Source organism: Enterobacter sp. HK-058-C-ECC (assembly GCF_047531125.1).
GTDB lineage: Bacteria > Pseudomonadota > Gammaproteobacteria > Enterobacterales > Enterobacteriaceae > Enterobacter > Enterobacter quasiroggenkampii.
Genome location: NZ_JBLKCH010000005.1, coordinates 283,885 through 340,553 on the forward strand (window position 1 = coordinate 283,885; position 56,669 = coordinate 340,553).

51 protein-coding genes are annotated in these 56,669 nt (G+C 57.1%); 16 read left to right on the forward strand and 35 right to left on the reverse strand.

Features of this window, described 5'->3' with window-relative positions:
• Both sbmA and ACMWJS_RS12875 read right to left on the reverse strand, forming a co-directional pair.
• Complete coding sequence (gene sbmA / locus ACMWJS_RS12870; protein ID WP_032646127.1) at positions 1–1,221, reverse strand: peptide antibiotic transporter SbmA; 1,221 nt, start codon at positions 1,219–1,221, stop codon at positions 1–3.
• Positions 1,222–1,335: 114 nt separating this feature from the next.
• Positions 1,336–1,869, reverse strand: a complete 534-nt coding sequence (locus ACMWJS_RS12875; RefSeq protein ID WP_262811483.1) for an isochorismatase family protein — start codon at positions 1,867–1,869, stop codon at positions 1,336–1,338.
• Between the two features lie 204 nt (positions 1,870–2,073).
• Here ACMWJS_RS12875 and ampH point away from each other — a divergent pair, with 204 nt between their 5' ends.
• Positions 2,074–3,234, forward strand: coding sequence for a D-alanyl-D-alanine-carboxypeptidase/endopeptidase AmpH (gene ampH / locus ACMWJS_RS12880; RefSeq protein ID WP_414747159.1), 1,161 nt, complete (start codon positions 2,074–2,076; stop codon positions 3,232–3,234).
• Between the two features lie 2 nt (positions 3,235–3,236).
• Here the strand turns inward: ampH and ACMWJS_RS12885 are convergent, their stop codons facing one another.
• Both ACMWJS_RS12885 and ACMWJS_RS12890 read right to left on the reverse strand, forming a co-directional pair.
• Positions 3,237–3,860 carry a helix-turn-helix domain-containing protein gene (locus tag ACMWJS_RS12885; protein WP_045909814.1) on the reverse strand — a complete coding sequence of 208 codons (624 nt, stop codon included), beginning with the start codon at positions 3,858–3,860 and terminating at the stop codon, positions 3,237–3,239.
• Between the two features lie 95 nt (positions 3,861–3,955).
• Positions 3,956–6,730, reverse strand: coding sequence for an autotransporter outer membrane beta-barrel domain-containing protein (locus ACMWJS_RS12890; RefSeq protein ID WP_414747160.1), 2,775 nt, complete (start codon positions 6,728–6,730; stop codon positions 3,956–3,958).
• Positions 6,731–7,182: 452 nt separating this feature from the next.
• Here ACMWJS_RS12890 and hemB point away from each other — a divergent pair, with 452 nt between their 5' ends.
• The 5 genes from hemB (at position 7,183) to ACMWJS_RS12915 (ending at position 14,424) form a co-directional block, all read left to right on the forward strand.
• Complete coding sequence (hemB, locus tag ACMWJS_RS12895; protein ID WP_045909816.1) at positions 7,183–8,157, forward strand: porphobilinogen synthase; 975 nt, start codon at positions 7,183–7,185, stop codon at positions 8,155–8,157.
• 127 nt (positions 8,158–8,284) lie between these two features.
• Positions 8,285–9,985 carry a lysophospholipid acyltransferase family protein gene (locus ACMWJS_RS12900; protein ID WP_111967273.1) on the forward strand — a complete coding sequence of 567 codons (1,701 nt, stop codon included), beginning with the start codon at positions 8,285–8,287 and terminating at the stop codon, positions 9,983–9,985.
• A gap of 326 nt (positions 9,986–10,311) precedes the next feature.
• Positions 10,312–10,983 carry a glutathione S-transferase family protein gene (locus ACMWJS_RS12905; RefSeq protein ID WP_167215085.1) on the forward strand — a complete coding sequence of 224 codons (672 nt, stop codon included), beginning with the start codon at positions 10,312–10,314 and terminating at the stop codon, positions 10,981–10,983.
• Between the two features lie 294 nt (positions 10,984–11,277).
• The gene (ghxP, locus tag ACMWJS_RS12910; protein ID WP_008503390.1) at positions 11,278–12,627 is read left to right on the forward strand and encodes a guanine/hypoxanthine transporter GhxP; all 1,350 of its coding nucleotides are present in this window, start codon (positions 11,278–11,280) and stop codon (positions 12,625–12,627) included.
• Positions 12,628–12,777: 150 nt separating this feature from the next.
• The gene (locus ACMWJS_RS12915) at positions 12,778–14,424 is read left to right on the forward strand and encodes a Na+/H+ antiporter (protein ID WP_008503391.1); all 1,647 of its coding nucleotides are present in this window, start codon (positions 12,778–12,780) and stop codon (positions 14,422–14,424) included.
• A gap of 80 nt (positions 14,425–14,504) precedes the next feature.
• Here the strand turns inward: ACMWJS_RS12915 and ACMWJS_RS12920 are convergent, their stop codons facing one another.
• On the reverse strand, positions 14,505–15,392 hold the full coding sequence (locus ACMWJS_RS12920; protein ID WP_024906729.1) for a LysR family transcriptional regulator: 888 nt from the start codon (positions 15,390–15,392) through the stop codon (positions 14,505–14,507).
• Between the two features lie 102 nt (positions 15,393–15,494).
• Here ACMWJS_RS12920 and ACMWJS_RS12925 point away from each other — a divergent pair, with 102 nt between their 5' ends.
• Entirely contained in the window at positions 15,495–15,905 is a 411-nt protein-coding gene (locus ACMWJS_RS12925) for a CidA/LrgA family protein (RefSeq protein WP_021242769.1), read from the forward strand.
• The gene (locus ACMWJS_RS12930) at positions 15,898–16,587 is read left to right on the forward strand and encodes an LrgB family protein (protein WP_045909180.1); all 690 of its coding nucleotides are present in this window, start codon (positions 15,898–15,900) and stop codon (positions 16,585–16,587) included. Before ACMWJS_RS12925 ends, ACMWJS_RS12930 begins: the two co-directional genes overlap by 8 nt.
• A 32-nt stretch (positions 16,588–16,619) precedes the next feature.
• On the opposite strand, the gene actP is transcribed toward ACMWJS_RS12930, so the two are convergent.
• From actP to acs, 3 genes are all read right to left on the reverse strand, one after another.
• Positions 16,620–18,269, reverse strand: coding sequence for a cation/acetate symporter ActP (actP, locus tag ACMWJS_RS12935; protein ID WP_045909181.1), 1,650 nt, complete (start codon positions 18,267–18,269; stop codon positions 16,620–16,622).
• Positions 18,266–18,580: a DUF485 domain-containing protein gene (locus ACMWJS_RS12940; RefSeq protein ID WP_008503396.1), complete on the reverse strand. Its 315-nt coding sequence runs from the start codon at positions 18,578–18,580 to the stop codon at positions 18,266–18,268. Before ACMWJS_RS12940 ends, actP begins: the two co-directional genes overlap by 4 nt.
• 128 nt (positions 18,581–18,708) lie before the next feature.
• Positions 18,709–20,667 carry an acetate--CoA ligase gene (gene acs, locus ACMWJS_RS12945; protein WP_045909182.1) on the reverse strand — a complete coding sequence of 653 codons (1,959 nt, stop codon included), beginning with the start codon at positions 20,665–20,667 and terminating at the stop codon, positions 18,709–18,711.
• Between the two features lie 423 nt (positions 20,668–21,090).
• Between acs and gltP the strand changes: the two genes are divergently transcribed.
• A complete protein-coding gene (gene gltP, locus ACMWJS_RS12950; protein WP_045909183.1) occupies positions 21,091–22,404 on the forward strand; it encodes a glutamate/aspartate:proton symporter GltP in 1,314 nt (437 codons plus the stop codon).
• Between the two features lie 80 nt (positions 22,405–22,484).
• On the opposite strand, the gene ACMWJS_RS12955 is transcribed toward gltP, so the two are convergent.
• The 3 genes from ACMWJS_RS12955 to fdhF form a co-directional block, all read right to left on the reverse strand.
• Complete coding sequence (locus ACMWJS_RS12955; RefSeq protein WP_023618154.1) at positions 22,485–23,159, reverse strand: tetratricopeptide repeat protein; 675 nt, start codon at positions 23,157–23,159, stop codon at positions 22,485–22,487.
• Between the two features lie 121 nt (positions 23,160–23,280).
• The gene (locus ACMWJS_RS12960) at positions 23,281–23,433 is read right to left on the reverse strand and encodes a Hok/Gef family protein (protein ID WP_045909184.1); all 153 of its coding nucleotides are present in this window, start codon (positions 23,431–23,433) and stop codon (positions 23,281–23,283) included.
• A 322-nt stretch (positions 23,434–23,755) separates the two neighbouring features.
• A complete protein-coding gene (gene fdhF, locus ACMWJS_RS12965) occupies positions 23,756–25,903 on the reverse strand; it encodes a formate dehydrogenase subunit alpha (protein ID WP_082087749.1) in 2,148 nt (715 codons plus the stop codon).
• 256 nt (positions 25,904–26,159) lie between these two features.
• Here fdhF and ACMWJS_RS12970 point away from each other — a divergent pair, with 256 nt between their 5' ends.
• Positions 26,160–26,891, forward strand: coding sequence for a response regulator (locus tag ACMWJS_RS12970; protein ID WP_126534922.1), 732 nt, complete (start codon positions 26,160–26,162; stop codon positions 26,889–26,891).
• Positions 26,892–26,894: 3 nt separating this feature from the next.
• Here ACMWJS_RS12970 and lpxO read toward each other — a convergent pair whose 3' ends face one another.
• From lpxO to ACMWJS_RS13005, 7 genes are all read right to left on the reverse strand, one after another.
• Positions 26,895–27,803, reverse strand: a complete 909-nt coding sequence (lpxO, locus tag ACMWJS_RS12975; RefSeq protein WP_008500041.1) for a lipid A hydroxylase LpxO — start codon at positions 27,801–27,803, stop codon at positions 26,895–26,897.
• Between the two features lie 143 nt (positions 27,804–27,946).
• The gene (locus ACMWJS_RS12980; RefSeq protein ID WP_063622854.1) at positions 27,947–28,951 is read right to left on the reverse strand and encodes a carbohydrate kinase family protein; all 1,005 of its coding nucleotides are present in this window, start codon (positions 28,949–28,951) and stop codon (positions 27,947–27,949) included.
• A complete protein-coding gene (locus tag ACMWJS_RS12985) occupies positions 28,951–29,811 on the reverse strand; it encodes a ketose 1,6-bisphosphate aldolase (protein ID WP_048226469.1) in 861 nt (286 codons plus the stop codon). Before ACMWJS_RS12985 ends, ACMWJS_RS12980 begins: the two co-directional genes overlap by 1 nt.
• A gap of 10 nt (positions 29,812–29,821) precedes the next feature.
• Positions 29,822–30,508 carry a D-lyxose/D-mannose family sugar isomerase gene (locus ACMWJS_RS12990; RefSeq protein WP_414747161.1) on the reverse strand — a complete coding sequence of 229 codons (687 nt, stop codon included), beginning with the start codon at positions 30,506–30,508 and terminating at the stop codon, positions 29,822–29,824.
• 49 nt (positions 30,509–30,557) lie between these two features.
• Positions 30,558–31,499 carry an ABC transporter substrate-binding protein gene (locus ACMWJS_RS12995; RefSeq protein ID WP_021242935.1) on the reverse strand — a complete coding sequence of 314 codons (942 nt, stop codon included), beginning with the start codon at positions 31,497–31,499 and terminating at the stop codon, positions 30,558–30,560.
• 30 nt (positions 31,500–31,529) lie between these two features.
• Positions 31,530–32,525 (reverse strand): ABC transporter permease subunit, encoded by a 996-nt coding sequence (locus tag ACMWJS_RS13000; RefSeq protein ID WP_048030254.1) that lies wholly within the window; start codon positions 32,523–32,525, stop codon positions 31,530–31,532.
• 2 nt (positions 32,526–32,527) lie between these two features.
• Positions 32,528–34,042: a sugar ABC transporter ATP-binding protein gene (locus ACMWJS_RS13005; RefSeq protein WP_371899537.1), complete on the reverse strand. Its 1,515-nt coding sequence runs from the start codon at positions 34,040–34,042 to the stop codon at positions 32,528–32,530.
• Positions 34,043–34,275: 233 nt separating this feature from the next.
• Between ACMWJS_RS13005 and ACMWJS_RS13010 the strand changes: the two genes are divergently transcribed.
• The 3 genes from ACMWJS_RS13010 (at position 34,276) to yjdP (ending at position 37,702) form a co-directional block, all read left to right on the forward strand.
• Positions 34,276–36,555 carry an ATP-binding protein gene (locus ACMWJS_RS13010; protein WP_414747162.1) on the forward strand — a complete coding sequence of 760 codons (2,280 nt, stop codon included), beginning with the start codon at positions 34,276–34,278 and terminating at the stop codon, positions 36,553–36,555.
• Between the two features lie 121 nt (positions 36,556–36,676).
• Complete coding sequence (locus tag ACMWJS_RS13015; RefSeq protein WP_008500049.1) at positions 36,677–37,303, forward strand: GNAT family N-acetyltransferase; 627 nt, start codon at positions 36,677–36,679, stop codon at positions 37,301–37,303.
• Positions 37,304–37,378: 75 nt separating this feature from the next.
• Positions 37,379–37,702, forward strand: coding sequence for a DDRRRQL repeat protein YjdP (yjdP, locus tag ACMWJS_RS13020; RefSeq protein ID WP_033144428.1), 324 nt, complete (start codon positions 37,379–37,381; stop codon positions 37,700–37,702).
• 52 nt (positions 37,703–37,754) lie between these two features.
• On the opposite strand, the gene phnP is transcribed toward yjdP, so the two are convergent.
• The 16 genes from phnP to ACMWJS_RS13100 form a co-directional block, all read right to left on the reverse strand.
• Positions 37,755–38,513: a phosphonate metabolism protein PhnP gene (phnP, locus tag ACMWJS_RS13025; RefSeq protein ID WP_414747163.1), complete on the reverse strand. Its 759-nt coding sequence runs from the start codon at positions 38,511–38,513 to the stop codon at positions 37,755–37,757.
• Between the two features lie 9 nt (positions 38,514–38,522).
• A complete protein-coding gene (gene phnO, locus ACMWJS_RS13030; RefSeq protein ID WP_414747164.1) occupies positions 38,523–38,957 on the reverse strand; it encodes an aminoalkylphosphonate N-acetyltransferase in 435 nt (144 codons plus the stop codon).
• Positions 38,950–39,501: a ribose 1,5-bisphosphokinase gene (phnN, locus tag ACMWJS_RS13035; RefSeq protein WP_414747166.1), complete on the reverse strand. Its 552-nt coding sequence runs from the start codon at positions 39,499–39,501 to the stop codon at positions 38,950–38,952. Before phnN ends, phnO begins: the two co-directional genes overlap by 8 nt.
• The gene (phnM, locus tag ACMWJS_RS13040; protein WP_069719686.1) at positions 39,498–40,634 is read right to left on the reverse strand and encodes an alpha-D-ribose 1-methylphosphonate 5-triphosphate diphosphatase; all 1,137 of its coding nucleotides are present in this window, start codon (positions 40,632–40,634) and stop codon (positions 39,498–39,500) included. Before phnM ends, phnN begins: the two co-directional genes overlap by 4 nt.
• Positions 40,631–41,311: a phosphonate C-P lyase system protein PhnL gene (gene phnL, locus ACMWJS_RS13045; protein ID WP_048226483.1), complete on the reverse strand. Its 681-nt coding sequence runs from the start codon at positions 41,309–41,311 to the stop codon at positions 40,631–40,633. Before phnL ends, phnM begins: the two co-directional genes overlap by 4 nt.
• Positions 41,312–41,469: 158 nt before the next feature.
• On the reverse strand, positions 41,470–42,225 hold the full coding sequence (phnK, locus tag ACMWJS_RS13050; protein ID WP_196353092.1) for a phosphonate C-P lyase system protein PhnK: 756 nt from the start codon (positions 42,223–42,225) through the stop codon (positions 41,470–41,472).
• A complete protein-coding gene (gene phnJ, locus ACMWJS_RS13055) occupies positions 42,222–43,067 on the reverse strand; it encodes an alpha-D-ribose 1-methylphosphonate 5-phosphate C-P-lyase PhnJ (protein WP_048030272.1) in 846 nt (281 codons plus the stop codon). Before phnJ ends, phnK begins: the two co-directional genes overlap by 4 nt.
• Positions 43,060–44,124: a carbon-phosphorus lyase complex subunit PhnI gene (locus ACMWJS_RS13060; protein WP_262811042.1), complete on the reverse strand. Its 1,065-nt coding sequence runs from the start codon at positions 44,122–44,124 to the stop codon at positions 43,060–43,062. Before ACMWJS_RS13060 ends, phnJ begins: the two co-directional genes overlap by 8 nt.
• Positions 44,124–44,708 (reverse strand): phosphonate C-P lyase system protein PhnH, encoded by a 585-nt coding sequence (phnH, locus tag ACMWJS_RS13065; RefSeq protein WP_196353094.1) that lies wholly within the window; start codon positions 44,706–44,708, stop codon positions 44,124–44,126. The genes ACMWJS_RS13060 and phnH overlap by 1 nt, the downstream gene beginning before the upstream one ends.
• On the reverse strand, positions 44,705–45,157 hold the full coding sequence (gene phnG, locus ACMWJS_RS13070; RefSeq protein ID WP_045909201.1) for a phosphonate C-P lyase system protein PhnG: 453 nt from the start codon (positions 45,155–45,157) through the stop codon (positions 44,705–44,707). The genes phnH and phnG overlap by 4 nt, the downstream gene beginning before the upstream one ends.
• Positions 45,158–45,883, reverse strand: coding sequence for a phosphonate metabolism transcriptional regulator PhnF (gene phnF / locus ACMWJS_RS13075; RefSeq protein ID WP_023326523.1), 726 nt, complete (start codon positions 45,881–45,883; stop codon positions 45,158–45,160).
• 20 nt (positions 45,884–45,903) lie between these two features.
• Entirely contained in the window at positions 45,904–46,683 is a 780-nt protein-coding gene (gene phnE / locus ACMWJS_RS13080) for a phosphonate ABC transporter, permease protein PhnE (protein ID WP_048226491.1), read from the reverse strand.
• Between the two features lie 101 nt (positions 46,684–46,784).
• On the reverse strand, positions 46,785–47,801 hold the full coding sequence (gene phnD, locus ACMWJS_RS13085) for a phosphonate ABC transporter substrate-binding protein (protein WP_024906756.1): 1,017 nt from the start codon (positions 47,799–47,801) through the stop codon (positions 46,785–46,787).
• Between the two features lie 24 nt (positions 47,802–47,825).
• Entirely contained in the window at positions 47,826–48,614 is a 789-nt protein-coding gene (gene phnC / locus ACMWJS_RS13090; protein WP_023618659.1) for a phosphonate ABC transporter ATP-binding protein, read from the reverse strand.
• Between the two features lie 172 nt (positions 48,615–48,786).
• Positions 48,787–49,227, reverse strand: coding sequence for a VOC family metalloprotein YjdN (yjdN, locus tag ACMWJS_RS13095; protein WP_063622845.1), 441 nt, complete (start codon positions 49,225–49,227; stop codon positions 48,787–48,789).
• 80 nt (positions 49,228–49,307) lie between these two features.
• Entirely contained in the window at positions 49,308–49,643 is a 336-nt protein-coding gene (locus ACMWJS_RS13100; protein WP_008500067.1) for a zinc ribbon domain-containing protein YjdM, read from the reverse strand.
• A gap of 594 nt (positions 49,644–50,237) precedes the next feature.
• Here ACMWJS_RS13100 and crfC point away from each other — a divergent pair.
• Together crfC and ACMWJS_RS13110 are read left to right on the forward strand one after the other, a co-directional pair.
• Positions 50,238–52,583, forward strand: a complete 2,346-nt coding sequence (gene crfC / locus ACMWJS_RS13105) for a clamp-binding protein CrfC (RefSeq protein WP_325819502.1) — start codon at positions 50,238–50,240, stop codon at positions 52,581–52,583.
• Positions 52,580–53,455: a diguanylate cyclase regulator RdcB family protein gene (locus tag ACMWJS_RS13110; RefSeq protein WP_045909207.1), complete on the forward strand. Its 876-nt coding sequence runs from the start codon at positions 52,580–52,582 to the stop codon at positions 53,453–53,455. Before crfC ends, ACMWJS_RS13110 begins: the two co-directional genes overlap by 4 nt.
• A gap of 64 nt (positions 53,456–53,519) precedes the next feature.
• On the opposite strand, the gene kdgT is transcribed toward ACMWJS_RS13110, so the two are convergent.
• Positions 53,520–54,512: a 2-keto-3-deoxygluconate transporter gene (gene kdgT, locus ACMWJS_RS13115; protein WP_045909208.1), complete on the reverse strand. Its 993-nt coding sequence runs from the start codon at positions 54,510–54,512 to the stop codon at positions 53,520–53,522.
• Between the two features lie 651 nt (positions 54,513–55,163).
• Between kdgT and proP the strand changes: the two genes are divergently transcribed.
• Positions 55,164–56,666, forward strand: coding sequence for a glycine betaine/L-proline transporter ProP (proP, locus tag ACMWJS_RS13120; protein ID WP_024906762.1), 1,503 nt, complete (start codon positions 55,164–55,166; stop codon positions 56,664–56,666).
• Positions 56,667–56,669: the final 3 nt, after the last annotated feature.

The following is a 56,669-nucleotide window of genomic DNA, read 5'->3' on the forward strand; positions in this document are numbered from 1 at the left end:
TTAGCTAAATGTGTTAGTGACTTCCTGCAGGTCACGATCGTCCAGCTCGCGTTCAAAGCTGCGCAGACGTTTGTAGATGGACATCAGTTCCACCAGCGTGGTCCAGGAGCTGATCAGGTACTGGAATGAACTTCTGACCTGATCAAACACGTTGGTAATTTGGGTCATCAGTCCCAGAGTAATTGTCCCTGCAACAATTGACGGGAACAACAGGACTATTCCAAAAACAGTATCGGCCTGAAGATATAAAATACGAGCTATGTTGAAATACATGTAGTGGAAGTAGAGCTTAAAGTAGTTAAAACGGACGTTCTGAAATAACTCTTTTACCGTTGGTGGCGCAGCTCGTGATGGGTCATCCTCACCGTAAACGAGTTCTTTACGGTAAGCCGCTTCCACGCGCTGATTTTTAAATTGTAACCCCGGCAATTTGATCCCCACCACAGCAAGAAGCCCCGTTCCCATAAGAGACCAGACCAGTGCCGCAATAACCAAACCATAGGGTAAATGACCAACAACTGGAAGTTCAGGCACATGGGGTGAAAGTGCAATCAGAATCGGTAAAAAAGCGATAAGTTTCATCACAGCATTAAGCAAGCTGACCCCCATGTCCTCCAGCGTTGAGGCAAAACGCATGGTGTCTTCCTGCACACGCTGTGCAGCACCTTCGATGTGCCGCAGTCGTTGCCAATTTGCCATGTAATATTCGTTCATAGCAGTACGCCAACGGAAAACGTAATGGCTAACGAAGAAATTGTTCAGCACTGCCACTGTTACTGCAATCATGGCAATGCCGGTAAAACTAACGAGACTGGCATAGAGTTCACCAATCGGAACCTTATTCGGGGCGCTTAGTGCTTTTTGGATCAAATCGTAGAAGGGTGCATACCATGCATTAATTGCAACGCTCACTTCCACCATGAACCAGGTAACGAAAATGATCAGTGCAGATCCCAAAATCGACCAAAACTGCCAACGATGCGGAGAATACTTGAACCAGAAGAGTGCAAACAGCCCCACACATACCGTGTAGTAGGCATAAAATACGATAAAGCTGAGCGACCAGAAGCGCGCTGCGCTAATCGGCACCTCGCCTGTCGCCCCCGTGATGCGCGTCAGCCATGCGCCGCCGCCCGCCTGCCAGAAAATGACAGCGATCAGTGCCCAAATAAATGCCGACAGGAAAAAAGGCCCCGGCTTTGGGAAAAAAGACTTAAACATAATGCTTCCTTCTTGTTGTTATGGCTGTTGCTGTGTACAACACGTCACCACACGAAAACCTGCCCGAGCCAGCCTCCCGGCTCCGGCAAAAAGGTCAGACCCGAGCGTTAATTATTAGTTCGCTTTCCAGTTTTCAAGAATTGTTTCGGTGCGTTTCACTGCGAGAGGATTCGCCGGCGCAATGAAGTTACGCCAGACGTCGTTGTGATGGTTAATCAGAATCTGTGCTTCAGCAGCCGGGCGGTTGGATGTGGTATGGGCATCTTCCGCCACGGTGATGTGATAACCCCGGCTAACGCCGTTCTTGATCGTCGCATCGACGCAGTAATCGGTGGCGCAGCCGCAGATGACAAACTCGTGAATGCCCTGCTCCCGCAGCAGCGTCTCAAGCCCGGTGTTGTAGAAGGCATCACAGGCCGTTTTGGTCACGTAAAGCGCGTCGGCAGGCTGATGGAGTTCAGGCAGTAGCGCAAACCCTGCACTCCCCTCTTCCAGCCCCCCGGCCTCGGTGTGCTGTATAAAAATCACCGTGTCGGCTGCCTGCGTAAGCTGGTTGATCAGAGAGACACACTTTTCGCGCTGATGACGAGGGGTTTCAAACACCCCGTTCTGCATATCGACAACCATAACCACACGCTTCTCAGACATACCGTTCTCCGTAAGATTGAGTGACACTGGTGCCTATCATAAGCCCGATGTCACAAAATGGGAGATGGCTCGCAAGTAAATTGTTCATATTTACCCATGGTTACGTTTTTCTCGCTATCGTTATGCAATTCGGGGCATTGCACGGTACCGATTAGTAGTATAAATACCCATTACTTTCCTCATTCACTTCATGGATGCTTTTCGTTGAAACGTTGTCTGCTCTCTTTTGCCGCGCTGTGTGCGGTGAGCTTCTCTACCGCCCAGGCAGCCCAACCGCTGACGGCTCCCGTTTTAGCTTCAGATATTGCCGATCGCTACGCGAACCTTATCTATTACGGCAGCGGCGCGACCGGAATGGCGATGGTCGTCATCGACGGAAACCAGCGTGTATTCCGCAGCTTTGGCGAAACGCGCCCGGGAAATAACATTCACCCGCAGTTGGATTCCGTCATCCGCATCGCATCCTTAACTAAGCTCATGACCAGCGAAATGCTGGTGAAACTGCTCGACCAGGGCGTGGTGAGGCTCGACGATCCGCTCAGCAAATACGCGCCGCCAGGTGCCCGCGTACCCACGTATCAGGGGACCCCGATCCGGCTTGTGAACCTTGCTACCCATACCAGCGCCCTGCCGCGTGAGCAGCCAGGCGGAGCGGCGCATCGTGACGTGTTTGTCTGGCCAACGCGCGACCAGCGCTGGAGCTATCTGAGTACCGCCACGCTGAAAGCAGCACCGGGCTCGCAGGCCTCTTATTCAAACCTGGCGTTCGACCTGCTGGCAGATGCCCTCTCAACGGCGGCTGGCAAACCCTACACGCAGCTGTTTGAAGAGCAGATCACCCGTCCGCTCGGCATGAAAGACACCACGTTTACTCCGTCCCCGGACCAGTGCCGTCGCCTGATGGTGGCGGAGAAAGGCGCCAGCCCCTGTAATAACACGCTGGCGGCCGTGGGCAGCGGCGGGGTTTACTCCACGCCTGGCGACATGATGCGCTGGATGCAGCAGTTCCTTTCCTCGGATTTCTACTCGCGAAGCAGCCAGGCCGATCGTATGCAGACCCTGATTTATCAGCGTACTCAGTTGCATCGGGTCATCGGGATGGACGTACCGGGTAAAGCCGATGCGCTCGGCATGGGCTGGGTCTATATGGCACCGAAAAATGGCCGTCCGGGTATTATTCAGAAAACCGGCGGCGGCGGCGGGTTCATCACCTATATGGCGATGATCCCCCAGTCAAACGTGGGCGCGTTTGTGGTGGTGACCCGCTCTCCGCATACGCGTTTCGTCAATATGAGTGACGGTATTAATAACCTGGTGGCAGAACTGAGCGCCAATAAAGCCCAGGTGCTTACCGCGTCCAACTGATATTAATATTCCGTGGGCAAGCGGTTGATGCTGACCAGCTTGCCCCGGCTCATATTGATATAGTTTCCCTGTCGCAGGGCGGCCAGAACTTCGGCAACAACAGAACGTGAAATGCGTGTGCTTTGCTGAATATGATTCATCACACCGATTTTTGAACGCAGCGTTTCATCCCACTCGGCCATATTTAACAGCATCGCGCGGATCTGGTGATAGGAGTTATTGCCCACCAGCTGCATATCGCGTTTTTCAAGAATGTAATTTATCCAGGATAACCAGCAGAAGGCCTCTTTCCACAAGGAATACTGCTGGATCTGTTGACGGGTAGTTTCCGTGGATAAATAAAAACCGGTACAGGCCGTTTTAGCCATCACTCTGTATTCCTGAGAGTGATTGATGACGACCGTAGACAGCCCGAAAATAAAAGGTGCCGTCGCAATCCCCACCAGCAGCTCATCGGAAGGGCGATAGACCTCAATAACGCCAGTTTGTAATACGATCGTTCGAGGCTCAATTGATTCGCCTGACGTAATTAATTGTTGAGGAGCACATGTAAAAGGGGTACTGGCTGCTATTAACCCCTGTTCGAGCCGGCGTAATTCAGAAAGTGGTTTCGCATTAACGTTCATGCAGACCTCAAGTCATCCGTATTTGTCGGTTCAATATTATTTTTATTGCTTCTGTAAAAAGCGGGGGAAGATAACCCCTCCCCCGCTTTTATTCATTACCAGGTATATTTCACACCCAGGTTTGCGCCCCAGTTCTGGTCAACGTCACCGCCGCCCAGATAAGTGGCATCCGTGTAAGCGCTGAAGTTCTTCGTGAAGCTGAACTGGGTGCCCAGCCCAACACGAACAGCGGATCCTTTCACGCCGTTATCAATGCTGTCACCGTTAATATCGGCATTGTTATCGGCGTCGTCATAGACCCAAGCCAGTTTGAAGTAAGGCGTCAGAGCCTGATCGCCGCCGTAGTTGAAGGTATAACCCGTATCAACACCAAGTTCATAACGCAGGCTATCGTAAGATTGTCCATCAACGCGCATGTCATTGCTCAGACGATAGTCATCACCAGACTGGAACAGACCCGATACGGCTGCGTATGGGGTAACGTAGCCAGAGAGGTTTGGTTTCCAGTCATAGCCCAGCTTCAGCCCAAAACCAACAGCGTCGCTGGTGGTATTGCCGTCAACATACTGGCCGTTGCTCATGTTAGCGGAAAGATCGCTGTTGAAGCGGGTGTAGCTCAGGGAGCTGTCGAGGAACAGATCGTTCGTAAACTTCGCTGACGCGTAGATCATCGCCGTCTGGCTATCCTGATCGACCTGACCGGTACGATCGCTGATATCTCCCTTCGCGAAACCTGCCGCCCCACCGACGATCCACTTCGCGTTATTACCGTCAATCTGGGTATCCAGACCCACCATAATACCGCTCACGTCCTGATCGTAGCTGATAACGCCATTGTCACCGTCGAAATTGCCGCCGAAGTAGCTCACCCACGCTCCGCCATTATCCGCCAGGCCGTGACGGCGGTTGGTCAGACGCGCACCTACGGTATCCTGCTGCAGATTCCAGATATTGGTATTGGCAGAAGGAATGCTCAGCGCCATATTGGCGTAGTCGGTCAGCGCTTTCTGCTGGAGGACAACGGTGTCACCCTGCTGCTGCGCCTGGTAGGTATAGGCCCCTAAATCGGCTCTGTTTGCAGCAGTAAAGCTGGCTGCAGTATCCGCATTATTGTCATAGATGCGAACGATCTCTTTGTTTTTGTAATCAGCAACGGAACCCGCTCCGGTCGCGTCATCGATACGGACCTGATAGTTACCGGCGACGTCACCGTTCACCGCCAGATGGCCGTCAGAGTTAATGGCCACTACGCCGTAGTCATAATCAGCGCTGCGCTTATCGTTAGTGATATAGCGTGCGTTGTTCAGATCGCTGTTCAGCACGTAATCACGGCTGGCAACGTTCAGCACGCCGCCATCGGTCAGTACCATATTGTGCGTATCAACCTGACCCAGCCCCAGCGCCAGCTCTGCACCGTTATCTACGGTGATGGTGTTGGCATAGAGCTCGGCCGTTTCTTCCGTCAGCGCCGCACGGCTATCACTGTCCAGATACAGATGGTCGGTAGCCACGCCGCCGCTGTCGCCGATATTCAATGAGGACGCATTGGTCAGAGTGATGGCATCCGCCAGCAGGCCTGAGTTTTCAACGTTGACCTGAGACTGGTTGTTTACCGTCAGGGTGTCGATGTTAGACACCTTACGGGTATCCCACTCGGAGCCGTTGTCCAGCGCGATGTTAAACAGACCGCTCTGATACACCGCTTCGCCCGCAACATGTCCGTTGTCGTCATAGGTGGAGTCCGGCCAAATGCTGTTAGGGGACAGTGCGTTCCAGTCTACGTTGCTGTAGCCCTGGCCATACATCTGCGCCGTGCCGATAGCCTCGACGCTGGACTGTGCTGCGCCGACCCATTTGCTGCCGTTGGTAAGCGTCACATCCAGCTTATCGGTGCCATCCCAGCCGTTGGTGGTTGGGTTATAGATGCCGTCTTCGGTGGTATCGGTTGCCGGATCGCCGTTCGGGTAGAAGTTGTTGTCGAAGGTGCTGGAGAACAGAATATCGCCAGTAACGGTGGAATGATCGAACGTGGCGGTGGTTTGCATCGCGTTATCAGACGCGCTGGCGGCCACAATCAGCGCCGCATCGTCTGCCGCTGTCGCGCTGGTTTCACCATAGTCGCTCGGCTTCGCGGTTTGACCGTAGAATCCGCTGGTACCTAAATCGCTGTACGCACCGGAAGTCAGTACCGAATCTTTCACCAGTAGCGTGTCGGTAAAGACGTTGCTGCTGTTGGCTACGCCTTCAACGCCGTCGTATGGCGTATTATCCAGCTCCTGGTACCCCTGCGTCAGGGTAATCCCCGCGACGTGAGAATTATTCTGGATAACAATATCCGATTCCACATCCAGGGTAATCGCATTACCCAGATCGTACGTATCCAGATAGTGTCTTTCCGTATTTTCCCCATTCACGACATCATACGCATAATGCTCGTACGTATCGTTAAGGGTGGAATTATCAACGGTCAGGCTAAAACGATCGTATTGCGTATGATGGGTGCCGTCAGCATCCACGCCATCAGCACATGTGGTGGTCATACACTCAGAAGTAATCATGCCGTTAATGGTGCTATTGGAAATACTCAACGCATTCGCCCGGCCATTGATGCCATCATCCAGGTAGTACGTTGAAATAACACCATTCACGGTGGCTTTATTAATCACGGGATAAATATCACCATCATGGATGGCATCCGAGTAATCCCAGTCGGCATAACCATAATACCAGGGGGTGGACGCTGTATTATCGTATCCGAAGGTATTATATGTCGTACCGGAAATATCCTTCGCATTGGCCTGAGAAGCGATAGCCAGGGTGCAGGCTAATGCAAGTTGAGATACAACGAGTTTCTTTTTCCATGTTTGCATTGGGTCATCCCTCCTCAGGGACGTAAGCAAGTTTGTCCATCAATGAATTTGCAATATTTAATTGCGGAGGGAATTATGCAGTTTCATTTCGAAAAGGTTCAATGAATGTTTCCATTAAGTCCGTATTCAGACAAAAACACATTCAGACCACAAACCATAAGGCTTCATAAAATAAATATTATAAAAACAGAATGTTAATACACGGCTAAACAAATTGGAAAAACACACCGGAAAATAATAAATCATTTTTAATTATGCTTTCATTTCCATATAGAAATAACACGAATATTTCATTCTCCTCTCAGCCTTATACTGACCTGCATTATATATTATTTATGACAGGCAAACTCACCTGCCGCATTTCACAAAAGCAAAATGCCCACTTTAGTAAAACACCCGTCTTCACTTTGATGTACACTAGCCCTCTTTGTTCCACAAACATCAGGCATACCATGACCGATTTAATTGCACGCCCACGCCGCCTGCGCAAGTCACCTGCACTGCGCGCTATGTTTGAAGAGACAACCCTGAGCTTAAACGATCTGGTGTTGCCGATTTTTGTTGAAGAAGAGATCGATGACTACAAGGCCATCGAAGCTATGCCGGGCGTCATGCGCATTCCGGAGAAATATCTGGCGCGTGAGATCGAACGTATCGCCAACGCGGGGATCCGCTCGGTGATGACCTTCGGCATCTCCCACCATACTGACGCGACCGGCAGCGACGCGTGGAAAGAAGATGGCCTCGTCGCCCGCATGTCACGCATCTGCAAAGAAACCGTGCCGGAAATGGTGGTGATGTCCGACACCTGCTTCTGTGAATACACCTCGCACGGCCACTGCGGCGTGCTGTGCGATCACGGCGTGGATAACGATGCTACCCTGCTTAACCTCGGCAAGCAGGCTGTTGTCGCGGCCGCGGCAGGCGCAGATTTCATCGCACCTTCTGCCGCGATGGACGGACAGGTTCAGGCGATTCGTCAGGCCCTGGACGCGGCCGGTTTCACCGACACCGCCATCATGTCCTACTCCACCAAATTTGCCTCCTCCTTCTACGGCCCGTTCCGTGAAGCAGCCGGTACGGCGCTGAAAGGCGATCGTAAAACCTATCAGATGAACCCGCTGAACCGCCGCGAAGCGATTCGTGAATCCCTGCTCGATGAAGCCCAGGGCGCAGACTGCCTGATGGTAAAACCGGCTGGCGCGTACCTGGATATCCTGCGTGACATCCGCGAGCGCACCGAGCTGCCGCTGGGCGCTTATCAGGTGAGCGGTGAGTACGCGATGATCAAATTCGCCGCCCTGGCGGGTGCCATTGATGAAGAGAAAGTGATCCTGGAAAGCCTGGGGGCGATCAAACGCGCGGGCGCGGATCTGATCTTCAGCTACTTCGCGCTGGATCTGGCCGAGAAGAAAATTCTGCGTTAATCCGCTTTAGCGCCGGGTGGCGGCTTCGCCTTACCCGGCCTACGCTCTGCTCAAATCTTCACCCAACTGCAATACAACCGACATCTGCCCCTTCTACTGTCTTCGCAAGACGGCAGGAGGAGTGACCATGTTTAGCCTCGATAGCGTTCTCGACGATCTTTGGCCTCAGGCGAGGCCCGCACCCTGGCAAAAAAGTCTGTTAAAAAGACTGTTCTACGAAGATGAATTTCAGCAATTTGCCGCAGCCCACCGCCACCTGAAAGGCCTGGATATGGTGGAGCAGGTTCTGGAACACCTGGATATTCTCTGCACCGTTTCCGCCCGCGATCTCGAACAAATCCCCGAACATGGCCCGCTGGTCATCATTGCCAACCACCCGACGGGTACGCTGGACGGACTGGCGCTGCTGTATGCCGTCTCCCGCGTGCGGCGCGATGTTAAAGTCGTAACCAACCGGATGCTGACCCACCTTGAGCCCCTCAGTTCGCTGTTTATTCCGGTGGACAATATGGGCGGCAGGACGGCGAAAACGTCTCTGGTGCAGATGGAACAGCATCTGCAAAACGCGGGCGTGCTGATCTTCTTCCCGGCAGGCGAAGTGTCCCGCCCCACGCGCAAAGGCATTCGCGATAAAAAATGGCACTCCGGCTTTATCAAACTTGCTGGCAAGCTGCGCGCCCCGCTGCTGCCGGTGCATATTCAGGCGCATAACAGCCTGCTCTTTTATGCCAGCACGCTGGTCTCCCCGACGCTGTCGATGCTGCTGCTGATGCAGCAGATGTTCCGCCGCCGCCACAGCCAGCTGCCGATCAAAATCGGCCAGCAGATTGCGTGGCATCACTGGCACAGCGCTACCCTTTCGTCGCGTGAGATGGCCGAGCAGTGCCGTCAGCACGTGATGCGTCTTGGCAAGGGAGTGCCCGGCGTCTTTAAAACCCAGTGCGCCATTGCCCGTCCGGAAGACCGGGCCACCCTGAAACGCGCGCTGGCGCAGGCCGAATGTCTGGGCAAAACCAGCGACGGTAAAACCATCTATCTTTGGCAGCGAAACGGTCAGGAAGATGCCCCGCTGCTGCGCGAGCTGGGCCGCCTGCGCGAGATTGCCTTTCGCGCGGTGGAGGAAGGGAGCGGCAAACGTCGGGACACCGACAGCTACGACGATGATTATCTGCACCTGATCCTGTGGGATGAGGACGATCTGGAGATCGTCGGGGCGTATCGCTTTATGCCGACGGCCATGCAGATCGAAAAGCGCGGCGTTGAGGGGTTGTACAGCTATAGCCTGTTTCACTACGACGACAAAATGCAGGACGTGCTGGAACACGGCATTGAGCTGGGGCGCAGCTTTATTCAGCCGCGCTACTGGGGGCGCCGCGGCCTGGATTATTTATGGTCCGGCATTGGGGCTTATCTGGCGCGTTATCCGCACTACCGCTACCTGTTTGGCCCGGTCTCGATTTCCGGTGGCTTACCGCCTGCCGCGCGGGATCTGCTGGTCGCCTTTTACCGCCTGTGGTTCCCGGCGACGCATCCGCTCGCCGCCTCGCGCCAGCCGTATCCCGCCTCCCTGCCGGACGTGCTGGCGCAGTTTGGCGGCGTGGATTACGTGGACGATCTGACGAAGCTGAAATCCCTGCTCGGCAATCTTGGCTGCGGCATTCCGCCGCTCTACAAGCAATATTCCGAGCTGTGCGAGCCCGGCGGCGTGCAGTTTATTGATTTTGGCAGCGACCCGGCGTTTAACAACTGCGTCGACGGGCTGGTGCTGGTGGATTTGTGTTACCTGAAGGCGAACCGCTATCAGCGGTATATTGAGGCGCACCTTTAAATGTGCGGTATTCTGTAGGCCGGGTAAGGCGTAGCCGCCCCCCGGCTAAACCCCACATACATAAAGAACTAAAGCGCCACAAAGGGCGCTTTAGTTTTTCCCGGTCTTTGTCTTTCTCTCTATCCCGCTGGTTCACGGGAGGGTTTCCCCCGACATCAGCACCCCTCGTGTCGAGCTGGTTGGGGAGGTTCCGGATTGTGCTGACACTTTAATTCTATGCAAGGCCCGTTTTTTCGCCAGCGACGCTGACCGGTTTTTAGCCGAATTTTTTTCGCGGTGTTGTTCAATTTTCTATAGTTAAAAAGTATGAATAACAGGAGAAAGCCATGCTCACGGTACACCACCTAAACCAGTCGCGCTCGCACCGCGTAATCTGGGCGCTGGAAGAACTCGGTCTGCCTTATGAGATCGTTCACTATCAGCGCGAAAAGAACATGCTGGCACCTGAGGCGCTCAAAAAGGTGCATCCGTTGGGCAAATCACCGGTTATCGAAGATAACGGACTGATCCTCGCAGAGTCAGGCGCCATTCTGGAGTATCTGCAGGAGACGTACGATGCTGAGTCGCGGCTTAAGCCTTTAGATCCGGCGCATAAGGTGCAGTACCGCTTCTGGCTGCACTACGCGGAAGGATCGCTGATGCCGCTATTGTTAATGAAGCTGGTCTTCAACAGCCTCGGCAAGCCGCCCGTGCCGTTTGGTATCCGAACCCTGGGGAAAGCGCTGGGGCAGGGGGTGCAGAAAGCGTATCTCAACCGCCAGCTGGAAACCCATGCACGCTTTATTGAGTCGCACCTTGCTAAAAACAGCTGGTTTGCCGGGGATTCGCTCAGCATGGCCGACATCCAGATGAGTTTCCCGATCTTTGCCCTGCTGGCGCGCGGCGGTATTAATAACCTGCCGCATAGTCAGGCATGGAAAACGAAGGTTGAAAACAGCCCTGGCTGGCAACGAACCCTGGCACAAGGGGGGCTGTTATCCATCCCAGGGGAGGATTGAAATGTAAACAAATTGCGCATAGACGATAACGTTTGCGCATCCTCTGTTTATTTCTTCAGCGTCATAAGTGAATTTTAGCGAAAAACGATAAAGTTCAGTTGAAAAGGGCGGGGATTAGGCTAGATAATCGTTTGCCTTAATTTGACCACCCGTTTGTAAGCGCGGAGCTAAACGTTTGCTTTTTCTGTGACGCCCTTTCGTCGCAAACGCAACACAAGGATTTGACGTTTAGCTGGCAGTGGCGTCTCCACCTCGCTTACGGACTTCCTAAAAAACTCTCAGGGGATGTTTTCTATGTCTACGCCATCTGCGCGTACTGGCGGTTCACTTGACGCCATGTTTAAAATTTCGGCCCGCGGCAGCACCGTGCGCCAGGAAATCGTTGCCGGTTTGACAACGTTTCTGGCGATGGTTTATTCCGTCATCGTTGTGCCGGGCATGCTGGGGAAAGCGGGCTTCCCGCCAGCAGCTGTCTTTGTAGCGACCTGCCTTGTGGCCGGCGTGGGCTCTATCGTGATGGGCCTGTGGGCGAACCTGCCGCTGGCGATTGGTTGCGCCATCTCCCTGACCGCGTTTACCGCGTTCAGCCTGGTGCTGGGCCAGCACATCAGCGTACCGGTTGCGCTGGGCGCCGTGTTCCTGATGGGTGTGCTGTTTACCGTTATTTCAGCGACCGGCATCCGTAGCTGGATCTTGCGCAACCTGCCGCAGGGCGTGGCGCACGGTACCGGCATCGGCATCGGCCTGTTCCTGCTGCTGATCGCCGCCAACGGCGTCGGTCTGGTCATCAAGAACCCGCTGGACGGTCTGCCGGTGGCGCTCGGCCATTTCGCCAGCTTCCCGGTGATCATGTCGCTGATCGGCCTGGCGGTGATTATCGGTCTGGAAAAACTGAAAGTCCCGGGCGGCATCCTGCTGACCATTATCGGCGTTTCCATTGTCGGCCTGATTTTCGATCCGAACGTCCATTTCTCCGGCATTTTCGCCATGCCGTCGCTGAGCGATGACAAAGGCAACTCTCTGATTGGCAGCCTGGATATCGTTGGCGCGCTGAACCCGGTCATCCTGCCAAGCGTGCTGGCGCTGGTAATGACCGCGGTGTTTGACGCGACCGGGACCATTCGTGCGGTGGCCGGTCAGGCGAACCTGCTGGATAAAGACGGTCAGATTATTGACGGTGGCAAAGCGCTGACGACGGACTCCCTGAGCAGCGTCTTCTCAGGCCTGGTGGGCGCAGCGCCTGCGGCGGTGTACATCGAGTCTGCAGCGGGTACGGCGGCAGGCGGTAAAACCGGCCTGACGGCGATCACCGTGGGCGTGCTGTTCATGCTGATCCTGTTCCTCTCTCCGCTCTCCTACCTGGTTCCGGCGTACGCGACCGCACCAGCGCTGATGTACGTTGGCCTGCTGATGCTGAGCAACGTGGCGAAAATCGACTTTGCGGATTTCGTGGACGCGATGTCTGGCCTGATTACCGCGGTCTTTATCGTGCTGACCTGTAACATCGTGACCGGCATTATGATCGGTTTCGCGTCGCTGGTGATTGGTCGTCTGGTCTCAGGGGAGTGGCGCAAGCTGAACGTTGGCACCGTTGTGATTGCCGTTGCGCTGGTGGCGTTTTACGCGGGCGGCTGGGCAATCTAAATTGGCCTTTGATGCGAAAACGGGTGGCTCAGGCCGCCCGTTTTTATTTTCAGGACTCATCCTGTTGCCTTTTGCGTTACTCTGGGGAAGATAGAATAAAAGGCACGACGCCTTCCGGAGTACATAAGCAACACAGCAAACAGGGAACGCATGGAAATCTTCTTCACAATACTCATCATGACCCTTGTGGTCTCGCTATCCGGGGTGGTTACACGCGTACTGCCCTTTCAGGTCCCCCTGCCATTAATGCAAATTGCCATCGGCGCGCTGCTGGCGTGGCCGACGTTTGGCCTGCACGTGGAATTTGACCCAGAACTGTTCCTCGTGCTGTTCATTCCGCCACTGCTGTTTGCGGATGGCTGGAAAACGCCCACGCGCGAATTCCTTGAGCACGGGCGAGAGATCTTCGGCCTGGCGCTGGCGCTGGTGGTGGTCACCGTCGTCGGGATTGGTTTTCTGATCTACTGGACGGTACCGGGCATTCCGTTAATACCGGCTTTTGCGCTGGCCGCCGTACTGTCGCCAACCGATGCCGTGGCGCTGTCCGGCATTGTGGGTGAAGGTCGTATTCCGAAGAAAATTATGGGGATTTTACAGGGGGAGGCGCTGATGAACGACGCCTCCGGCCTGGTTGCCCTGAAGTTTGCCGTGGCCGTTGCGATGGGCACTATGGTCTTTACCGTCGGCGGCGCGACGCTGGAGTTCTTCAAGGTGGCGATTGGCGGTATTCTCGCGGGCTTCGTGGTGAGCTGGCTGTATGGCCGCTCGCTGCGCTTCCTCAGCCGCTGGGGCGGCGATGAACCCGCTACGCAGATCGTACTGCTGTTCCTGCTGCCGTTCGCCTCTTATCTGATTGCCGAACATATCGGCGTGTCGGGCATTCTGGCGGCAGTGGCGGCAGGGATGACCATTACCCGCTCCGGCGTGATGCGCCGCGCGCCGCTTGCCATGCGTCTGCGTGCAAACAGCACCTGGGCCATGCTGGAGTTTGTCTTTAACGGCATGGTGTTCCTGCTGTTGGGCCTGCAGCTGCCGGGCATTATGGAATCCTCGTTGGTGGCGGCCGAAGCCGATCCGAACGTTGAAGTCTGGATGCTGTTTACCGACATCGTGCTGATCTACCTGGCGCTGATGCTGGTGCGTTTCGGCTGGCTGTGGACGATGAAAAACTTCAGCGTCCGCTTCCTGAAGAAAAAGCCGATGGAGTTTGGTTCGTGGACAACGCGTGAACTGCTGATTGCCTCTTTTGCGGGCGTACGCGGGGCGATCACCCTTGCCGGTGTCCTCTCCATTCCGCTGCTGCTGCCGACGGGCGACGTCTTCCCGGCGCGTTACGAGCTGGTGTTCCTGGCGGCGGGCGTCATTCTGTTCTCACTGTTTGTCGGCGTGATTATGCTGCCGATTTTACTCCAGCATATTGATGTCGGTGATTCGACCCAGCAGCACAAGGAAGAGCGTATTGCGCGTGCAGCGACCGCCGAAGTGGCGATTGTCGCCATCCAGAAAATGGAAGAGCGCCTGGCCGCGGATGCGGAAGAGAACATCGATAATCAGCTGCTGACGGAGGTGAGTTCCCGCGTAATTGGTAACCTTCGCCGCCGCGCGGACGGGCGTAACGATGTGGAAAGCTCGCTGCAGGAGGAGAACCTGGAACGCCGGTTCCGTCTGGCAGCGCTGCGCTCAGAGCGTGCCGAACTGTACCACCTGCGCGCCACGCGCCAGATCAGCAACGAGACGCTGCAAAAGCTGCTGCACGATCTGGACCTGCTGGAAGCGCTGTTGATAGAGAATCAGTAGCGCTGTTTTGCCGGGTGGCGGCTTCGCCTTACCCGGCCTACGGTTCGAACGTAGGCCGGTAAGCGCAGCGCCACCGGGCACTATTCAGACCGCACCCAAAACCCCTCACAACACTGCAGCCACGCCTGCGCGCTCTGCGACAAATAGACCCCTTCACGCCAGATCATCCCTAACTGCCAGTGCAGATCGCTCTCCAGTGGGATCCAGCGCAGCGTGTTTTTATCCAGACGCTCGCAAATCGGCTGCGGCAGAATGGCAATCCCCACGCCGGCCTGCACCATCGCTGCCAGGAAATCCCATTGTCCGCTGCGTACCGCAATGCGCGGCTTGACGTTATGCTGGTTAAACAGCGTCATCAGCTGGCGGCTGAGGGCGAAGTCTTCGTTGTAGATCAGCAGAGGGTGCTCGCCGAGCAGTTCAGGCTTCACCGATTCCCTCTTTAGCCAGTCGCCGGAGCGGGGCACCAGCACGCACAGCGGGTGGCTAAAGAGCGGAAGCGTCGCCAGGCCGCTCTCTTCCTCAACGGGGAGGGCGGTCATTGCCACGTCGAGCTCGCCGTTAGTGACCGCCTGCTGGACGGTTAACCCACCAAACTCCGAAATCTTCAGTTCTACGCCGGGATAACGCTGGCGAAACAGGCTAATCGGTCCGGCCATCATCATGCCGACCATCGGGGGAATGCCGAGGCGAAGCACCCCTTTGGTCAGATGATTAATATCGTCCAGCTCTGCTTCCAGCTGGCGGAACTCCGCCAGAATCGCCAGCCCGCGTTCGAACACCACGCGTCCGGTGTCGGTCAGCAGCAGCTTGCGCCCGTCGCGGATCAGCAGGGTACAGTTCAGTTCATCTTCGAGGTTTTTCAGCATCTTGCTGATGGTGGGCTGGGTAACAAACAACTTCTCCGCTGCGCGGGTGAAACTTTGCTGACGAACCACTTCGACAAAATAGCGCAGCGTTCTTATGTCCATGATTATTCCTCGAAACTATACCTTTGATGATTTTAATTCATTTCAGTCCACACCGTGCGCTCACTATACTGGCGCCTCGTCTCATTTTTGAGGAAAACCCCCATGGCCGTGGCGTTAAGCCGTGTTACGCCTGCCGTTGTACAACGACTCCAGGTCCCGGTTCAGGTACTGCTCTACGCGGGACTGTTTGTTTTCGCCGAATATCTTGTCGGCTGGCTCCACCTGCCGCTGCCTGCCAACCTGGTGGGGATGCTGCTGATGCTGACGCTCATCCTCTGTCGCGTGATCCCCCTTAACTGGGTGCGCGCCGGGGCGCGCTGGCTGCTGGCGGAGATGCTGCTGTTCTTTGTCCCTGCCGTGGTGGCGGTGGTGAACTATGCGCAACTGCTGATGGTGGACGGCTGGCGAATCTTTGCGGTGATCGCGCTGAGTACGTTGATGGTGCTGGGGGCGACCGCCTGGGTCGTGGATAAAGTCTACCGGTTTGAAATCAGCAGGCACAAACATGACTAACTTTCAGATCAGCGTCTTGTGCCTGATCGCGACGCTCGGGATCTACTTCGCCAACAAGCGGCTGTATCGCCGGTTTCATGCGCTGCCGCTGATGCCGCTGGTCTTCACACCGATCCTGCTGGTGCTGATGCTGGTCTTCGGCCACATCTCCTGGCAGAACTACATTGGTGAGTCCCACTGGCTGCTGTGGCTGCTCGGCCCGGCGACCATCGCCTTTGCCGTGCCCGTTTATGACAACCTGGCGATTATCAGGCGCCACTGGATGTCGCTCAGCGCAGGCGTGATCACCGCCACGGTGGTCGCGGTCTGTAGCTCCGTCTGGCTGGCGAGACTGTTTACGCTGCCCGATGAAATTCAACGCAGCCTGGCCGTGCGCTCGGTGACCACGCCGTTTGCGCTGGCGGCGGCTAAACCCCTCGGCGGACAGCCGGATCTGGTGGCGCTGTTTGTGGTGGTGACGGGCGTCTTCGGGATGGCAGTGGGCGATATGCTCTTTCTGCGGCTTTCTATTCGGGAAGGAATGGCCAAAGGCGCGGGATTTGGCGCGGCGTCGCACGGTGCGGGCACGGCACGTTCTTATGAGCTGGGCCAGCAGGAGGGCGTTGTCGCGAGCCTGGTGATGATGCTGTCGGGCGTGGTGATGGTGCTGGTTGCGCCGCTGGTGGCGTGGGTGATGTTTTAAGCTCCCCGACCAGAATGGCCGGGGAGAAAGGTTTAGTGCGCGCGGCCCTGCTCAACGCCAAGACCGGTTTGTGAACGAATAAACTGGGCGCGGAATTTCTCGCGCTCCAGGTTACCCTCCGGCGAATTGTCGGTGGCCGAGAAGACCCAGATACCGATAAACGCCACGGCAATGGAGAACAGCGCCGGGTATTCATACGGGAAGATGGCGCTGGCGTGACCGAGGATCTGCACCCAGATTGTCGGGCCCAGAATCATCAGAATCACCGCCGTCAGCAGCCCCAGCCAGCCGCCAATCATCGCGCCACGGGTGGTCAGTTTCGACCAGTACATGGAGAGCAGGATGATCGGGAAGTTACAGCTTGCCGCGATGGAGAAGGCCAGCCCCACCATAAAGGCGATGTTTTGCTTCTCGAACAGAATGCCCAGCAGGATCGCCACAACGCCCAGCACCAGCACGGTGATTTTGGAGACCTTCAGCTCATCGCGCTCGCTCGCGCCTTTGCGGAAGACGTTGGCGTAGAGGTCATGCGAAACCGCCGACGCCCCGGCCAGCGTTAAACCCGCAACCACCGCAAGAATGGTGGCGAAGGCCACGGCAGAGATAAAGCCGAGGAACAGGTTGCCGCCCACCGCGTCGGCCAGATGTACCGCCGCCATGTTATTGCCGCCAATCAGCGCGCCCGCGGCATCTTTAAACGCCGGGTTTGCCCCCACCAGCATGATCGCGCCAAAGCCGATGATAAAGGTCAGGATATAGAAGTAGCCCATGAAGCCGGTGGCGTAAAATACGCTCTTGCGCGCTTCACGCGCATCGCTCACGGTGAAGAAGCGCATCAGAATGTGCGGTAGACCTGCGGTACCAAACATCAGGCCCAGACCGAGCGACAGGGCAGAAATCGGGTCTTTCACCAGCCCGCCCGGGCTCATAATGGCTTCTCCTTTCGGGTGGACCGCCATGGCTTCGGTAAACAGATTATTGAAGCTGAACCCGACGTGCTTCATTACCATAAAGGCCATAAAGCTGGCGCCAAACAGCAGCAGGACGGCTTTGATGATTTGCACCCAGGTGGTGGCCAGCATGCCGCCGAACAGAACGTACATCACCATCAGCACGCCCACCAGCACCACCGCGATGTGGTAGTTCAGGCCGAACAGCAGCTCGATCAATTTACCCGCGCCCACCATCTGTGCGATCAGATACAGCGCCACCACCACCAGCGAACCGCAGGCGGAGAGGGTGCGAATCGGCCCCTGCTTCAGGCGATACGAGGCCACGTCGGCGAAGGTATAGCGACCCAGGTTGCGCAGGCGCTCGGCAATCAGGAACAGAATGATCGGCCAGCCGACGAGGAAGCCGAGGGAGTAAATCAGGCCGTCATAGCCGGAGGTGTAGACCAGCGCGGAGATCCCGAGGAACGAGGCGGCGGACATAAAGTCACCCGCAATCGCCAGGCCGTTCTGGAAGCCGGTAATGTTGCCGCCTGCGGTGTAGTAGTCGTTACGGGAGCGCACGCGTTTCGACGCCCAGTACGTAATGTACAGCGTCAGCACCACGAAAATCAGGAACATGATAATCGCCTGCCAGTTGGTTGGCTGGCGCTGTACCTCGCCGGTAATGGCATCCGCCGCGTGGGCGGCAAAGGGAAGTGTGGCGGCTAGCGCCGTCAGGACTCGCTTCATGATGCTTTTACCTCTTGCAGTACCGCTTTATTAAGACGATCGAATTCACCGTTCGCGCGCCAGACGTAGACGCCGGTCAGCACAAATGAAATCACAATCACGCCAATGCCAATGGGAATACCGCGCGTCACGCTGGTACCCTCGTGTAACGGGGTGCCCAGCCAGTGCGGCGCAAAGGCGATCAGCAGAATAAAGCCGACATAGATAATCAGCATGATGATGGAAAGGGTGAAGGCAAACCGTTGCCGCTTATCGACGAGCTCCCTGTAGTGCGCACTATTCTCTATCTGCTGACAAATATGGTCATTCATCACAGAGTCTCCAAAGGTAAGGTTGGTTTGTTTTTATCCCCTCTCCCCTATGGGGAGAGGGTTAGGGGAGGAAGGTGCGGTCTGATGCCCTCACCCCGGCCCTCTCCCACGGGGAGAGGGAGAAAAGATTACGATGGCATTGCGATGGCCTGCTTCTCTTCGAGCAGTTTTTCCACCACGCCAGGATCCGCGAGCGTTGAGGTATCACCGAGGTTGCTGGTGTCCCCTGCCGCGATTTTGCGCAAGATACGACGCATAATTTTGCCGGAGCGGGTTTTCGGCAGCGAGTCGGTCCAGTGCAGCACGTCCGGCGTGGCCAGCGGGCCAATCTCTTTACGCACCCAGTTGCGCACTTCGGTGTACAGCTCTGGCGACGGCTCTTCCCCGTGGTTCAGAGTGACATAGGCGTAAATCGCCTGGCCTTTGATGTTGTGCGGAATACCGACAACGGCCGCTTCGGCAATCTTCGGATGCGACACCAGCGCCGATTCAATCTCCGCGGTGCCCAGACGGTGGCCGGAGACGTTCAGCACGTCGTCCACGCGTCCGGTGATCCAGTAATAACCGTCTTCATCACGGCGCGCGCCGTCGCCGCTGAAGTACATGTTTTTAAAGGTCGAGAAGTAGGTCTGCTCGAAGCGATCGTGATCGCCGAACAGGGTACGCGCCTGACCCGGCCACGAGTCCGTGATCACCAGGTTGCCTTCGGTGGCGCCTTCCAGCGGGTTGCCTTCGTTATCCACCAGCGCAGGCTGCACGCCGAAGAACGGACGGGTTGCCGAGCCTGCTTTCAGCTGCGTGGCGCCCGGCATTGGGGTGATCATGAAACCGCCGGTTTCGGTCTGCCACCAGGTGTCCATGACCGGGCATTTCTCGTTGCCGATTTTCTTCCAGTACCACTCCCAGGCTTCCGGATTAATCGGCTCGCCCACGGAACCAAGGATGCGCAATGAAGAGCGGTCGGTGCCTTCGATGGCTTTATCGCCTTCCGCCATTAATGCGCGGATCGCCGTTGGCGCGGTGTAGAGAATGTTGACCTGATGCTTATCGACCACCTGGCACATACGCGCCGGGGTCGGCCAGTTCGGTACGCCTTCAAACATCAGCGTTGTTGCGCCACAGGCCAGCGGGCCGTACAGCAGATAGCTGTGCCCGGTGACCCAGCCAACGTCGGCAGTACACCAGTAGATGTCGCCCGGGTGGTAGTCGAAGACGTATTTGAAGGTGGTGGCCGCGTAGACCAGATAGCCGCCGGTGGTGTGCAGCACGCCTTTCGGTTTGCCGGTTGAGCCAGAGGTGTAAAGAATGAAGAGCGGATCTTCCGCATTCATCTCTTCAGGCTGATGCTGGTCGCTCGCTTTTTCAATCAGGTCGCTCCACCACAGGTCGCGCCCCTCGTGCCAGTCGATTTTGCCGCCGGTACGCTTAAGGACGATGACGTTGCTGACCGTTTTGACGTTCGGGTTTTTCAGCGCTTCGTCGACGTTTTTCTTGAGTGGGATACCGCGTCCTGCACGCACGCCTTCATCGGCGGTGATCACCAGTTTTGAGCTTGAATCGACAATACGACCCGCAACCGCCTCTGGCGAGAACCCACCAAAGATAACCGAGTGAATGGCGCCGATACGCGCGCAGGCCAGCATGGCCACCGCCGCTTCCGGCACCATCGGCATATAGATTGCGACCACGTCGCCTTTTTTAATGCCTTTTTCCAGCAGGACGTTGGCAAAGCGGCACACGTCGCGGTGCAGTTCTTTATAAGTAATGTGTTTGCTCTGCGAGGCATCATCGCCTTCCCAGATAATCGCCGTCTCGTTCCCGCGCGCGGCAAGGTGACGGTCAAGGCAGTTCGCCGCCAGGTTCAGCGTGCCATCTTCATACCATTTAATGGAGACGTTACCGGGCGCAAAGGAGGTGTTCTTCACCTTCTGATAAGGTTTGATCCAGTCCAGGATATGACCCTGCTCACCCCAGAAGGTGTCCGGGGCGGTGATAGATTGCTGATATTTCTCGTGGTACTGCTCCGGGTTGATCAGGCAACGGTCCGCAATGTTTGCGGGAATGTCATGTTTGTGTATTTGGCTCATGGCTTTTTTTCTCCTTGTAAGATGTTAATAATATGTCGCAAAAACGTTAATAGTAGGGGCTTTACAAGCTTTGTTTATTATTTGGGCTACAGATCACGCATTGTTTGAACAGGTTGAAAAATGAGCGAATGAAACTTTGAAGGAAAATAATTTATGCTGACGATTATTCACATTTATGTTTAAAAAAGCGTTTTTATAACAAAAGGTTATTTATTAGAAACAGGAGAAACTCCCGTCACGGACGCTTTTACGAGTGAAATGCGTCGTTCTTTAAGGCTTGCGCAACAGGCCGCGCAAATGATACTCATACGCCGCGTTAAAAAATCCCATAAATCGACGCAACACAATTCATACCCTATCAGTATGTCCCCCTATTCATGCAGTTTGAGTGAATAAGGCGCTTCATTGAGGAAGTCAGTTTCTATGAAAAACGTTAAAGTCAGCCTGGCCTGGCAGATCTTAATTGCCCTTGTGCTGGGCATTTTGCTGGGCAGTTACCTCCACTATCACAGCGACAGCCGCGACTGGCTGATTGCGAACCTGCTTTCACCGGCAGGGGATATCTTTATTCATCTGATCAAGATGATTGTGGTACCAATTGTGATCTCGACGCTGGTGGTGGGTATTGCGGGCGTCGGCGATGCGAAGCAGTTAGGTCGTATTGGTGCGAAAACCATTATCTATTTCGAAGTGATCACTACGGTTGCGATCATTCTCGGTATCACCCTGGCGAACGTGTTCCAGCCGGGTTCCGGGATTGATATGTCGCAGCTGGCTACGGTGGATATTTCGAAATACCAAAGTACAACCGCTGACGTGCAGAGCCATGCGCACGGCCTGATGGGCACTATCCTTTCTCTGGTACCGACCAACATCGTGGCCTCAATGGCGAAGGGCGAGATGTTGCCTATTATCTTCTTCTCGGTCCTGTTTGGTCTGGGGCTCTCCTCTCTGCCCGCGACGCACCGCGAACCGCTGGTAACCGTGTTCCGCTCTATCTCCGAGACCATGTTTAAAGTGACCCACATGGTAATGCGTTACGCGCCGGTAGGGGTGTTTGCGCTTATCGCCGTCACCGTGGCGAACTTCGGTTTTGCCTCCCTCTGGCCACTGGCGAAGCTGGTGATTCTGGTGCACTTCGCGATCCTGTTCTTTGCGCTGGTGGTGCTGGGCATCGTGGCGCGTCTGTGCGGGCTGAGCATCTGGATCCTGATCCGTATCCTGAAAGATGAGCTGATTCTGGCCTACTCCACAGCAAGCTCTGAGAGCGTGCTGCCGCGTATTATTGAGAAGATGGAAGCCTACGGCGCGCCAGCATCGATCACCAGCTTCGTGGTGCCGACCGGTTACTCCTTTAACCTGGATGGCTCCACGCTGTACCAGAGTATCGCCGCTATCTTTATTGCCCAGCTGTACGGCATTGATCTGTCGCTGTGGCAGGAGATCGTCCTGGTGCTGACGCTGATGGTGACCTCTAAAGGTATCGCAGGCGTACCGGGCGTTTCGTTCGTGGTGCTGCTGGCGACGCTGGGCAGCGTCGGTATTCCGCTGGAAGGCCTGGCCTTTATCGCGGGCGTGGACCGTATCCTCGACATGGCGCGTACGGCGCTGAACGTGGTGGGTAATGCACTGGCGGTGCTGGTTATCGCCAAGTGGGAACACAAATTCGATCGTAAAAAGGCGCTGGCGTATGAACGCGAGGTGCTGGGTCGTTTTGATAAGACTGCCGATCGCTAACCTCTTAAGCCCGGTGGCGCTGCGCTTACCGGGCCTACGGGTTTTGTAGGCCGGGTAAGGCAAAGCCGCCACCCGGCACTTTATTCTCCGCTTAACGCATCAAACTCTTCGCATCCCGTATCAAACCCTTCAGTGCAGCTCAGGTTCAACCAGTACAGTGCTTTCTGCTTATTTGGCGTGATAAAGCCTTTCTCACCCTGCCTGAACAACATCCCTGCCCAGTACTCGGCGTAGCCGGTACGCGAAAGGGCTGAACTCCGCTTGAACCACGAGGCGGCCTGCACGTCATCCTGCGCCACCTCTACGCCGTTGGCATAAATCAACCCCAGCAGCAGCTGCGCATCGACCGCAGAGTCACTGTCGATATCTTCGGTTGCCGTTTGCAACAGTCTGATAGCCTGCGGATAGTCCGTTTTCCCCGCCTGAGTATTCACCAGAATGCGCGCCAGCATGATCGCGCCTCGTTTGCTGCCAGCAATGTTTGCCTGTTGGGCCAGGGCTTTGGCCTGTGCGTAATCGCCCTGCGTAAAGAGGATTTGCGAGAGCAACCCCATGGCGTCGACATCGCCGCCTTTCGCGGCTTTCTCGGCCCACAGCGCGGCCTGCTTGCTGTCGCCGGAGCTGAAGTACGTATCGGCAAGATAATACTGGGCACGCGCATCACCGGCTTCCGCCTGTTTCCGATACTGGCTGCCTATCTCATCCGCGCGGGCGAAGGACGTTAAAAACACTAACAACAGAAAAATGGCTTTCATGGATTCTTATCATCTGGGTACACGCCGCGCAGTATAATCGCGGGCGCAAAAGAAAAAAATGGGTGCATTAAGACCTCAGCATCCTACAAGCCGGGCGGAACCGTTGTTCCGCCCATAGAGGTTAGCCTGGGTTGCAGGCTAATTTAGCCGCCACCTCCTGATGTTCACTCTTTATTGAAAACTCGCAGAGCTTACCGCGAGTAATAAAGGTAAAGATCACTATCGTCAGGCAAACAATAAAGACGATGCCTAACGCAGTTTTTAATGGCGTCATGCCTTTTACTCCTTGTCAAAAAAAGAATAAGAGGCTACTCTCAACCTGTTGGGAGTTGAGGGAGTAGCCTCGGGTAAATGAAAATTTCCCGGGGCTTTCTACTTTCTGTCCCTCAACAATGCTCAAGACAGAAAGTCTTAAGCACCCGCCGCATATCTTATCTCTCTGAATTAAAATGCTAAGATGTAATTCTATTCTGCGTAAATTACATTATTTCTGCGAGCCGCTTTCCAGAATAATAATTTCTATTTCTTATGAATTAATCGGAAATAAAAAGGGAGTGAATATATCACTCCCTTTATTCATCGATGAATTAACGGCTTCAACCCATTGCGCTTTCGCGCAGTCGGGCTTTCAGCTTGTTATATTCGTCGATCACGTACTGTTCCGCCGCGTGCTGATCCGCAATCGGCTCAACGTTGACGGCGCAGTATTTATACTCCGGCGTTTTGGTTATCGGGCTTAAGTTCTCCGTTACCAGCTCGTTGCAGGCACCAATCCACCACTGATAGGTCATATAGACCGCCCCTTTGTTTGGACGATCGCTGACCTGCGCACGGGTGATGATCCGCCCTTTGCGCGAATTCACCCACACCAGCGCCTCGTCCTCAATACCAAGGCGTTCCGCATCGGCGGTGTTGATTTGCGCATAGCCGGGCTCGTCCGCCAGCGCGGCCAGCGCGGCGCAGTTGCCGGTCATCGAACGACAGGAGTAGTGGCCCACTTCACGTACGGTGGAGAGCACCATCGGATACTCATCGGTGAGTTTATCAATGGGCGCGACCCAGTCGCAGGTGAAGAATTGCGCCAGCCCGTTCGGGGTGTCGAATTTCTCCTTAAAGAGATAGGACGTGCCTTGATCGGCCTCCGACTCATCCCGGCACGGCCACTGGATGTATCCCAGCTCACCCATTTTTTCATAGGTGGCGCCGTAGAAGTCCGGACACAGGCTGCGCAACTCGTCCCAGATCTCCTGGGTGTTGTTGTAGTGCATCGGGTAGCCCATACGGGTGGCGATTTCGCTGATGATCTGCCAGTCCGTTTTCAGATCCCATTTCGGCTCGACCGCCTTGAAGAAGCGCTGGAAGCCGCGGTCGGCCGCGGTGTAGACGCCTTCATGCTCGCCCCAGGAGGTCGACGGTAAAATGACATCCGCCGCCGCCGCGGTTTTGGTCATGAAGATATCCTGGACAATCACCAGCTCCAGATCCTCAAACCCTTTACGCACCGCAGAGAGCTCGGCGTCGGTCTGAAGCGGATCTTCACCCATGATGTAGGCCGCACGCACTTCGCCATGCGCCGCGCGGTGCGGCAGCTCGCTGATGCGGTACCCGGTGTGTTCCGGCAGGCTTTCCACGCCCCAGGCCTTCGCGAATTTGGCACGGTTCTCCGGGAACTTCACGTACTGGTAGCCAGGATAAGTATCCGGCAGCGCGCCCATATCGCAGGCGCCCTGCACGTTATTCTGACCGCGCACTGGGTTCACGCCAACGTGGGCTTTACCCAGATTACCGGTCAGCATCGCGAGGCTGGTCAGCGAGCGCACGGTCTCCACGCCCTGGTAGAACTGGGTCACGCCCATGCCCCAGAGGATGGCGGCGGTTTTCGCCCCGGCATACATCCTGGCCGCCTGACGGATCGCCTGCGCGCTGACGCCGGTTATCGCTTCAACCGACTCCGGCGTATAGCCTTCGACTATTTTCTTATACTCTTCAAAGCCTTCCGTACGGGTCGCGACAAACGCCTGGTCGTACAGGTTCTCCTCAATGATGACGTGTCCCATTGCGTTCAACAGCGCGATGTTCGAGCCGTTTTTCAATGCAATGTGCATATCCGCAATGCGCGCGGTTTCAATTTTGCGCGGATCGCAGACGATGATTTTCGCCCCATTCTGTTTAGCGCGAATAACATGGTTCGCGACGATAGGGTGAGAATCCGCCGGGTTATAACCAAAGATGAAGACGAGATCGGTATTATCTATCTCGTTGATGGCATTACTCATTGCGCCGTTACCGACCGACTGGTGCAGACCTGCAACCGATGGGCCGTGTCAGACGCGAGCGCAGCAGTCGACGTTATTGGTACCAATAACGGCGCGCGCGAATTTTTGCATCACATAGTTGGTTTCATTTCCCGTCCCGCGGGAAGAGCCGGTGGTCTGGATGGCATCCGGGCCATACTTGGCCTTGATGGCGCTCAGGCGCGTGGCGACGTAATCCAGCGCCTCGTTCCAGGAGACGGCTTCCAGCTTGCCGCCGCGCTCGCGGCGGATCATAGGGGTTTTCAGGCGCGGGGTAAGGATTTGGGTATCGTTAATAAAATCCCAGCCGTAGTAACCTTTCAGGCACAGCGTGCCCTGGTTGGTTTTCCCCTGTGCGGCCTCCGCCCGGACGATTTTGCCGTTATCGACCACCAGGTGGATCTTGCAACCTGAGGCACAATAAGGGCAAACCGTGACGACTTTTTTCATCAGTCTGCTCCAGTTAATCGAATCGTTCGCACCCACTATGCAGCTTCTATGCCATGTTTTTTGTATGGGTATCCCCTGACTTTACGGCCCATTCGGGGTGAAAACCCTGACAAAAAGCAGCCAATCGTCAAAATTGACGTGTCGACAGGGCGGCGGATGTGACATGGGTTGAATTTCCGTCACTGAAAAAACCTTTTGACTGGAGCCGACGGCAGAATAGTTCAGACTTAACATAATCCCCTGACGGAAGCATACGATGAAACCGGCGATTCTGGTGGTTGATGACGATACGGCAGTCTGCGAACTGCTTCAGGACGTGCTGAGCGAGCACGTCTTTAGCGTGCTTGTCTGCCATAACGGCCAGGATGCGCTGCGCCGGGTACAACAGGAGCCGAATATCGCGCTTGTGTTGCTGGATATGATGCTGCCGGATATTAATGGCCTGCAGGTTCTGCTGCAGCTGCAAAAGCAGCGTCCGGCGCTACCGGTTGTGATGTTAACCGGGCTGGGCAGCGAGTCAGACGTGGTGGTGGGGCTGGAGATGGGGGCCGACGATTATATTGGCAAACCGTTCAACCCGCGCGTGGTGGTCGCCCGGGTGAAAGCGGTGCTGCGCCGTACGGGCGTGCTGGCGGCGGAAGCTCCCGCAGCGCCCGTCGCGGGCATTGCGTTTAACGGATGGACGCTTGATACCACCCGCTGCGAGCTGAGCGATCCGCAGCGTAATCCCGTGCCCTTAACTCAGGGCGAGTACGGCCTGCTGCTGGCGCTCACGCAAAATGCCCGTCGGGTGCTGAGCCGTGACAGGCTGCTCGAGCTGACCCACAGCGAAAGCGCCGACGTGTTCGATCGCACGATTGATGTGCTGATCATGCGCCTGCGCCGGAAAATAGAGGCTAACCCGCATCAGCCTGCGCTGATCAAAACGATCCGCGGGCTGGGTTACGTGTTTGCCACCGATGTGAGCCGGCCCGAACAGGCGGCATAAGGCTTACGTTATCGCCGGAACAATGATGGCGGCAAAGATTGCAGCGATGCACAGATACTTGAGGGCGTAATAGGCCTTACGGTTTCTTTTTTTCAGACGCTGCCCCCGCTCGCGACCTGCATGAACGTATTTAAAAATACGGTTAATGCCGCCAGTGCTGTCATTCTCGTCATTCGGTGAGCTGGCTGCAGACATTAGCGTGGTTCCCACCCAATGGTTAACCGCCTGCGCCCAGCGCCATTTCATCGGACGCTCAATATCGCAGAAAAGAATAATGCGCGTTTGATCCGTTTTATTCTCTGCCCAGTGGACGTAGGTCTCATCAAAAATAACGGCTTCACCATCCCGCCAGCTGTGACGCTGCCTGTCGACTTCAATAAAGCAGCGATCGTCATTCGGTGTGAATAAGCCCAGATGGTAACGAACCGAGCCCGCGTACGGGTCCCGGTGCTTGCCAAGCTTCGCCCCCGCCGGCAGCTCGGCAAACATGGCCGCCTTCACCGAGGGGATTTCACTTACCAGCCGGGTCGTCACCGGGCATAAAGACTGCGCGGAGGGATGGGCATCGGCATACCACTTCAGATAAAAACGTTTCCAGCCGCGTTTAAAAAAGGTGTTAAAGCCAGCGTCGTTATTATTTTCCGCCGCCTTAATATGATGCTGCAAACGCAGGGCCTCTTCGCGAATAACCAGCCAGTTTTCCGTCAGCTTATTTAATTCCGGGAAGCGTTCTGTTTCAAAGAAAGGCTGCCTGGCGGGCAGGGAAGAAAACGCTGTCATAAACATATTGATGGGCGCCATGAACGTCGAATGGTCGAAGAGCTGACGAGAAAGCGTCTGTTTTTCTTTGCCGCGTGAATGCGCATAAATAACGCTGATAATGAAAATACCGATGATGATGGCTGCGAACATTTTTCCCTTGTCCTCTTTCTATCTCATTTCGGAAAAGCGTGCGGACAGTGTGCTGCCCCCGCCGAATATGCCAGATGGAGAGAGTGTAGTTCGGGGATGTAAAATTCATAGAACTGTAATGAAATATCGCAATTATTGTTAAATTACACGCTCTCGCGAATAAACGCCTGCAGCTCGGCCAGCGTTTTTGCGCCGTCAATCGCATTGGCGGCCAGCAGGCTTGCCCGCGCGCAGGCGTGCGCCAGATAAATACTCTCTGTCAGCGGCAGCGATTCATGGCAGCCGTATAAAAAGCCCGCGCAAAAGGCATCGCCCGCGCCGACGCTGCCGATAATCTCTTCCTGCTCCAGCATCCATGACGGGATCCAGCGACCCTCTTCACCGCGGGCTTCTCCCCATGCGCCTTCCGGGCAGTGGATCACCACCCGCTGGCGTACGCCTGCCGCCAGCAGCTGCGCCGCGGCATCGGCGATATGGGCAATGTGCGGGGCGTCGTTTTCATCACGCATTGTCAGGCCGCTAAACTCACCGGCCTCCAGCTCGTTAATGACCAGATAGTCGAGATGGCGCAGGGCAGGGAGCACTAGCGGCTGATAGCGTGGGTCACCCTTGCGGGAAACCAGGTCGAGCGAGGTTTCATACCCCTGCTCACGCATTTGTGCCAGCAGCCGCGCGCTGCGGGTGCCGAACTCGTCATCGGGCATATCCAGGCTGTCGAGCAGCAGGAGATAGCCGAGATGGAAGATCTTCATCGATCCGTCTAAGCGATCGAAAGCGGGAAGATCCAGCAGGCGGTTTGCCCCCGGTGAGTGGAAAAAGGTGCGCTGTCCGCTGGGATCGGTCATCACCTGCGACATGGAGGTTGGCGCAAAGGTGGTGCGCTGTACGCGCTGGCGGTTGACGTGGTACTGGTCGAGCATCGCCAGAATGTAGTCCCCGTCGCTGTCTTCCCCGATCAGCCCCACCGCCTGCAGCGGCAGGCCAACGTGCATTTTCGCCAGCGTCAGCAGGACGTTGAGCGGCGCGCCACCGGTTGAGCGTTCGCTGTGGGTAATTTCCGCCAGCCAGCCGCGCTCCGGCCACTGCACGATCTGGTGGACGTGGTCCACCAGCATATTGCCTGCGGCGATGATGCCTTTGCGTTCCATTATGCCTGCCCCGCGCTGCCAAAGATGCGCATCTGTTCGGCGACCGTATCCGTAATTGCCTCTTCTATGCCCAGCAGCAGCTCGGCAAACTCGTCGTAGAGCGGCTGGCGTTTTGCCATACGCTGCTCCACGGCGGCGAGCGCGGCCTGCGACATCCCGGTATAGAAATTGATTTTATGAATGCCCAGCTCGATGGCGCGGCGGAAGTCGGCATCGCTAATCCCGGAGCCGCCGTGTAAAACCAGCGGCAGTCCCGTCTGTTGACGAATGGCGTCCAGGCGAGGGAAATCGAGCTTCGGCTCGCCTTTATACTTGCCGTGTGCGTTGCCGATAGCCACCGCCAGCGCGTCAATGCCGGTTGAATCGACAAATTCGCGCGCCAGCTGCGGGTCGGTAAAGAAAGCTTCATCCGCATGCCCGTACAGCGCGCCGCCTTCATCGCCCCCGACCGCGCCCAGCTCCGCCTCGACCGAGACGCCCACCGCGTGGCACATCTTCACCACTTCCCGCGTCTGGCGGATGTTTTCCTCATAGCTCAGCGTAGAGCCGTCGAACATCACCGAGCTGAACCCTAAGCGCAGGGCGCGCACCACCGCCTCGAAATGCAGGCCGTGGTCGAGATTGAGCACCACGGGAATGTCGTGACGGGCGGCTTCGAACTTCACCGCTTCGACAAGCGAATCCAGCGACACGTACTTAAAGTGCACTTCGGCGATATTGATGATAAACGGCGAGCGCTCCTGCTTTGCGGCGGCGAACAGCGCGCGCAGGAAGTGGGAATCGAGCACGTTAAATGCGCCCAGCGCATAGCGGTGTTGTCTGGCGTGGGCAAGACCGTCGGCAAGAGAAATCAATGGCATCATTCACCCCTTATATCCGAAACAGGTTGTACTCGTTGCACAGCACCAGCAGCGCCGGCTCGTCTTCTTCGATGTTGTTATAGCGGGCAACGGGCTGCAAAAAGTGGTTGTCGTGTTCATCGTCATTGACCGAGGACACTTCCCCGACCAGCACGTCGCCGAAGCCGCGTTCGCCCCAGAAACTGTGGTAAAGACCGGGCGTCAGGCAGATGCTTTCCCCTGGCGTGAGGCGCAGCTGGCTGCCGGGGGCGTGGGTTTGACGGCAGCCGTCGACGGTGACCGTCACGTCGGTGTTTTCCGTCTCTTCATGCGCCTCGGCATTCCATAATTCCACGATCAGATTCCCGCCGCCCCGGTTGATGATGTCTTCCCGTTTACGCCAGTGAAAATGCATCGGCGTGACCTGGCCGTCCCGCACGTGCATGATTTTTTCGGCATAGTTTTTTTCATACGGCACGCCGTTGGGCGAGCCGTTGCGCAAGGTAAACAGCGTCAGGCCCTGAGCGGCAAAGTTGTTGCCCCCGAATGCCGTCACGTCCCAGCCGAGCCTGAGGTCGAACACTTCCTGCCATGCAGCCTGGTCAAGCTGCTGCCATTTCGTTGGCGGAAAGCTGGCAAAAGGCGGGAGATGAACGTCGTGCATGGAGAAAAACTGCCGCGTGTGGCCGAGGATTTCGTTAATGTCGGAGCGTTTCATGGAGACTCCTTGAAAACAGTTCCCTCTCCCTGCGGGAGAGGGAAAAGGATCATTTGACCGTCCACCCCTTATACGTGCCGACGTTCTTTTTATCGATCATCGTCACCGGGATCAGCACGGGCGCTTTCGGTGCAGGTTTGCCCTGGAGAATGTCATAGCCGATCTCCACCGCTTTTGCCGCCATGACCTGCGGATCCTGCGCCGGGGTCGCCACAAACAGCGAGTTTTCACGCTTCAGCGCTTCCTCACCGTCCGGTGAACCATCCACGCCAACGATAAAGAACTCATTGCGCTGCGCCTGTTTCGCGGCCAGATCGGCGCCGATCGCGGTCGGATCGTTAATCGCAAACACGCCGTCGATCTTCGGATTGGCCGCCAGCAGGGAGGTCATGACTTCCAGACCGCCTTCACGACTGCCTTTGGCGTTCTGGTTATCCGAGAGCACCTTGATATCCGGATGTTTTTTGAACTCCGTCTGGCAACCTTCCACGCGGTTTTGCACCGCTGAGACCGGCGGTCCGTTGATGATCACCACGTTACCTTTCCCTTTCAGGCGGTCGGTAATGTACTTACAGGCCATCTCACCCGCCTGGGTGTTATCGGAGGTGATGGTGGCATCAGCCCCTTCCGCCGCGACGTCAACCGCCACGACCACGATCCCGGCGTCCTTCGCGCGCTTCACCGCCGGGCCGATCCCTTTGGAGTCCGCGGCGTTGAGGATGATCATGTCCACTTTCGCGGCGATGAAGTTGTCGATCTGCGCCACCTGCTGGCCCAGATCGTAACCGCTGGAGACCAGCGTCACCTTGACGTTATCCCCCGCCAGCTTGCGCGCTTCCAGCTCGGCACCTTTGGTGATCTGCACGAAGAACGGGTTAGCCAGGTCACCCACCGTCACGCCAATGGACTTCAGATCTTTCGCCTGCGCAAACGGCGTTGCGGCAAGCAGCGCGCCAGCACAGAGCGCGGTTACTAATGGTTTCAAACGCATCTTGTCTTCCTCACTCGTAGGGTATTGTTGTTATGCACTTTGATGGTGTCGGGTACGGTATTTGTCGATCAGCACCGCAATGATGATCACCGCCCCTTTGATCACCAGCTGCCAGAAGTAGGAGACGCCCATCAGCGTCATGCCGTTGTTGAGGGTGGCGATGATCAATGCGCCGACCAGCGTGCCGGTGATCGTGCCGATCCCGCCGACAAAGCTGGTGCCGCCGAGGATCACCGCCGCAATCGCATCCAGCTCGTAACCCGTGCCGAGGTTGCCGTTAGCGCTGTAGAGGCGTGAGGCGCTCATGACGCCGCCGAGGCCGGAGAGCAGGCCGCTCATGCCGTAGACAAACAGCAGCACCAGCCAGACCTTAATGCCCGTTAAGCGCGCCGCCTGCATGTTGCCGCCCACGGCGTAGATATGAACGCCGAGCGTGGTACGGCGCAGGATGAACCAGCACACCACGATGACCGCCAGGGCGATCACCACCAGCCAGGGAATTGGGCCGAGATAGTTATTGCCGATCCACTCGAAGTTGATGTTCGAGTTAATGACCGTCGTGCCGTCGGCCAGCAGGTACGCCGCGCCGCGCAGCGCCGTGTAGGTGCCGAGCGTGACGATAAAGGGCGGCAGCCCGGCAAAGGCCACCAGCGCGCCGTTAAACAGGCCCAGCACCATGCCGAGCATCAGCGCGGCGGGAATGGACAGCCCGGCGAATTCGGGAATAAGCGATACCACCATCGCGGCTACCGCCGTGGTGCCGAGAATCGACCCCACGGAGAGGTCAATCCCGCCGGTCAGGATAATAAAGGTCATTCCCGCCGCCAGCACGATGTTGATCGACGCCTGACGGGTAATGTTGAGCAGGTTGCTCTCGGTAAAGAAGTTCGGGGCAATAAAGCCAAAAACCGCCACAATCAGGATAAGAATTGGCAAAATACCGACCGTTTGCATCAGATCGCTCATCAGCATTTTTTTGGCGGAGGCAGATTTCGCCACCTGCTGCGGATGGGTTGGAGTTGTCATGGTTACACCGCCTGATGATGAGTGTCGTTCACGCCGGTTGCCAGCGTCATAATGTTTTCCTGAGAGATGTCACGCCCGTGAAGCTCGCCCGCGATGCTGCCTTCGCGCATCACGTACACCCGGTCGCTCATCCCCACCACTTCCGGCAGCTCGCTGGAGATCATCAGAATCGCCACCCCTTTACGCGCCATCTGGTTCATGATGCGGTAGATCTCGCTTTTCGCCCCGACGTCCACGCCGCGCGTGGGTTCGTCCAGAATCAGAATGCGTGGGCCAATCGCGACCCAGCGGGAGATGAGCAGCTTCTGCTGGTTGCCGCCCGACAGCCCGCCCGCGCGCACCTGAGCATGCGGTACGCGGATGTTAAGCAGGGCGATGGCGTCATCGGAGATGGCCTGCGCTTTTTTGCGGTTTAACATGCCGAAGGTGGCGTCGCGCTCCAGCGTCGCCATGGTGATGTTCTCCTGCGCCGCCAGCTCCAGGAACAGCCCCTGCTCCTTGCGGTTCTCGGTGAGAAAACCGATGCCGTTTTCGATGGCCGCACGCGGGGAGTGGATCACCACCGGCTCGCCGTCGACCTCAATCATGCCGCCCGTGGCTTTGCGCACGCCGAAGATGAGTTGTGCCAGCTCGGAACGTCCGGCCCCGACCAGCCCCGCCAGCCCGACGATTTCGCCGGAACGCACCTGCAGGCTGCAGGGTTGTACTTTTTTACCGTCGGTGAGGTGATGCACGTTGAGGCGCGGGCTGCCGAGGGGGATATCACGCTCCTTGTTGAACAGGTCGCTTAACGGTCGTCCCACCATCATGCGCACCAGCTCGGAAGCGTTGAGCTTGTCGCGCGTCAGACTGCCGACGTACTGCCCGTCGCGCAGAACGCTGACGCGGTCAGAGAGTTCATACACTTCCGCCATGCGGTGGCTGATATAGATGATCGCCATCCCTTCATCGCGCAGGCGCAAAATCAGTTCAAACAGGCGATGCGTTTCCCGCGAGGAGAGGGCGGCGGTGGGTTCATCCATCACCAGAATGCGGCTGTTGCGGTGCAGCGCGCGGGCAATTTCTACCTGCTGCTGTTCGGCGATGGTGAGCTTCATCACCAGATCGGTGGCGCTGAACTGTGCGCCGAGGCGGTCAATCACCGCCTGCGCCTGGGCAGCCATCTCTTTGCGCTGCACCATCCCGCCGCGCGACAGCTCGCTGCCGAGGAAGATATTTTCGGCTACGGTCAGATTGGGCGCGAGCTGCATCTCCTGATAAATCAGGGTGATGCCCGCGGCCAGCGCATCCTTCGGCCCTTTAATGTGAAACGGCTGACCGTCGATCAGGATCTCGCCGCTGGTCGCGGTATAGGCCCCCGCGAGGATTTTCATCAGCGTGCTTTTTCCCGCGCCGTTTTCGCCCATCAGCGCGTGGATCTCACCGGGAAAAACCGTCAAATCCACACCCTTGAGCGCGTGGAAACTGCCAAACGTTTTGGCAATGCTGCGCATCTCTAATACCGGGGTTCTGCTCATGGCGGATCTCCTGTGAATGCCGATTTCTGCACTTCATCACAGGTGCGTAAATGCAAAATGTCAGAAGCTGTTCATATTTGTCATAGTTATGAATAGCTAATGTGGATCACAGTTATTGAATTACCCTCACCCCGGCCCTCTCCCTGAAAGGGAGAGGGAGCAAATTATTCCCTCGCCCCTTTGGGGAGAGGGTTAGGGTGAGGGGACAACAAACCGCAAAGGAGCCTCAATCCATGCCATCACACCGCCCCCCGTTCTTCGCCAGCGCCCGCGGTCGCCTGCTGATTTTCAATCTGCTGGTGGTCGCCGTGACGCTGATGGTGAGCGGCGTGGCGGTACTCGGCTTCCGTCACGCCAGTCAAATCCAGGAGCAGGTGCAGCAGCAAACGCTGGACGATATGACCGGCAGCATGAACCTGGCCCGCGATACCGCCAACGTGGCGACGGCGGCGGTGCGGCTCTCGCAGGTGGTGGGGGCGCTCGAGTACAAAGGAGAAGCCGAGCGCCTGAAGCAGACGCAAATGGCCCTGCGCCATTCGCTGGAACAGCTTGCGGAGGCGCCGCTGGCGCAGCAGGAGCCAGTCCTGGTGGCGCGTATTATTCAACGAAGCAATGAGTTACAGCAGAGCGTGACGGAGATGCTGGAGCGCGGACAGCGACGCCATCTTGAGCGTAACGCGTTGCTGAGCTCGCTATACCAAAGCCAGAGTTACCTGCGTCATCTGCAGGACATCAATCGCCGTTATGACAGTAACGTACCGGGTGCGCAGCAGCTGATGGAGATGGACCGGCTGATCGCCGCCGCCATCGATACCCCTTCGCCGCGCGCGACCATTCAGCAACTGGACGCGGTGGCCGCAACGTTGCCCCGGAGTGCCGCACAGCCGGTCGTAAAGACGGTTCTGCCTGATTTTAATGCCGAGCTAGGTCAGCTCGCCCCGCTGTCGAAGCAGCTGGAAGAGAGCGATCTGGCGATAAGCTGGTATATGTTCCACATCAAGGCGCTGGTGGCGATCCTCAACAGCGACATCAATCAGTACGTGGAGCAGGTGGCGCAGGCCTCCCGGCTTCGCACCGCCCAGAGCCATCACGAACTGCAATCCATCAGCGTATTTATCACCATTTTCGCCGTGCTGGCGCTGATCATCACCGGGTGTGCCTGCTGGTATATCTACCGCAATCTGGCCTCCAACCTGACGGCCATTTCCCGGGCGATGTCGCGTCTTGCTCACGGTGAACAGGATGTGTCCGTCCCCGCGCTGCAGCGGCGCGATGAGCTGGGTGAACTGGCGCGCGCGTTTAACGTTTTTGCCCGCAACACCGCCTCGCTTGAGCACACCACGCGCCTGCTGAAAGAAAAAACCACGCAGATGGAGATCGACCGCATTGAGCGTCAGGGGCTGGAAGAGGCGCTGCTGCACAGCCAGAAAATGAAGGCCGTTGGGCAACTGACGGGCGGGCTGGCGCATGATTTTAATAACCTGCTGGCGGTGATCATCGGCAGTCTTGAGCTCACCGACCCCGAATCAAAAGATGCGCCGCGCATTACCCGGGCGCTGAAGGCGGCCGAGCGTGGCGCCTTACTGACCCAGCGCCTGCTGGCGTTTTCCCGCAAGCAATCCCTGACGCCGCATGCGGTAGAGATGCAGCCGCTGCTGGAGAACCTTCGGGAACTGCTGCGTCACTCCTTGCCCGCCACCCTGACCCTGGAAATTGAAGCGCAATCCCCGGCATGGCCCGCATGGATCGACGTCAGCCAGCTGGAAAACGCCATCATTAATCTGGTGATGAACGCGCGTGATGCGATGGAAGGGCAAAGCGGAGTGATTAAAATTCGCACCTGGAATCAGCGCGTTACCCGCAGCGACGGACGCAGGCAGGATATGGTGGCGCTGGAAGTCATTGACCGCGGCAGCGGCATGTCGCAGGAGGTCAAATCCCGGGTCTTTGAACCATTCTTCACCACCAAACAGACCGGGAGCGGGAGCGGGTTAGGCCTGTCGATGGTGTACGGCTTTGTGCGCCAGTCCGGTGGTCGCGTGGAGATTGAAAGCGCGCCGGGACAGGGAACGACCGTGCGGCTTCACCTCCCGCGCTCGACGCAGCCCGCCGCTGTAGATGATGAAGCGCTGTCAGCCACCGCCTCCGTCGAGAGCGAGCGCCTGGTGCTGGTGCTGGAGGATGAAGCGGATGTCCGTCAGACCCTGTGCGAGCAGTTGCACCAGCTTGGCTATCTGACGCTCGAAGCGGACAACGGCGAGCAGGCGCTGAACATGCTGGCGGCGTCGCCGGATATTGGCATGTTTATCAGCGACCTGATGTTGCCCGGAAGCCTGAGCGGGGCCGAGGTGATTAGCCATGTGCGCAGTCACTATCCGCAGCTTCCGGTGCTGCTGATCAGCGGCCAGGATTTACGGCCCACGCATAATCCTCAGCTGCCGGACGTTCCGTTATTGCGTAAGCCGTTTACGCGGGCGCAGCTGGCGCAGGCTCTGCGGAAAATATGTTTTTAAATGCCCCTGTTTAGGATTTCATCAAGAGCATCGTTGACGCCGGTGATGTTAATCTGCGCAAAATTTAGCAGATTGGGATATAAAAGGAATTATGCCGGTACTCACAAAGGGGGACTCACAAATGATCGTGATGCCTACAACATACAGCCCGAGCACAATTGCCAGGTCGTTTAAACTCGTTGATGAGTTTGAGCTTTCCGGGCGAGTGCTACATGTTATTTTTGATAGCCAGACGCCAAGAGCTGCGATTATTGAAGCGGATATCGAAACCTTCGATGGGGTGCCCCGGCATCGGGTTGTTGCTGCCCTGGATTTACAACGTAAAACGCATTTGGGTGAAGATATCATTGCCGTCGAGCGCTGTTGGGAAGATGCCAATGTTATTCAGGTAGAAGGTATCTGTGTTGATCCCGCCGAGCGTGACAAGGGACTGGCAACTCGCCTGTATGAAGCCCTGGTATTACAGTGTGGCGTGACACTTGTCAGCGACTTTGAACAATATGAGGGTGGGAAGATGCTCTGGCAGAAAATTGCCCGTGAGTCTGACCAAATCGCTGTATTTGTTCTCGATACCGAGCAGGGCGCATTTTGGCCGTATGATGGTAGCAAGGTTATCTATGACGGAGGGTGTATCCCCGAAGATCGTATCTGGAGCCATTCGCCGGATCAAAAATGCTACGGCATCGTCCTGGTCGCAGAAAATAAACAGCGTGCGAATCAACTGATGGAAGTCCCAGGACACAACTGAATTTGAGATTCCTCCGCTACCCCCGTTTCCTGCTGTTCATTATCGTAAGGCCAGTTCACCTGCGAGTCTGGCCTTATGAAACGTTACTCAACTGCTCTGTTATTTGGTCTGCTGTCACTCACCAGCCAACTGGCTCATGCCGACATTGTTGATGATGCTATTGGCAACATTCAGCAGGCGATCAACGATGCCTACAACCCCAGCAGCAGCCGCAGCAATGACGACGACGATCGTTATGACCGCAGCCGTCAAATCGACAGTCGACAGTACGACGATCGTCGTCGGCAGCTCGAAGACAGACGCCGCCGTTTAGACGAGCGCCAGCGCCAGCTGGATGACGACAGGCGTCGGTTAGAAGAGGATGAGCGCAGGTTAGAAGACGATTACGATCGAGGTTAAGTGCGGCCTGTTGCCCTCACCCCAACCCTCTCCCACGGGAGAGGGAGAAAACCTAGTCCAGCACCAGCACCATCCCGTCATACCCCGCTTCAATGCCGTCGGGCAGCGGGTTATCCATCATCCACACGTCAAACTGATGGCTGATATGCGTCAGGATCACCTGCGGGCAGCCAATCACCTCGTTTAGCGCCATCACGGTATTTAAGTCGCAATGGTTTCGCGGCGTCTCGTCGCGCGGTTCGTGGCTGCAGTCGATAATCATCGCCTGCGGCTGATTGTTGAGCAGGAACTTCACCGTTTTATCCGGCAGCCCGGCGGTGTCGGACAGCCAGGCCACGCGGCTGTGGGCCGATTCCAGCAAATACCCGAAGGTCAGTTTCGAATGGTTGAGCGGCAGCGGCGTGACCCGCAAACCCTGGAGCTCAAACATGACAAAGGGGTCGACCGTGTGGCTGAAATCCAGAATCCCCGGATGTTTAAACAGGTCGTCGCATCCCGCTTCATCCGGCGGACCGTAAACGGGGATCGTCGCGCCCACGCCCCAGCGCAGGGGGAAGAGTCCCTGGACGTGATCCATATGGTAATGGGTCAGCAAAAACTGCTGAAAGCTGCCAGCGGCCCAGTCGTCCATCAGGTGCGGAATACCGGCATCCAGCAGGGTCACCGCATCGTTGAATTTGACCACCGCGCTACAGGGACGACGGCGGTAGTTATCCTGCAGGCGCGCCCGGCGACACGCCGCGCAGTCGCAGCCAAAGACCGGCACGAGTTGCGCGCTTCCGGTTCCTGTTAACGTGATTGTCAGACTCATAACGCACCTCTACAGCAGTTTGGTGAATCGGAAATGGCTCTGCGTATATCCTTCACGAACGTAAAAACGATGGGCGTCCACGCGCTTCACGCTGGTGGAGAGTTCGGTCAGCTCCGCGCCGGCCTCTCGTGCTACCCCTCCCGCCCAGGCCAGCAGCTGGCTGCCCACCTTTAACCCGCGCGCCTGCGGCATCACCACCAGCTCCTGGATCTCGCCGATCCAGCGCGCGTGATGGAGATGAAACTGCAGGTGCAGGCCGATCATGCCGATGACCTGCCCGTTAAGTTCGGCAAGCTGATAGCGCATATTGCGATCCTGCAGATTGGCAAGATAGCCCGCGTGAAACGCCTGGCGATCGAACTCGGCCTGCTTTAACTCGCAGATTAACGCGTAAACGATTTGCGCATCGTCGGCGGTGGCGGGACGAAGCGTGCAGTCAGGCATGCTGTTTCTCCTTCTGACGGATAAGCGATAAAAAGATCTTGACTGACTGTAGCAAACTTCCGTCGTTATTGAGGACGTGGCAGTCGGACGGGGTATAGCGGGCCGCACGCTCCAGCCGCTGGTCGATCTCACGGGCGGATTCACGCCCCCGGCTCTGCAACCGGCTGCGCAGGACGTCCGGTGAAACCTGCAGGCAGACCGGCAGCAGGGCCGCTCCATAGCGGGCGCGCGCTTGCGAAAGATGCGCCCGTGAACCGTTGACCAGCACGTCGAACCCCGCATGCAGCCACAGATCGGTCTCGATACCGATCCCGTAGTAATAGCCGTTGGCGTGCCAGCTCAGCGCCAGCAGATTTTGCCCGGCACGGGTGAAAAACTCCTGCTCGCTCAGGGCGATATGGTTTTCACTCCCCGCATTCGCCGCCCGGGTAATGTACCGGTGCGCCACCAGCAGTTGCGGATGCTCCTGCTGCCGTAAGGCGGACAGCAGGCTGTCCTTACCGGAGCCGGACGGCCCCATTAACCAGATAAGTCTTCCCATCAGAACACCCTCTTTCCCTGACGCCAGACGTGGTCGATATGGATGTGCTCGCCCCTGCGGTGGGCCAGTACCAGATCCGCCCGCTTGCCTTCGGCTATCTCGCCGCGATCCTGCAGGTTAAGCGCCGAGGCCGGGTTTTTCGTCACCAGGCGAATCGCCTGCGGCAGCGTAAAGCGATTGCCCTCGTCGTCGGCCACCCGGAACGCCGCGTCGAGCAGGCTGGCGGGGTAATAGTCGGACGAGAGGATATCCAACAGGCCGAGGGAAGCGAGCTTGCTTGCCGCGACGTTGCCGGAGTGTGAGCCGCCGCGCACGATGTTCGGTGCGCCCATCAGCACGTTCATGCCGTGCCTGCGGGAGGCTTCAGCCGCCTCGAACGTGGTGGGAAATTCGGCGATCACGCTGCCAAGCTGGTGGGATTCAAGGACATGATCGTGCGTGGCGTCGTCATGGCTGGCCAGCGCGATATTGCGGTCCCGGCACATCGCCGCAATCCTGAGACGGTTAGGCTGGGACCACTGTGCCGCAAGCGCCAGCTGCTCTTCTTCGTAACGGGCCATCTCCGCATCGCTGAGAGAATATTTGCCCTGATAGTATTCGCGATACTTTTCGATGTTGGCGAACTGACGCTGCCCCGGCGAGTGGTCCATCAGGGAGACCAGCGAGACCGGCTCGCGGCCGACCAGCTTTTCAAACAGCGGCAGGGTGGTGTGGTGCGGCAGCTCGCAGCGCAGGTGCAGGCGGTGCTCGGCGCGGTTGAGGCCGCGTTTTTGCGTCTCCTCCACGGCGTTGATCATCTTCTCCAGGTTCTCCAGACGGTCGCCGCCGTCGCGCACGTCACCGATGGCCACCGCGTCCAGTACGGTGGTGATGCCGCTGGCGACCATCAGCGCGTCGTGGCTGCTCATCGCTGAATGCGCGGGCCAGTCTACCTTCGGCCGTGGCGTGAAGAACTTGTCCAGATTATCGGTATGCAGTTCGATCAGCCCCGGCAGCAGCCATCCGCCGTCGCCGTCCATCGCTTCGGGTGAGCGGCTCTGGGTTTCGGCAAACGCGCGGATTGTTCCGTCCTGGATCTCAATCGAGCCGCCAACTACCTCATTGTCCAGTACCAGCTTGACGTTATTGATAATCATGCGGGAGTCCCCATTGGGTGCAGCCTGTCCGCGACGCGGGTGCGAACGCTCTCGTCGTGGAAGATCCCAACGATCGCCGCCCCGCGCGCTTTGGCCTGTTCGATCAGTTCCACCACGGCGGCGCTGTTTTTGCTGTCGAGCGAGGCGGTGGGTTCATCCAGAAGTAAAATCGGGTAGTCGACGATAAAGCCGCGGGCGATATTGACGCGCTGCTGCTCGCCGCCGGAAAAGGTCGACGGGGCAAGGTGCCACAGGCGCTCGGGCACATTGAGGCGCGTCAGCAGGCTGGCGGCTTTGGCGGCGCAGGTTTCGCGCGGCACGCCGAGATCCAGCAGCGGCTGCATCACCACGTCCAGGGCGGAGATCCGCGGGATCACCCGCAGAAACTGGCTCACCCAGCCGATCGTGGTGCGGCGCACGTCCAGCACCTTCCGCGCGGGAGCCTGTACCAGGTCGACCCATTCATCACCGTGGCGAATATGGATATGGCCTTCGTCGGGCAAATAGTTGGCGTAGAGGGAGCGCAGCAGGGTCGATTTTCCGCTGCCGGAGTGGCCGTGCAGCACCACGCATTCGCCGCGATTAACCTCCAGAGAGGCATTTTGCAGAACCGGCAGACGCACGCCGTTTTGCTGGTGGAGCACAAAGGTTTTACTTACGTTTTGTACGTGGATCATGTTGGCCTCGTGATTTGTTTTGCCGGGTGGCGGCTTCGCCTTACCCGGCCTACAAGGTGCGGTGTTCGTGTTGCCGGGTGGCGGCTACGCCTTACCCGGCCTACAAGGTGCGCTATTCGTAGGCCGGGTAAGCGCAGCGCCACCCGGCAGCAGCACCCTCAGTTCTGCAACACGGACGACACCAGCAGCTGGGTGTAGGGATGGTGGGGATCGTCGAGCACACGGTCGGTTAACCCACTTTCCACCACCCGACCCTGCTTCATCACCAGCAGGCGGTCCGCCAGCAGGCGCGCAACGCCCAGATCGTGGGTGACAATCACCACTGCCAGGTTCAGCTCTACCACCAGGCCGCGCAGCAGGTCGAGCAGGCGCGCCTGCACCGAGACGTCCAGCCCGCCGGTGGGTTCATCCATAAATACCAGCTTCGGGTGCGTGACCAGGTTGCGGGCGATCTGCAGGCGCTGCTGCATACCGCCGGAGAAGGTGGTGGGCAGGTCGTCGATGCGCGAGGCGGGGATTTCCACTTCTTCCAGCCAGTGTTGCGCCGTAGCGCGGATGTTGCCGTAGTGGCGCGCGCCGGTGGCCATCAGGCGTTCGCCGATATTTCCCCCCGCCGAGACCTGACGGCGTAGGCCGTCCATCGGGTGCTGGTGCACCACGCCCCACTCGGTGCGCAGCAGGCGGCGGCGCTCGGCCTCGCTCATGCCGTAGAGCGAGGCGCCCTCATACAAAATGTCGCCGTTCTGCGGCGTCAGGCGCGCGGAGATGGACTTCAGCAGGGTGGTTTTGCCTGAGCCGGACTCGCCGACAATCCCCAGCACTTCACCCGGCCACAGCTCGAACGACACGTCGCTAAAGCCTTTGCCCGGCGCATACAGGTGGGTCAGGTTGTTAACCGAAAGCAGCGGTTTCATTGGCCGTTCGCCTCGCTCTGTTGGCGGCAAAAATCGGTGTCGGAGCAGACAAACATCCGTTTGCCCGTGTCATCCAGCACCACTTCATCCAGATAGCTGTGTTTGGAACCGCAGATGGCGCACGGTTCGTCCCACTCCTGCACCGTAAACGGGTGATCGTCGAAATCCAGGCTTTCGACACGCGTGTAGGGCGGGACGGCGTAGATGCGTTTTTCACGTCCGGCACCGAACAGCTGCAGGGCGGGCATCATGTCCATCTTCGGGTTATCAAATTTCGGGATCGGCGACGGGTCCATGACGTAGCGCCCGTTGACCTTCACCGGGTAGGCGTAGGTGGTGGCGATATGGCCGAAGCGGGCGATATCCTCATACAGCTTCACCTGCATGACCCCGTACTCTTCCAGGGCGTGCATGGTGCGGGTTTCGGTTTCACGCGGCTCGATAAAGCGCAGCGGCTCCGGGATCGGCACCTGGAAAATCAAAATCTGATCTTCAGCCAGCGGGGTTTCCGGAATGCGGTGGCGGGTCTGGATCAGCGTCGCGTCTTCGGTTTTTTCCGTGGTCGCGACGCCCGTTACCCGCTGGAAGAAGTTGCGGATCGACACGGCGTTGGTAGTGTCGTCGGCGCCCTGGTCGATCACTTTCAGCACGTCTGCTTCACCGATCACGCTGGCGGTGAGCTGAATACCGCCGGTACCCCAGCCGTAGGGCATCGGCATTTCGCGGCCACCGAACGGCACCTGATAGCCCGGGATCGCCACCGCTTTAAGTATCGCTCGGCGGATCATGCGTTTGGTTTGCTCATCCAGATAGGCAAAGTTGTAGCCGCTTAAGTTAGCCATGTTTGCGCTCCCGTTGCAGGCGTTTCAGCAGTTCCAGTTCGGCCTGGAAATCGACGTAGTGCGGCAGCTTGAGGTGCGAGACGAAGCCCGCGGCCTCGACGTTATCCGCGTGGGCCAGGACGAACTCTTCGTCCTGCGCCGGGCCCGCGATGTGTTCGCCGTAGTCCGGCGCCTGCAGGGCGCGGTCGACCAGCGCCATGGCCATCGCCTTGCGCTCGCCAAGGCCAAACACCAGCCCGTAGCCGCGGGTAAAGTGCGGGTCTTCATTTTCGGGCGCGACAAAACCGTTCACCATTTCGCATTCGGTCATCAGCAGTTCTCCGACGTTCACCGCAAAACCCAGCTCTTCCGGCACGATTTCAACGTCGATGTAGCCGCTGCGAATTTCGGCGGCAAACGGATGGTTACGCCCGTAGCCGCGCTGGGTGGAGTAGGCCAGCGCCAGCAGATAGCCTTCGTCGCCGCGTATCAGCTGCTGCAGGCGGGACGAGCGTGAACAGGGGTAGACCGGCGGCGTGCGGGTGATGTCATCCGGCTGCGCGCCTGAATCTTCCTCCGTCTTCGCCAGGCTTTGTTTCGCCAGCAGGCTGAAGACGTGCGGGGACGGTTCCTGTTCGGCGTCAGAGGTGCTGAGTGGCGACGTCTCGCCGTTCGCCAGCAGGGTAAAATCCAGAAGGCGGTGGGTGTAGTCACAGGTAGGGCCAAGCAGCTGGCCGCCGGGGATGTCTTTATAAACGGCAGAAATGCGGCGCTCCAGGCGCATCTCCGCCGTGTTCACCGGCTCGCTGACCGCCAGTTTCGCCAGCGTGGTGCGGTAGGCGCGCAGCAGGAAGATCGCTTCCACGTTATCACCGCTGGCCTGCTTCAGGGCCAGCGCCGCCAGTTCTCGGTCGGCGATGCCGCCCTCGGTCATTACCCGGTCTACGGCGAGGTTTAGCTGCTGCTCGATTTGGGCGACGCTCAGCTCGGGGAGCTGTTCATCGCCCCGTCGTCTGTGCGCCTGCAGCGCATGGGCGGCGGCGATGGCCTTCTCGCCCCCTTTGACGGCAACGTACATCAGCACACCTCCACGTGGGTGGTCCGCGGGATGGCCAGCAGGCGCTCGCCGCAGGTCAGGATCAGGTCAATGCCCAGCGGGAACGGGTGCGGGCGCTCGGTCAGCTCGTGAATGATGCACTCTGGCAGCTGCGGCGCGACCATGCGCTCGTCGGCGATGCCTGCGCCCGTCAGGCGCAGCATGCGGCCGCCGCTCAGGCTGGCAACCTGCAAAATCAGCGTGGCGCTGGTCTCCGGCGCGATTGCGGTGCCTTCGCTCAGGGCATTCAGCTGTTCATGGCTGATTTGTTCGTCGGCCACGGCAAAGATCGCCTGCCGGGGCTGATCGACCAGCGGAGCGCCGGTGTGAAAACGCAGGTTCTGGCTGGCGATATCGTTCGACAGCGCGCCCGAAAGCCACACCGGGGTATCGTTGTCGGCCAGGGTTAGCAGCACGCTGGTTGTCGCCAGGTTCAGCGGCAGCCAGCCCTGGGAGAGCTGGTGCAGCGAGACAATCACGCCCGGCTCGCTCATGGCCTTCAGCAGGCGACGAAAACTGTGTTGGGCATCCTGGACGGCCAGGGTAAAAGCAGGTTGAAGCGTCATGCGTTGTCTCCGCGAACGAGCGTAAAGAAGTCGACCCGGCTGGTATTCACTTCGGCCTGACGCGCGGCAAGACGAGCGGCGCGGTCGGCCTCCAGCGGGGAAATAAGGGTTTCCATCAGCGTCTGGAAATGCGGTGGTTCCTGTAAAAGCGCGTCGATGACCGCGCAGCGCTCGGCGTGGGCTTTATCACGCCCCAGCACGTAGCTGTAGCCCAGCGTGCCGCTGTGCAGGCGGATCGCTGCGCGGGTGAGGGTGGCATCCCCGGCGAAAAAGCGCTCGCCGGTGCCGCCCATGCGCGCCTGGATCTGCACAAGGCCGATCTCCGGCGCGCGGAGGATGTCGTACCCGGGGGCCAGGCTAAGGGCGTTCATGCGGGCAGACAGCGCAGCAGGCTGGCTGTGGGCCAGCACGCGCATCCAGCGCTGTCGGGTGGCGGTGTCGAAGTGCATTCAGTGCTCCATGGTGAATTCGATCATGTCGGCGCGGGTCAGGCTGACGGAATATTCCGTCGCGTCGATCTCGCCGTCACGGTGGTTGAGGGTGCGCACGCAGAGCAGCGGGGCCATATTGGGGATTTCGAGCACTTTGCTTTCTTTCGCCTGCGCGCGGCGGGCGCTGATGCGCGTCTGGGTGCGTTTCAGCGCAATGCCTGTCGCATTCTGAAGAAAATCATGTAGCGAACCGCTGGAGAAATTCTGCAGCACTGGCCAGAGGGTGAGATCCGCGAAGTAGTGGTCTATCTGGCACACCGCGACGCCGTTGACCCGGCGCAGCGTGCGCAGGTGGATGACGTTGTCGCCCTCCTGAATACCCAGCGCGTCCGCCACGTGGCTGGAGGCCGGGCGTAATACCGAGAGCAGCTTTTCGCTGGTCGGGTGGCTGCCCTGATCCAGCAGGTTCTGGCTAAAGCGCGCCTGGGCGTTAAGCGGGTAGTCGAACGGGCGCATCAGCACCAGCACGCCCACGCCCTGACGACGCTGGACCCAGCCGCGCTCGACCAGCTGGTCAATGGCGCGGCGCAGGGTGTGTCGGTTCACTTCATAGCGGTCGGCAAGCTGCTGCTCGGCAGGAAGGTAGTCTCCGCAGCGGTAGTGCGTGCGCAGCTCCACTTCGAGCTTCGCCGCAATCTCTTGCCAGCGGGTGGGGTAACTGGTCGGATGTCTGGATAAGTGCATAGAAAACAAAGCCTCGCTTCTCAGATGAAGTGCTTACGCAAACGTTGAGAGAGGAAATCCAGCAGGCTGACGGTGACGATGATGAGCACCATCAGGGCGCAGGTTTGCTGGAACTGGAAACCGCGAATCGCTTCCCACAGGGTGACGCCAATCCCGCCTGCGCCGACCATGCCGACGACGGTGGCGGAGCGGACGTTGGACTCAAAGCGGTACAGGGAGTAGGAGATCAGCAGCGGCATCACCTGTGGCAGAACGCCGTAGAGGATCTCTTCGATTTTGTTGGCGCCGGTGGCGCGAATGCCTTCCACCGGACCGGGCTCGATGGCTTCGACCGCCTCGGAGAGCAGCTTGGAGAGCACGCCGGTGGTGTGGATGAACAGCGCCATGACGCCCGCAAACGGACCCAGGCCGACGGCGACCACGAATAGCATCGCAAAGACCATTTCGTTGATTGCTCGACAGGCGTCCATCAGGCGGCGCATGGGCTGGTATACCCACCACGGCACGATGTTTTCGGCGCTCATCAGGCCAAACGGAACAGAGAGAATAACGGCCAGCGCGGTGCCCCAGACGGCGATTTGCAGGGTGACCGCCATTTCGCTGAGGTAGTCCTGCCACTGGCTGAAGTCCGGCGGGAAGAAGTCGGCGGCGAAGGTCGCCATGTTGCCCGCGTCTTTGAAGAGCAGCAGCGGATCCATTTCCGCGCCCTTCCAGGAGATAACCAGCACCGCCAGCAGGATGGCCCAGCTTATGAGCGAGAACCAGCTGCGCTTTGGCGGTGGGAGTGTGATGGTTTGCATGTTGGCTCCGTGGGGCTTTGTGTGCCGGATGGCGCTACGCTTATCCGGCCTACGATCCAAAATGTAGGCCCGGTAAGCGCAGCGCCACCGGGCGAAAAGCGTTACTGCACCGCTTTATTCACGCTGGTCATCGCGCCGAGCGCGGCGGTCAGGCGGTCGAGGTCTTCAAGCTGGGCCTGAATCGCGGCCACTTTGCTGGTCTTCTCCTCGTCCTTCAGGCCTTTGTTGTCCTTCACGCCCTGCATCTCTTTAAACAGCGCCAACTGGCGAATCGGGACCAACTGCAGGTCGCTTGACGGGCGGAACGGCGCCCAGCCCAGACGTTCGAGGACCGCTTTCTCTTCCGGCGTTTTGCCATAGGTCATAAAGAAGTCGTACACCTTGTCCTTGGTGCTTTCGGACAGGTTTTTACGCCACACGATCGGGTCGCCGGGGATCAGCGGGGATTTCCAGATAACCTTAATCTCTTTCAGCTTGTCCGGGGCGGAGGTCTTCAGCTTGTCGAGGTTCTCGGTGTTGTTGGTGGCAACATCCACCTGCTTGTTGGCCACGGCCAGAGCGTTGGTTTCATGGCTGGCGTTTACCGTGCGCTTGAAGTCGCTGGCAGAGGCGTTGTTTTTGGCGAAGACGTAGTAGCCAGGGACAAGGTAGCCGGAGGTAGAGTTCGGATCGCCGTTGCCGAAGGTCAGCTCTTTGCGTTTGGCGAGCATGTCATTGAGGTTGTTGATCGGGCTGTCTTTGTTGACGATCAGCACGCTCCAGTAGCCCGGGGAGCCATCTGCCGCGACGGTCTGGGCAAAGACCTGGCCGTTCGCGCGGTCCACCGCTTCCATGGCGGAGAGGTTGCCGTACCAGGCGATGTCTACTTTATTAAAGCGCATCCCCTGGATGATGCCTGCATAGTCCGGGGCGAAGAAGGCGTTCACTTTGATCCCCAGTTTGGTTTCCATATCTTTCAGGAACGGTTCCCACTGAGGTTTCAGGTTTTGCTGTGATTCCGTCGAAATAATGCCGAAGTTCAGCGCTTTTTCCTGCTCTTGTGCATACGCCGGGCTTAACAGGGTGCTGAGGCTGAACATGCTGGTAAAGGCCAGCGCGGCAACGGCTTTGTAGCTCATGTACTTTCCTCGGATCGGGTTTAATTAAGCAGCCTGCGCGTTCTCTTCGACGCGGTTAATGCTGCGGTAGAGATGGTCAAAACGTTCGTTATCAAACTGATGGCTCGCGCCATCAAAGAACACGTGTCCCTGACGCAGGGCGACGATGCGTTCGCAATAGCGCAGGGCGTAATCCACCTGATGCAGCGTGACCACCACGGTAATGCCGTCGTTCTGGTTAATGTCGCGCAGGGTTTCCATCACGATGCGGGCGGACTCCGGGTCCAGCGAGGCAATGGGTTCGTCAGCGAGAATGATTTGCGCTTTCTGCATCAGCGCGCGCGCAATCGCCACGCGCTGCTGTTGTCCACCGGACAGGGTGGAGACGCGCTGGTGGGCGAAGTGCGCCATCCCGACGCGGGTCAGCGCCTGTAAGGCTTCCTGCTTCTGGGAAGGGGTGAACCAGCGCAGACAGGTGCGCCAGAACGGGGTGCTGCCGAGCGCGCCAATCAGCACGTTCTCCAGCACCGTCAGGCGGTTTACCAGGTTGAACTGCTGGAAGATGTAGCCCGTCTGGGCACGGCTCTTGCGGATATCGCTCGCCAGACGCCCCGCGCGCTGCACGGTATTACCCAGCAGCTCGACGTGGCTTTCCGGCGTTTTATCGCCGGTGATAAGCCCGCTCAAATGGCGCAGAAGGGTGGATTTACCCGAGCCGGAAGGCCCGAGAAGCGCCACCATATCGCCCTGCCGGACGGTCAGATCAACGGCATGCAGAGCCTTGTTGTGATTGAAGGTCTTGCTCAGTTTCTCGACGCGGATGACAGTTTGCATGTGCTGGGCCTCACGATAAATGTGGCCTCATGCTGGCGCATCAATGTGACATTTGGGTTAAGTGCAGGTTGCGGGAGTTTGAAGAGTTGAGCGGAGTTTGATGACAATCATCGTAGGCCCGGTCAGCGCAGCGCCACCGGCGCTGTGGGCGGATGCGCTGCGCGTGTCCTGCCTACGACGTTTGTTGCTTGACGACGTTAATCATCCACGGCACGCCGTATTTGTCGGTGACTTTACCGAAACCGTGCGCCCAGAAGGTCTCCTGCCAGGCCATTTCGATATTCCCGCCATCGGCAAGGTTGTCGAACCAGCGCTTGCCTTCATCGACGTCCTGGGTGTCGAGCACCAGCGTAAAGCCCGCGTACTGCGCGTTACTGCCGGGCGGCAACCCGTCGCTCATCATGATATCGCTGCCCGCAATGCGGACGTTGGAGTGGGCGATAGCCGAATCCGGAAATTGCATACCGGACGGACAGCCTTCATCGCTGTTATCGCTTTTTGGCATTTCGCCGAAGGTAATTTTATAGAGAAGCTCTGCGCCGACGGCTTGCTGGTAGAAGGCAGTGGCCTCAGCGCAGTTGCCGGCGAAAGAGATGTAGGGACTTAACGGCATAATCTTTACCTCACGTAAGAAAAGCCCATTAAGTGTAGTTCCCGAAAGCCCGGCAAGCGAAGCGCCACCGGGCGGGTAAATCAGTTCTTTTTCACGAACTCAGATTTCAGTTTCATCGGACCGAAGCCGTCAATTTTGCAGTCGATATTATGATCGCCTTCAACCAGACGGATATTCTTCACTTTGGTGCCGATTTTCAGCATGGAAGAACTGCCTTTCACCTTCAGGTCCTTAACGACGGTAACGCTGTCACCGTCTGCCAGCAGATTGCCGTTCGCATCTTTCACGATGAGCGCATCAGCATCCTGAGCCGGCTCGGCATCATTCCATTCATGAGCGCATTCCGGGCAGATGAACATGCCATTATCTTCATAGGTGTATTCAGAATTGCATTTTGGGCAGTGTGGAAGTGACATATCGGTATCCTCAAAAGTGTAAACGCGCTGGAAAGTGCCAGCAAAATGACGGCAGGGTGCCGAAAAAGGCGGCAAGTATAGCGCAAATCCACACCGTTGTCGGTGATATTGTGAATTAAAAAAGGCAAAAAGCGTATCGGGAGTGACACGTTCTGTCAGTCAGTTAAGCGATGCTTATGCCCATTAACACGGTGGGAAGAAATGACGATAAATATATCGAATATTTTATTGCAGCAAATTGCTACGCTCTGCCATTTCGGATAAGGTGAAGCGACACATTGTTATTTATCGCCGGACTTCACTGCCCTACATATCTTATGGCAGTGGCGCATTACCTCTCTTTTTAGGTGGATAAATAATGATGATATATCCTGAAGTTTCTTAAAAATGGGCTACGCTTTTTTCTTTTGGCTAACGGGCCAGGAGAGAAGCTATACACGCCATGCAAGGATAGTGAATTATTTCTGATTATCTTCAATCAGTTATATTTCGGCGAACATGTTTTCCACACGTGATCATATAAGCCTGAACGACATAATTAAAACAAGTGGCTTAATAAAAGTAATAAATTTGCGTTAAGGAAAGGCTTTTATCATGCACACACAGACCATTTTTGAATTAAGCCAGGAAGCGGAGCGTTTGTTACAGCTTGCCCTGCAAAATCTTGATACGTTGAAATCAATGCCGACTGCAATGCTGGAGAGCACTGCGGCTGCTATTACAGGCGAAACGAACAACGTTTTACCTTTGCATTTTAGCGCGCGCGGCGTCGACGCGCAGCAGGCGATGCTGAATAATGAATTACGGAAAATAACCCGGCTGGAAATGGTCCTGGCCATTGTGGGCACCATGAAAGCGGGAAAATCGACCACCATTAATGCGATTGTGGGTACCGAAGTGCTGCCGAACCGCAATCGTCCGATGACGGCGCTGCCGACGCTGATCCGCCACACGCCGGGCCAGAAGGAGCCGGTGCTGCATTTCTCTCATGCCTCCCCGATTGATGAATTGATCCAACTGCTTCAGAAACAGCTATGCGATTACGATCGCGGGAAGCTGGCCCAGCGTCTGGAAATTGATAAAGACATGAATACGCTGCTGGAGCGCATTGAAAAAGGGGAAGCGTTTGAGAAGCATCATCTGGGCGCGCAGCCGATCTTTCATTGTCTGAAAAGCCTCAATGACCTGGTGAGACTTTCCCAGGCGCTGGGCGTGGCGTTTCCGTTCTCGGAATATGCGGCTATCGAACATATCCCGGTCATTGAAGTGGAGTTCGTGCATCTTGCGGGCCTGGATGCCCACCTCGGGCAGTTGACGCTGCTCGACACGCCCGGGCCGAACGAGGCCGGACAGCCGCATCTGCAAAAAATGCTCAGCGAGCAACTCTCTCGCGCATCGGCGGTGCTGGCCGTGATGGATTATACCCAGCTTAAATCCATCTCTGATGAAGAAGTCCGCCAGGCCATTTCCGCGGCGGGAAAATCGGTGCCGCTGTATGCGCTGGTTAATAAATTCGATCAGAAAGATCGCAATAGCGACGATGAAGAACAAATCCGGGCGATGATCTCCGGCACCTTAATGAAAGGCAATATTTCTCCGGGCCAGATTTACCCCGTGTCGTCCATGTGGGCGTATCTGGCGAACCGCGCGCGCTACGAGTTGAGTACGCACGGGCAACTGCCGGATCATCAGGAGCAACCCTGGGTGCAGGATTTTGCCGAAGCGGCACTCGGACGTCGCTGGCGTACGGCGGACCTGGACGATATCGACCATATCCGACATTCTGCCGATTTGCTCTGGGAAGATTCGCTCTTCGAGCAACCGATACGTAAGCTGATTTACGCAGCCTATGCCAATGCCTCGCTATACGCGCTGCGTTCAGCCTCGCATAAGCTGCTCAACTACGCGCAAAATGCCCGCGAGTATCTCGATTTCCGCTATCAGGGGCTGACGGTGGCCTTTGAGGCGCTGGAGTTGAATATCGCACGTCTGGAAGAGGACATGGCGCTTTTGCAGACGCGTCAGTGCGTGGTGAGCGATGAGGTGAAACACGAGGTTGAGGAAGCGCTGAGCGCTACCGCGGACTTTATCGGGTCCCAAAAAACCGCGCTACACCATGAAATTGACCTGGTGTTCAGCACGCACCCGATTCTTGATTTGCCAGGCACCGAACGGCATAACCTTCGCGGTGAGGTGCTGAAGCAGCTGGTTCTGGACGATGAAGGGCAGGCGCAGATTGCGCTGAGTAAATTACGCGCCTCCTGCGAGCAGGTGATGCTGGATGCCCAGACGAAGATCGGCCGGGAGCTGGCGTTACGCTTCGATCAGCTGGAGTCCACGCTGGCGCGCTCTCTGAACGAAGCCATGCGTCCCATCGAAACGCGTATTAAAGAGCATCTGAGCCATGCGGGTTTTCGGGCGCGGATCAGCTTCCCGGCGTTTCAGGCAAGCCAGCTTAACTTCAATACGCGGGCGCTGTTCAACGATGCGATTGCGCAGGACGACAGCCAGGCCGTCCCTCCCTCAGGCGGGAGCAGCATGCGTGAAACGGTCTCTCGTTGGCTCAATAATCCAGGCTGGGGCTGGGACGAGTATGTGGAAACGCGCACGCGGTATGTTATCGACATTGCGCAGCTACATGACAAATTTAAGCAACATATTGATCAGTTTTGTGAACAAATACGTAAAGCTTTGTCCGCGCAGGTCGATGTCTCTGTTACGGCAGGAATGGCGACGTTCTTTGCAGAATTTTCGTTGTGCCTGACCGGGTTACAGGAAAGCTTGCGTGATAGCCTCGCAGTGCGTCAGCAAAATGAGCACTCAACCCGAGCGCTCTGCCAGTTGTTGAAGCAAAGCATCACTACTGCGACGTGGATACAGGAAGATACCCGACTGTTACGCGATGATATTCAAACCCTATTCGCGGCAGAGCAACCATGACAACACCACTACTGGACGGCCCCGGGCGAACGCTGGAGTGTATTAATCCAAAATTTATGGTCGATCTGGTGCAGGGGGGAGACGCGGCGCGTCATCCTCGCCTGGGACCACAGCAGCTGCAGTTTCGTGAGCGTTTGACGCAGGAAATCATGACGCATACCCGGCTACGCCCCTGGGCGATGGCGGGGATGCTCAATGAAAATGCGGGGCTGCGTCTGGGGCTGGCGGAAAAACTGGCCAGCATGCTTGATCCGGGTCATCTCGCGCTGACGCTGATGGCAGAGAAGCTGATTGCGCTGCGTCAGCAGACTCACCCGCGCACCCTGCAGTCCCCCGGACTGACGCAGCAGTACGCCGATCTCGTATCTCATTTTACCCAACGCGCAGCCTATAAAGAAAAGGCGTTGACCCAGCGCGGCCTGACGGTGCAGGCGGGTGAGCACAGCGAGCAAATTTTTACCCGCTGGCGGGCCGGGCATTATGATGGCTGGTCGCTGGCCGGGCGCTGTTTTATCGTCCTGGAGGAGCTGCGCTGGGGGGCATTTGGCGACGCATGCCGTCTCGCGAACGAAGATGTGGCGGCAATGCTTAAGGATAACCTGCGCAGCATGGCGGCTAACTATCTGGCGCAGGGCATCAATGCCTCCCCCACGACCCGCCATTTTTATCACCAGTGGCTGACAACGCCAGCTTCGCCGGGATTGATCGATCATAAAGACATGCTGGGCTGGCTGGGGGACTGGTGTCAGGCGGATAAGCATCCGGTGAGCTGGTCAGTGACGCAAAACTGGCAGACCGTCGCGCTGGGAATGCCGAGGCTCTGTTCGGCAAAACGGCTGGTGGACGGGATGGTGGAAGAGATTTTTGGGTGAATCCCTTCTTCCCCTCACCCTGATCCTCTCCCCGGGGGGAGAGGGAGTGGTTTGGTGCGGCGCGTTAATGATTCATTTCAATTGGTTTCGGTTCAGGCTGGGTCTCTTGCATATTCCCGTAGCGTTTCGCATACAGCGCCGTGACGATCGGCACCAGAATCGCGGTGACAATCACGCTGGCCGCAACCAGCGCCGTCGCGGAAGCGGCCACCGGTTCGAAGGCCGGGTTAATCTGGGCAATAATCACCGGGTTGGCGACGGCAGCGCCTGCGGCTGAAGAGGCGGCGACGCCCGCTGTGCCGTTTCCTCCGCCGATCGCGCGGTCGGCAATGATTAGCGGGATACCGGTAATGATAATGACGGCGACACCCAGCACAATACCCAGCAGGCCGGTATCAAGGATAACCTTCAGATTGATGGTGTTCCCCAGCGCGAAGCCGAAGAATGGGATCAGCACCGGCGTGGCTTTGCTGAAGAAATCACGCAGATCGTGATCGAGATTGCCAAGGGCAAAGCCGATCAGGAAGGGCAGGATTGCGCCGACAAAGTGGTGGGGTTCAAAAGAGGCGAGGCCAGCAGACCCCAGGATCAGCATCGTCATCAGCGGGCCAGACTCCAGAGACATCAACACAAATGCGCCGGACTCTTCTTTTGTCCCGTACTGATTCATCAGGCTGGCGTACAATCCGCCGTTAGTCATATCCATCGCCGAGACAATCGCCAGGACCGATAATCCCGCGAAGAACCCGGTCTGAATTCCAGTCTCCGGGATGAACATCGCGCATATCATCGCTACTGCCCAGGCTACCGCTATTTTGGTTATTACCAGCGTACCGGATTTCCGTAATACGGTACCCGTCGCCCGCAAATTAATGGATGCACCGATACAAAAAAACCAGACGGCAAGAATCGGAACCGTGCCCGTTATCATGCCTTTTGTGAAACCGCCAAAATAAGCCCCGGTATCAGGGGCAAGGGTATTCAGGATGGCGCCCAGTACCAGCGGAACCAGCATCATACCGCCGGGTATGCGTTCTATCGTGGCTTTAATCTTCATAGACAATCCTCACATCTGACCCCGCCTGACGGGCGATCGGTGCTAAAAATTAGTCAATAAATTCAATTGATTGGCGTTTTTGCTTGAGGGGTATTTCTCGATAACCCTGCAAGGAAAATAAATGCGTGCTCTCGATTAACCTCATTGGAAAACACATGAAACGTTGTATTCGGATTTATCATGCGATCAATGGAATATTGATTCAATGAAAATAAAACATCGTTTTAGTTATCTTTGTCACATATTCAATGTAAAAACATCGATGGCTTCCTGATGATGAAAATTTATGTAAATTGGATGTGGGAAAACGTGGTTTGTTTTTTTTGTTGAGAAAGAACTCATGATGTGTGTGAAGGGGCTCTAAAGGCGGGGATGAGAAAGTGCTTATTTGCACTCATTGACAAATCCGGGAACGAGTTGACCTGACGCTGAAATATGTGTGAAGTTGATCACAAATATAAACGCTGGTAGGGTAAAAAGGTCATTAACTGCCCAGGCAGGCGTCAACAGGTTCGGTTGTATCGACGTAAAACGTCAATGTAAGTAAACCTGCTACGCTTGAATAAGGCGATTCGCATGGAGCGGATCCCATGGTTCACAGAACGTAAACTGGACTGTGAAACAGACTGGGCCGAGTCAACGAGGATAGCTATGCTGAGAAGGAAAAAGATTAAACCCATCACGCTTCGCGACGTCACCATTATTGATGACGCAAAACTGCGTAAAGCGATTACCGCAGCCTCGCTCGGTAATGCGATGGAATGGTTCGATTTTGGTGTCTACGGCTTTGTGGCCTATGCGTTAGGTAAAGTGTTTTTCCCCGGGGCCGATCCCAGCCTGCAGATGATTGCCGCACTGGGTACGTTCTCCGTCCCCTTCCTGATTCGCCCGCTGGGTGGTCTGTTCTTCGGTATGCTCGGTGATAAATATGGTCGTCAGAAGATCCTGGCTATCACCATCGTCATTATGTCGATCAGTACATTCTGTATCGGTCTTATCCCGTCTTACGCCACCATCGGCATTTGGGCCCCGATTCTGCTGCTGATCTGTAAGATGGCACAGGGCTTCTCCGTGGGCGGTGAATATACCGGCGCCTCGATCTTTGTTGCCGAGTATTCCCCCGACCGTAAGCGCGGCTTTATGGGAAGCTGGCTGGACTTCGGCTCCATTGCCGGGTTCGTTCTGGGCGCGGGCGTGGTGGTGCTGATTTCAACCGTAGTGGGGGAAGCGAACTTCCTCGACTGGGGCTGGCGTATCCCGTTCTTCCTGGCACTGCCGCTGGGGATCATTGGTCTCTACCTGCGTCATGCGCTTGAAGAGACGCCTGCGTTCCAGCAGCACGTCGATAAGCTGGAACAGGGTGACCGTGAAGGGCTGCAGGATGGTCCGAAGGTATCGTTCAAAGAGATTGCCACTAAGCACTGGCGCAGCCTGCTGACCTGTATTGGTCTGGTGATTTCGACCAACGTGACCTACTACATGCTGCTGACCTACATGCCGAGCTATCTGTCGCATAACCTGCACTACTCGGAAGATCACGGTGTGCTGATTATTATCGCCATCATGGTCGGTATGCTGTTTGTGCAGCCGATTATGGGCCTGTTGAGTGACCGTTTTGGCCGTCGACCGTTCATTATTCTGGGAAGCGTTGCGCTGTTTGCGCTGGCAATCCCGGCATTTATTCTGATTAACAGCGATGTGCTGGGGCTGATTTTTGCCGGTCTGCTGATGCTGGCGGTGATCCTTAACTGCTTTATCGGGGTGATGGCCTCAACGCTACCCGCGATGTTCCCGACCCACATTCGCTATAGCGCGCTGGCCGCGGCCTTTAACATCTCGGTACTGATTGCCGGTCTGACCCCGACGCTTGCCGCCTCGTTGGTGGAGAGCACGCAGAACCTGATGATGCCGGCTTATTACCTGATGGTGATCGCGGTGATTGGTTTGATTACCGGTATTACCATGAAGGAGACGGCGAATCGTCCTCTGAAAGGCGCCACGCCTGCGGCATCGGATATTCAGGAAGCGAAAGAGATCCTGCGCGAGCACTACGATAATGTAGAGCAGAAGATTGAGGATATTGACGCCGAGATTGAAGAGCTGCAGAAAAAACGCTCCCGACTGGTGGATCAGCATCCACGCATCAACGAGTAATAA

What these genes read in the sequence shown, in the direction of transcription:
- sbmA (WP_032646127.1), bottom strand. Translation starts at nt 1,221, where the DNA reads ATGTTTAAGTCTTTTTTCCCAAAGCCGGGGCCTTTTTTCCTGTCGGCA.
- ACMWJS_RS12875 (WP_262811483.1), bottom strand. Translation starts at nt 1,869, where the DNA reads ATGTCTGAGAAGCGTGTGGTTATGGTTGTCGATATGCAGAACGGGGTG.
- ACMWJS_RS12885 (WP_045909814.1), bottom strand. Translation starts at nt 3,860, where the DNA reads ATGAACGTTAATGCGAAACCACTTTCTGAATTACGCCGGCTCGAACAG.
- ACMWJS_RS12890 (WP_414747160.1), bottom strand. Translation starts at nt 6,730, where the DNA reads ATGCAAACATGGAAAAAGAAACTCGTTGTATCTCAACTTGCATTAGCC.
- hemB (WP_045909816.1), top strand. Translation starts at nt 7,183, where the DNA reads ATGACCGATTTAATTGCACGCCCACGCCGCCTGCGCAAGTCACCTGCA.
- ACMWJS_RS12900 (WP_111967273.1), top strand. Translation starts at nt 8,285, where the DNA reads ATGTTTAGCCTCGATAGCGTTCTCGACGATCTTTGGCCTCAGGCGAGG.
- ACMWJS_RS12905 (WP_167215085.1), top strand. Translation starts at nt 10,312, where the DNA reads ATGCTCACGGTACACCACCTAAACCAGTCGCGCTCGCACCGCGTAATC.
- ghxP (WP_008503390.1), top strand. Translation starts at nt 11,278, where the DNA reads ATGTCTACGCCATCTGCGCGTACTGGCGGTTCACTTGACGCCATGTTT.
- ACMWJS_RS12915 (WP_008503391.1), top strand. Translation starts at nt 12,778, where the DNA reads ATGGAAATCTTCTTCACAATACTCATCATGACCCTTGTGGTCTCGCTA.
- ACMWJS_RS12920 (WP_024906729.1), bottom strand. Translation starts at nt 15,392, where the DNA reads ATGGACATAAGAACGCTGCGCTATTTTGTCGAAGTGGTTCGTCAGCAA.
- ACMWJS_RS12925 (WP_021242769.1), top strand. Translation starts at nt 15,495, where the DNA reads ATGGCCGTGGCGTTAAGCCGTGTTACGCCTGCCGTTGTACAACGACTC.
- ACMWJS_RS12930 (WP_045909180.1), top strand. Translation starts at nt 15,898, where the DNA reads ATGACTAACTTTCAGATCAGCGTCTTGTGCCTGATCGCGACGCTCGGG.
- actP (WP_045909181.1), bottom strand. Translation starts at nt 18,269, where the DNA reads ATGAAGCGAGTCCTGACGGCGCTAGCCGCCACACTTCCCTTTGCCGCC.
- ACMWJS_RS12940 (WP_008503396.1), bottom strand. Translation starts at nt 18,580, where the DNA reads ATGAATGACCATATTTGTCAGCAGATAGAGAATAGTGCGCACTACAGG.
- acs (WP_045909182.1), bottom strand. Translation starts at nt 20,667, where the DNA reads ATGAGCCAAATACACAAACATGACATTCCCGCAAACATTGCGGACCGT.
- gltP (WP_045909183.1), top strand. Translation starts at nt 21,091, where the DNA reads ATGAAAAACGTTAAAGTCAGCCTGGCCTGGCAGATCTTAATTGCCCTT.
- ACMWJS_RS12955 (WP_023618154.1), bottom strand. Translation starts at nt 23,159, where the DNA reads ATGAAAGCCATTTTTCTGTTGTTAGTGTTTTTAACGTCCTTCGCCCGC.
- ACMWJS_RS12960 (WP_045909184.1), bottom strand. Translation starts at nt 23,433, where the DNA reads ATGACGCCATTAAAAACTGCGTTAGGCATCGTCTTTATTGTTTGCCTG.
- ACMWJS_RS12970 (WP_126534922.1), top strand. Translation starts at nt 26,160, where the DNA reads ATGAAACCGGCGATTCTGGTGGTTGATGACGATACGGCAGTCTGCGAA.
- lpxO (WP_008500041.1), bottom strand. Translation starts at nt 27,803, where the DNA reads ATGTTCGCAGCCATCATCATCGGTATTTTCATTATCAGCGTTATTTAT.
- ACMWJS_RS12980 (WP_063622854.1), bottom strand. Translation starts at nt 28,951, where the DNA reads ATGGAACGCAAAGGCATCATCGCCGCAGGCAATATGCTGGTGGACCAC.
- ACMWJS_RS12985 (WP_048226469.1), bottom strand. Translation starts at nt 29,811, where the DNA reads ATGCCATTGATTTCTCTTGCCGACGGTCTTGCCCACGCCAGACAACAC.
- ACMWJS_RS12990 (WP_414747161.1), bottom strand. Translation starts at nt 30,508, where the DNA reads ATGAAACGCTCCGACATTAACGAAATCCTCGGCCACACGCGGCAGTTT.
- ACMWJS_RS12995 (WP_021242935.1), bottom strand. Translation starts at nt 31,499, where the DNA reads ATGCGTTTGAAACCATTAGTAACCGCGCTCTGTGCTGGCGCGCTGCTT.
- ACMWJS_RS13000 (WP_048030254.1), bottom strand. Translation starts at nt 32,525, where the DNA reads ATGACAACTCCAACCCATCCGCAGCAGGTGGCGAAATCTGCCTCCGCC.
- ACMWJS_RS13005 (WP_371899537.1), bottom strand. Translation starts at nt 34,042, where the DNA reads ATGAGCAGAACCCCGGTATTAGAGATGCGCAGCATTGCCAAAACGTTT.
- ACMWJS_RS13010 (WP_414747162.1), top strand. Translation starts at nt 34,276, where the DNA reads ATGCCATCACACCGCCCCCCGTTCTTCGCCAGCGCCCGCGGTCGCCTG.
- ACMWJS_RS13015 (WP_008500049.1), top strand. Translation starts at nt 36,677, where the DNA reads ATGATCGTGATGCCTACAACATACAGCCCGAGCACAATTGCCAGGTCG.
- yjdP (WP_033144428.1), top strand. Translation starts at nt 37,379, where the DNA reads ATGAAACGTTACTCAACTGCTCTGTTATTTGGTCTGCTGTCACTCACC.
- phnP (WP_414747163.1), bottom strand. Translation starts at nt 38,513, where the DNA reads ATGAGTCTGACAATCACGTTAACAGGAACCGGAAGCGCGCAACTCGTG.
- phnO (WP_414747164.1), bottom strand. Translation starts at nt 38,957, where the DNA reads ATGCCTGACTGCACGCTTCGTCCCGCCACCGCCGACGATGCGCAAATC.
- phnM (WP_069719686.1), bottom strand. Translation starts at nt 40,634, where the DNA reads ATGATTATCAATAACGTCAAGCTGGTACTGGACAATGAGGTAGTTGGC.
- phnL (WP_048226483.1), bottom strand. Translation starts at nt 41,311, where the DNA reads ATGATCCACGTACAAAACGTAAGTAAAACCTTTGTGCTCCACCAGCAA.
- phnK (WP_196353092.1), bottom strand. Translation starts at nt 42,225, where the DNA reads ATGAAACCGCTGCTTTCGGTTAACAACCTGACCCACCTGTATGCGCCG.
- phnJ (WP_048030272.1), bottom strand. Translation starts at nt 43,067, where the DNA reads ATGGCTAACTTAAGCGGCTACAACTTTGCCTATCTGGATGAGCAAACC.
- ACMWJS_RS13060 (WP_262811042.1), bottom strand. Translation starts at nt 44,124, where the DNA reads ATGTACGTTGCCGTCAAAGGGGGCGAGAAGGCCATCGCCGCCGCCCAT.
- phnH (WP_196353094.1), bottom strand. Translation starts at nt 44,708, where the DNA reads ATGACGCTTCAACCTGCTTTTACCCTGGCCGTCCAGGATGCCCAACAC.
- phnG (WP_045909201.1), bottom strand. Translation starts at nt 45,157, where the DNA reads ATGCACTTCGACACCGCCACCCGACAGCGCTGGATGCGCGTGCTGGCC.
- phnF (WP_023326523.1), bottom strand. Translation starts at nt 45,883, where the DNA reads ATGCACTTATCCAGACATCCGACCAGTTACCCCACCCGCTGGCAAGAG.
- phnE (WP_048226491.1), bottom strand. Translation starts at nt 46,683, where the DNA reads ATGCAAACCATCACACTCCCACCGCCAAAGCGCAGCTGGTTCTCGCTC.
- phnD (WP_024906756.1), bottom strand. Translation starts at nt 47,801, where the DNA reads ATGAGCTACAAAGCCGTTGCCGCGCTGGCCTTTACCAGCATGTTCAGC.
- phnC (WP_023618659.1), bottom strand. Translation starts at nt 48,614, where the DNA reads ATGCAAACTGTCATCCGCGTCGAGAAACTGAGCAAGACCTTCAATCAC.
- yjdN (WP_063622845.1), bottom strand. Translation starts at nt 49,227, where the DNA reads ATGCCGTTAAGTCCCTACATCTCTTTCGCCGGCAACTGCGCTGAGGCC.
- ACMWJS_RS13100 (WP_008500067.1), bottom strand. Translation starts at nt 49,643, where the DNA reads ATGTCACTTCCACACTGCCCAAAATGCAATTCTGAATACACCTATGAA.
- crfC (WP_325819502.1), top strand. Translation starts at nt 50,238, where the DNA reads ATGCACACACAGACCATTTTTGAATTAAGCCAGGAAGCGGAGCGTTTG.
- ACMWJS_RS13110 (WP_045909207.1), top strand. Translation starts at nt 52,580, where the DNA reads ATGACAACACCACTACTGGACGGCCCCGGGCGAACGCTGGAGTGTATT.
- kdgT (WP_045909208.1), bottom strand. Translation starts at nt 54,512, where the DNA reads ATGAAGATTAAAGCCACGATAGAACGCATACCCGGCGGTATGATGCTG.
- proP (WP_024906762.1), top strand. Translation starts at nt 55,164, where the DNA reads ATGCTGAGAAGGAAAAAGATTAAACCCATCACGCTTCGCGACGTCACC.